Source organism: Bacillus cereus group sp. N14, assembly GCF_016483555.1.
Classification (GTDB): Bacteria; Bacillota; Bacilli; order Bacillales; family Bacillaceae_G; genus Bacillus_A; species Bacillus_A wiedmannii.
Window position 1 is genome coordinate 1 of the sequence record NZ_JAEHBQ010000001.1, and the last position, 57671, is coordinate 57671.

The window sequence follows — 57671 nt, forward strand, 5'->3', positions numbered from 1 at the left end:
GTCTCGTGGGCTCGGAGATGTGTATAAGAGACAGACACAGGCGCTACTGGACCTCAAGGTGCTCAAGGTAACACAGGTGCTACCGGGCCTCAGGGTATTCAAGGACCTCAAGGTAACACGGGCGCTACTGGCGCTACCGGACCTCAAGGTGTTCAAGGTAACACGGGCGCTACTGGTGCCACTGGACCTCAGGGCGTTCAAGGTAACACAGGCGCTACTGGTGCCACTGGACCTCAAGGTGTTCAAGGTAACACGGGCGCTACTGGTGCCACTGGACCTCAGGGTAACACAGGCGCTACCGGTGCTACTGGACCTCAAGGTAACACGGGCGCTACTGGCGCTACCGGACCTCAAGGTGTTCAAGGTAACACGGGCGCTACCGGACCTCAAGGTGCTCAAGGTAACACGGGCGCTACTGGCATAGGAGTTACCGGACCTACCGGACCTTCTGGCGGGCCTACTGGACCTACTGGACCTCAGGGGCCTCAAGGTGTCCAAGGTAACACAGGCGCTACCGGACCTCAAGGTGCTCAAGGTAACACGGGTGCTACTGGTGCCACTGGACCTCAAGGTGCTCAAGGTAACACGGGTGCTACTGGTGCTACCGGTGCCACCGGTGCCACTGGACCTCAAGGTGTTCAAGGTAATACAGGTGCTACCGGTGCCACTGGACCTCAAGGTGCTCAAGGTAACACGGGTGCTACTGGACCTCAAGGTGTTCAAGGTAACACAGGTGCTACCGGTGCCACTGGACCTCAAGGTGCTCAAGGTAACACGGGTGCTACTGGACCTCAGGGCGTTCAAGGTAACACAGGTGCTACCGGTGCCACTGGACCTCAGGGTAACACAGGCGCTACCGGACCTCAGGGCGTTCAAGGTAACACAGGCGCTACTGGTGCCACTGGACCTCAGGGTAACACAGGTGCTACCGGTGCCACTGGACCTCAAGGTGTTCAAGGTAACACGGGCGCTACTGGACCTCAAGGTGTTCAAGGACCAACAGGTGCTACCGGCGCCACTGGTATAGGAGCTACTGGACCTACTGGACCTTCTGGTGGACCTACTGGACCTACCGGGCCTACTGGACCTAGCTTCCCTGTAGCAACAATTGTTGTAACAAACAACATTCAACAAACAGTACTACAATTTAATAACTTTATTTTCAGTACTGCAATTAACGTAAACAATATTATCTTTAATGGCACAGATACAGTTACAGTTATCAACGGTGGTATTTATGTCATTAGCGTATCCATCTCTACAACTGCACCAGGATGCGCTCCTCTTGGAGTAGGCATTTCAATAAATGGAGCAGTCGCAACTGATAACTTCTCTTCAAATTTAATAGGCGACTCACTTTCATTCACTACAATCGAAACGTTAAGAGCTGGCGCAAACATTTCTGTCCAATCTACTCTTAACGAGATTACGATCCCTGCAACAGGAAACACTAACATTCGCCTTACTGTATTTAGAATTGCTTAAATTTCACTATGTATTGTTTATAGCAAATAAAAAAAGAGCGAGAAACTCGCTCTTTTTTTGTTATGTACAATAATTCATTACTACTCTAATTCAATTGAAACATTTTTTTGTGGTACAAATGTAGAAATTGCATGTTTATAAATAAGCTGTTGCTTACCCTCTGTTTCCAGTAGGACTGTAAAATTATCAAATCCTTTAATTAATCCACGAAGCTGGAAACCATTTAATAAGTACAGCGTAACAAACGTATTTTCTTTACGGAGTTGATTTAAAAACTGATCTTGAATATTGATTGATTGCTTCATGTCGAATCCTCCTCTTTTTCTCTACTTACTATTATTCGACTTTAGTTGTAACTTTCCTTCTATGTATCGTAAAATTTCTGACGTTTTTTCACCGCCTGTAACATCAAACCACGTGACATCCATCTTATTACGGAACCACGTTAATTGACGCTTTGCATAACGACGTGAATTCGTCTTTAATTGTGATACCGCTTCTTCTAAAGAGACACGATCCTCAAAATAATCATATATCTCTTTATACCCAATCGCTTGAATAGATTGACAATCTCGTATCCCTCTATTATACAATCCTTCTACTTCTTCTAATAACCCTTGGTCCATCATTATATCAACTCGTAAGTTAATGCGATCGTATAGCATTTCTCGATCCATTGTCAAGCCAATCAAGGAAACATCGTATAATAACTCGTTTTCTTGTTTTTCAAGTTGATCACTCATTTTTTCACCCGTCGTGTGGAAAATTTCTAACGCTCTAATGACACGACGTACATTATTTGCATGAATACGCTCAGCACTTTCTGGGTCTACTTCTTGTAATTTCTTATGTACATATTCCACACCACGTTCTAATGCTAACTTTTCCATTTGTTCTCGGTATATAGTATCGCCAGCATCATCCGTAAACTGATAATCGAATAAAACAGATTGTATATACAGACCAGTTCCACCAACGATAATTGGCAATTTACCACGCTCTGTAATCTCTCGAATATGCTTACGAACACGTTCTTGAAATTCGGCAACAGAAAATGATTCTTCTGGATTTTTTATATCGACCATATAATGCGGAATTCCATCCATTTCTTCTTTTGTCACCTTTGCAGTTCCAATATCCATCGTACGATAAATCTGCATGGAATCTCCACTTATAATTTCACCATTCAACGCTTTGGCAAGATCAATACTTAACTTCGTCTTTCCAACAGCAGTTGGTCCAATGATGACAGCAACTTTTTCACGTTGCACTTCTCCCATATCATTCAACTCTCTTTATGTAATGTACTCCATCTATTGATTATATCCAATCTTACCAATTTTAACGGCATGATTGCAAGTTCTTTCATTCCGGTACATGAAATTACAAATAAAAAAGAACATAGTTTGTCCAATTCCGCATATACATGATTAAAAATACCTTCGAGAGGATGAGTTGACTATGAAACAATCCACCATCAATTTTTCATCTTTAACAAAAGACCTTATTTTAGCTACTGCTACAAAAGAACAAAATTGTTCACAAGAAGAATTATATTTCGCCTTAAATTGTTTGCTACGTTCTTTTCATTCTACTCTCCAAGAAACAACATTACATCCAGAAAATAAAAATACAGAGTATATACAAAATCAATTTTGCAGTGCCTATAAAATTATTACAGGTAAAACTATTTATCCTTTTCAATAACCCATAAAAGGCGGTTGCTTACATACTTTCAAGCAACCGCCTTTTATATTAATACATATACACTATTTGATCACTTTCACTTTTACAGATTTGCGCCCCCAGCTATCGGCACTACCATCTGAACCGACTAATACATCAATACGATTTCCTTTAATCGCACCACCAGTATCTCCAGCAATTGCTTCTCCATATCCTTCTACCCATACTTTTGATCCAAGCGGAATTACTTTAGGATCAACAGCAATTACTTTCATATTCGGATTTGCTGTTAAATCATGCCCCATTGCAGTTAATACACGACCACCATACGTACCATTCTCACTTGGATGCGCTGTATACGCTGTCGCTTCTACTGTTATTTCACGTCCACCAGCAGGTGCACTTGTTTCAGTAGATTTCGTAACTTGTTTCGTAGTTGACTGCTGTTTTGCCACAGGTTTACTTGATTCTACATTTTTAACAGACTCTTTGTTCTTAACTACTTTATTATTTTTAACCGGCGTATTTACTCTTACTGGCGCCTCTTCTTGCGTTACAACTTCTTTCTTTTCAATTACAGGTACCGTCCCTGTTAAAAATGGCATGTGAACATATCCCGTTTTTCCATTATAGTCAAATTGTAACCATTCATTTTGAACTTGATTTGTCGTTTCAATTACATCATCTTTATTCAGTTTACCAAGAATTTCAGAGTCAGTATTCGCTCCAGCACGAACATTTAACACGCCCGCCGTTACATAATATGTACTTTTTGTAAATTCAGCACTTACAAACGCTTCTTTACCATTTAATTTAATTTTTGCCCATCCGTTTTCTGTATTTATAACATCTAATTTATTTCCACTTAACATTTTACCTACAAGCTTTGACTCTACAGTTGGGTTTTCTCTAACATTTAATACGTCTGTTGTTACAATCGTTTCTGCTTTCGCAGAACCTGCAAAAATCCCAAGACCAAAAACTGCCGCCGTTGCTATACCTAATAATTTTTTCATGAATAGCCTCCATTTGCTTTGTTTTCGTATTTTCATTATAGCAACAGATTTTTAGGATTTTTAGAAATCACACAATTACAAACCATTCGTAATACACGATTAATGAGTTGTAACATAAATTTCCATATTAATGAATTCCATTTCTAATAGAATCCCCAATAGTTTTCATATATTTTCCACATACTAGCCCAAAATTTTTTCCAGAAAAAATTACAGTATTACTTTTTCGTTACAAAAAAAACATATTTCATTACATCTTTTACCAAAATTCATCATTCTCCAATTATTAATCTCCTTTTTTGTAATAAAAAAGAGCAGCTAATAAAAGCTACTCCTTTTTCATGTGTTATTTAACTTTCTTTTTCCAAATCCCCATCATAAGAGCTGAAATAACTGTCCCTATGAATATCGAGAAAATATATAACACCGGTTTATTTACTAATGCGATAACAAACAATCCACCATGCGGTGCTGGTAACGTAATTTGGAATAACATAGATAATGCACCCGCAACACTTGAACCAACAACACAACTTACTATTACTCGAATCGGATCTGCAGCTGCAAATGGAATCGCACCTTCTGTAATAAACGATGCTCCCATAATATAATTTGTTAAACCAGATTTACGTTCTGCTTCAGTAAATTTTGATTTAAAGAAAGTAGTTGCGAATGCAATCGCTAATGGTGGTACCATACCACCGGCCATAACAGCAGAGTGCACGCCAAAGTTCTGCGCTTCTATTGCAGCAATACCAAATGTAAATGCAGCTTTATTAATTGGACCACCCATATCAATTGCCATCATACCACCTAATATAAGACCTAGTAATATAGCATTTGTACCGTTCAAACCATTTAACCATCCTGTTAACATTTCATTCAATGCTACTACAGGCGGAATTACTACTTTTTGCATAACAACTCCTGTAATCAACAATCCAAAGACCGGATATAACAATACAGGTTTAATTCCTTCTAACTGTGCTGGTAATCCTGAAAACAATTTTTTCAATCCTAAAACAACATACCCAGCTAAGAAACCAGCAATTAATCCCCCTAAAAATCCAGCATTCGCATGTGCAGCTAAAAATCCACCTACAACACCAGGCATGAAACCAGGGCGATCAGCAATAGAACTTGCAATAAATCCAGCTAAAATTGGTACGAGGAATAAAAACGCACCTGTTTTGCCTCCACCAATAGACATTAACAATTCAGCCAATGGTCCTTCTGCTTTTATGCCACCAATCCAAAATGCTAGTGCAATTAAAATTCCTCCACCAACAACGAATGGAAGCATATTACTTACACCGTTCATTAAGTGCTTATAAATTCCTAACCCTTTTTCTTTCTCTGTACTTTCTGTCTTCCCATCTTCCTTTATTCCTTTAAAGATTGGCGCGTCTTGTTTTACAGCTCGATTAAGAAGCGCTTCCGTTTTTCTAATCCCATCAGCGACTGGCACTTGAATGACATGTTTCCCAGCAAAACGGTTCATTTCTACTTGTTTATCTGCCGCAACAATTATAGCCGTTGCGCGTTCAATGTCCTCTTTCGTTAAACCGTTTTTTACACCTGTTGATCCGTTCGTCTCAACTTTAATTGCTATACCTAGCTCTGCTGCTTTTGCTTTCAAGCTATCCGCTGCCATATAGGTGTGAGCGATTCCAGTTGGGCAAGCCGTAACTGCTAGTACGTATGGTTCATTTCCTTCTGGTTTTGCAACTTCAATGTCTTCTTCTTCTTTTTCATTCTCTTTTTCATCAAATAAACGAAGAAGTTCCTCTTCATCCTTTGCTTCTAACAATTGCTTACGAAATCCTTCATCCATTAATAATGTAGATAGGCGCGATAACGTTTCTAAATGAGTATTATTCGCCCCTTCGCTCGCAGCAATCATAAAGAATAAATGCGCTGGCTGTCCGTCAAGCGATTCATAGTTGATACCGCTTACACTTCTACCAAAACAAATCGCTGGTTGCTTAACAGCTTTTGTTTTCGCATGAGGTATTGCAATCCCTTCTCCTATTCCTGTCGTACTTTGTGATTCCCGCTTTAAAATAGCTTCTTTAAATTCAGCTTTACTATTTAAACGATTTGCTCCGTCTAATTTCTCAACTAATTCATCTATGACAGCTTCTTTATTTGAAGCTGTCAAGTTCATAATAACTGTATCCCTTTTTAATAGTTCTGTAATTTTCATATGTTACTTCCCCCTATCGCTTAGTTACAATTACTTGCGACAATAATTCTTCTACTTTTTCTTTTTCACATAAATCAGCTGAAAATGCTGTTGCACTCCCTGTTGCAACGCCATATTGAAATGCCTTTTCAATATCTTTTGTCTGTTCATATTTACCTACAAATCCTGCAACGAGAGAATCTCCGGCCCCAACCGAATTAATTACAACACCTTTTGGAACAGTTGCTTCATATATACCTTCTGCCGTAAATAATAAAGCCCCATCTCCAGCCATTGATACGATAACATGCTCTACACCTTGTTCAACTAATTTTCTTCCAAACGGTAAAACATCTTCTACTGTTGAAATCTCTACTCCGAATAACTCACCAAGTTCATGATGATTAGGCTTTATTAAAAATGGTTTATTTTTAATTACATGCTGCAGCGCACTTCCACTTGCATCGACTACTACGCGAATACCTTTCTCAGCTCCGAGCGCTGCGATTGATTCATAAAAAGTAGTTGAGATAGACGCCGGTACACTCCCAGCTAGTACAACACAATCTCCCTGCCTCATACTTTCGATTTGTTTCATTAATTGTTCAAATTGTTCATTTGTCACATTAGGACCTTGCCCATTTAATTCTGTCTCTTCTTGCCCTTTTATTTTCACATTAATTCGGGAATCACCGTCTACTTGGACGAAGTTTGTTGTTACACCTTCCGCCTGTAATACATCTTTAATAAATCGACCGGTAAATCCACCAGTAAATCCAAGCGCTACATTTTCAACACCTAAACGATGAAGAACACGAGAAACGTTAATGCCTTTCCCTCCAGGAAATTTCATATCTTTCTCTGCTCGATTTACTGCGCCTAAATCGAAGGAATTAACTTGTACTACATAATCAATAGATGGGTTTAAAGTAACTGTATAGATCATTGTTTATCAGCCTCAATTACATTGGTTTGTCTTTTATATTTTTCTAAATCAATTTCTAAATGGTTTGTAATAATATTCGCTTCTTCAACATTGGCAATTTTCGCAAATGCAACTTCTGAGAACTTACTTTCATCAATTAAGAAATATCCTTCGTTCGCAAATGTTAATGCCATTTGTTTTAAAAGTGCCTCTTCTGGATCTGGAGTTGTAAAACCAAGCTGTTCATGTACACCATTTGCTCCTAAGAAACATTTATCAAAACGATACTTCTGCATACTTTCCTGTGCCATAGCACCAATTAAAGCTTTCGTCCTACTTTTCATCATTCCGCCTAGTAAATACGCACGAATATTATTTTCAACTAAAGCTTCAATATGCATAAGTCCATTCGTAACGACAGTAACATCTTTATTTATTAAAAATGGGATCATTTCAAATGTTGTACTTCCTGCATCTAAATAAATGCAATCACCTTGTTCAACAATGCTAGCCGCATAGTTAGCAATTTGTTGTTTTATTTGAATGTTTTTGGATGATTTTTCAACCATCGTTGGCTCTTGTCCTTTTCCTGTTAAAACAGCAGCACCACCATGAACTCTTTTTAATAACCTTTGCTTTTCCAATTGCGCTAAATCACGACGAATTGTTGATTCAGAGCTTTCTGTTCTTTCCACTAATTGCTGTAATTTAACAACCTTCTGCTCTTTTACAAGTTGCAATATCATTTGATGACGTTCAGGAGTTAACATTTTATTCACCTCTTCTTTGATTACAGTATAATGAAAACGATCACAAAAATCAACCATAAACATTCAAAAATAACCAAAACCAGTCACAAACAGTTATAAACAACAAAAAAGAAACCCATTTGATTGTTATATCAAATGGGTTTCTTTGCTTGATTCACTTATAAAGAAGCTTTATATATGCTTAAAACATCGTCTTTATTTAATTTTTTAAAGTTACCAAATTCGCCATAAGCCATTGCTTTATCCGCCATTAAATAAATTTCATTTTCCCCAATAGCGTAATCAGCTAATGTTACCGGCGCCTCAATTGAAGTCCAAAATTGACGTAACGCCTCAATTCCTTCTAACGCAACTTCTCGATCAGTTTTCCCATCTGTTTCTACATGGAATACACGAATAGCGAACTGTTTAAAACGACTTACATTTTCATCTAGAACATGCTTCATCCAGTTCGGGAATAAAATCGCAAGGCCACCCCCGTGTGGTATATCATGAACCGCAGAAACTGCGTGCTCAATATTGTGAGTTGCCCAGTCTCCTTTTACTCCCATCGCTAAAATGCCGTTTAACGCCATAGTACCGCAATATAAAATGGTTTCTCTATGCTCATAATTTTCTAAATCACTTAAAAGCTTAGGAGCGGTTTCAGTTACTGTTTTTAATACAGATTCACAATAACGATCTTGTAGTTCTGTATTTGTTCCTTGGTGGAAATACTGCTCTAATACGTGCGACATAATATCTACCATACCGTAAATTGTTTGGTCTTTCGGTACAGACGCAGTATGGACTGGATCTAAAATTGAAAACTGCGGGAAAGTAACTGGGCTACCCCAGCCATATTTTTCATTCGTTTCCCAGTTTGTAATGACAGAACCAGCATTCATTTCAGAGCCTGTCGCTGCAAGAGTAAGCACCGTACCAAATGGTAACGCCTCACTAGCAAATGCTTTTTTCGTTACAATATCCCATACATCTCCATCATATTTGCTACCAGCAGCAATTGCCTTCGTACAGTCGATCACACTTCCTCCGCCAACTGCTAAAATAAATTCAACACCATTATCTTTACAAATTTGAATTCCTTTCCTTACAGTTGATACACGAGGATTCGGTTCAACGCCTGTCAATTCAAATACTTCTGCATTTATATCTTTTAAAATAGAAATTACATTATCATAAATACCGTTTCTTTTAATACTGCCTCCCCCGTATACGAGAAGAACTTTTTTACCGAACTGTGGAATTTCAGTTTTCAACTGTTCTAACTGCCCTTTACCGAAAATAAGTTTCGTTGGATTACGAAATACAAAATTTTGCATATTCCTTTACCATCCCTTCTATATGAAAAGCAACTATACTTTTGTATACCATATTTTTTTCATTTCACAAAAATATTTGCCTAACAAAAAAATCCCAGCCTACAGGCTGAGATTTTTTATTGGTAATAAGGTGAGATCATTAAGTAAACAATAACACCAGATAAACTTACATATAACCAAATCGGCATTGTCCAACGTACAATTTTACGATGACGTGTTAATTGATTTGTAAAACCAAATACAAGTGCAAACAATGCAAGTGGTACAATAATTGCTGCAAGGATAATATGTGTAATTAAAATAATGAAGTACACATATTTAATGAATCCTTCTCCACCAAAATGTGTTGCCGGCGCCAAGTAATGATACGATAAATAAGAAACACAAAATAGCAACGTCGTTGTAAATGCTGCCAGGATAAAACCGCGGTGCATTTTCACATTTTTCTTAATAATAGAGTATAAAGCTGCTAATAAGAATACGAACGTAAAGCTATTAAAAATTGCATTTAACATTGGTAAAATTGTTACATCAAAATGTACTTCTCCTTCATAGCCAACAGGTCCAAAGAACAAAAATAAAATAATCGCATTTACAATTACAGAAAGCGTTATCACAATAGGAGCATAGCTTTTCTGATTAGTTGATTGATCCACCAAAATGGTCACTCCTCTTCCTTCAAATATGTATACGTAACCTCACTATTTTAACATATTATTCACAGTGTAAATGTGACAATAGTTTGACACAGTAAGACAGAGCATAGAAAAAAATCCTTCTTAATAAAACTTCTTAAGAAGGATTTTATCGCTTTATTATTTAAATAGCAATGTAATTAGTTTTTGTTAAAAAACGTATTGCTATATGCTTGATAAATTTCAGACACTTGATATCCCATTAAAGAAATTGCTGTTAATGAAAAGAAACCAATCATAAGAAATCGAAACCACATATAAATCTCCTCCTTGTATTTAGCTTAAAAAGCAGTCGCTATATTACAAGTTGAATGGCACTCTTCATCGTCACTTTCCTTTTTCTTTACAATTGCTGTTATAAATTGAATCATAAAGAAAATCACAAAAGGAAATTGTTCGTAATTTACCTTGGCATAGTTTGGCAACGGCTCGCGCTGCACATCGAACGGAGATGAGAAGGAATAGAACATACCTTGCTCTTCCATATATACAATTACAATTTTCATACAAAACATTATTCCTAGAAATGAAACAATATCTTGCCATTCTGTCGTATATAACAAGTTATACAGCTCTAGTACGTACTCTTCCATCGTCATCCCCCCTTCCTTTTTTACCATTTTGCTCGCCTTCATATAAAAAGTCAAGAAAAAAGTTTATATTCACTATGACAATAGTAATTACTTGTTTCTATGATTATATATGATTCTTTTATAGCAATGATTGGGTGTAACTCTCTTCTAAAACAAGAAATTAGAATCGAACAGATTCCTCATTCTTGCTTTTAGGATTCAATAATGTACTATTTTTATTTCTATTAAAAATAAAATAAGAAATTATTATAAGAACAGTAACAAGCATTGTTAAAAGCGCTTGTGAACGTAAAGATTCAATTGCGAGCATGGCAACTAAAACTGCTATAATCGCAGTAATTGTTACATATGTTACATATGGAAAAAGCCACATTTTGACTTTCAAATTTTGTTGTTCCGCTTTCCCCATTTTTTTACGTATCTTGAAATGTGAAACCGCTATAACGAGATAAACGAGTAACGCAATCCCGCCAGATGCATTCACTAAAAATAAAAATACTTTATCTGGAGATATGTAACTAAAAACAACTCCAATGTAAGCAAAGAAAGTTCCAAATAAAACCGCCCGAACTGGAACACCACTACTATTCAATTTCAAAAATGCCTTTGGCGCGTCTCCTCTTTCTGCCATTGAAAAAAGCATTCTTGAGTTCGTATATAAACCCGAATTTAAACAAGAAAGTACAGCTGTTAAAACGATAAAGTTCATAATTTGTGCTGCCGCTGGTATCCCTATATGTTCCAGCACCGCCACAAACGGGCTTTTTAGTATGTTCGCTGAATTCCACGGAAGGAGTGTAACAACTACAGCGATCGATCCAATAAAAAATACGAGAATACGCCAAATTACACTATTTGTTGCTGTTTTTACTGCTTTTACAGGTTCGGCAGACTCTCCAGCGGCTACTGCGACAATCTCTGATCCCATAAATGAAAATATAACGACGGTAATTCCAAGTAGCACCGAACTTATACCATTTGGCATAAATCCTCCTTGCCCTACTAAATTCGAAGTGCCAGGTGCTTCCGTTCCTGGTACAAATCCTAAAATAACAGCGAGTCCAAGACAAAGGAACAAAACAATACTTATTACTTTAATAAATGAAAACCAATATTCAAACTCTCCAAATGATTTCACCGAAAAAACATTCGTCAATGTTAATAAAATCGTTAATATTAAGCTTAATAACCAGAGCGGGATTTCTGGAATCCAATATTGAATAATACCAGCACCTGCTGTAGCTTCTATCGCAATAACAATTACCCAGAAAAACCAATATAGCCACCCAATTGTATAACCGGCCCATGGACCAATTGCTTCTCTTGCATATGTTGCAAATGAACCACTTGTCGGGTTAATAGCTGCCATTTCCCCTAGCATTCTCATAACGAAAATGACTAGAAGTCCTGCTAATGCATATGAAACGATAGAACCTGGTCCGGCTGAATGCACAACCGCACCGCTTCCAACAAACAAACCAGCTCCTATTACGCCACCAATGGAAATCATTGTAATGTGGCGTATTTTGAGGTCTTTCTTAAGATTTTTATCCAACTCTTGTACATCCCCTTCCAAACTTAATTTTGAAATTTACCCCGCATTAACGGGCAGTAAGACCCCCACCTCAAAATTCAGCGGAAGCAAAGAAGTTAGGTGGGAATCTACTGCCCGTAAAAGCCCGATTGGTGAGGGCTGATAATCAGCGGGGATGAACAAAGCCCCACTGATTAAAGTTTCACTTTATGTAAGAGTATTATGCGAAAAATCTTGTCCTATACTTTAAAATATATCAAAATATTCTGAATTTAACAATCGTAATTCGATCTCCTCCAAAAATTATTACATTAGGTTTAATAATTTTCCATACACAATTGTTGAGAAAATTATAGTCACCTTACAAAAGATCGAATTTTCAGATATCATAAAATAAACAAGATTATACATCTAGACAACTTTTTGTATAGGAGTGTTGATATGTTAAACAAGTTCAAATTTATTTGTTGTACGTTAGTAATTTTCTTACTGCTACCGCTAGCTCCCTTCCAAGCACAAGCTGCAAACAATTTAGGATCAAAATTACTCGTTGGATACTGGCATAACTTCGACAACGGTACTGGCATTATTAAATTAAGAGACGTTTCACCAAAATGGGATGTAATCAATGTATCTTTCGGTGAAACTGGTGGTGATCGTTCCACTGTTGAATTTTCTCCTGTGTATGGTACAGATGCAGAGTTTAAATCAGATATTTCTTATTTAAAAAGTAAAGGTAAGAAAATAGTTCTTTCAATAGGTGGACAAAATGGGGTCGTTTTACTTCCTGACAATACGGCTAAGCAACGTTTTATTAATTCCCTACAATCTCTGATCGATAAATATGGTTTTGATGGAATAGATATTGACCTTGAATCAGGTATTTACTTAAACGGAAATGACACTAATTTTAAAAACCCAACTACTCCTCAAATCGTAAATCTTATCTCAGCTATTCGAACAATCTCAGATCATTACGGTCCAGATTTTTTATTAAGCATGGCTCCTGAAACAGCTTATGTTCAAGGTGGTTATAGCGCATACGGAAGCATCTGGGGTGCTTATTTACCGATTATTTTCGGAGTAAAAGACAAACTAACATACATTCACGTTCAACACTACAACGCTGGTAGCGGGATTGGAATGGACGGTAATAACTACAATCAAGGTACTGCAGACTACGAAGTCGCTATGGCAGATATGCTCTTACATGGTTTTCCTGTAGGTGGTAATACAAATAACATTTTCCCAGCTCTTCGTTCGGATCAAGTCATGATTGGACTTCCTGCAGCACCAGCGGCCGCTCCAAGTGGCGGATATATTTCTCCAACTGAAATGAAAAAAGCTTTAGATTATATCATTAAAGGAATTCCTTTCGGAGGAAAGTATAAACTTTCAAATCAGAGTGGCTACCCTGCATTCCGCGGCCTAATGTCTTGGTCTATTAATTGGGATGCAAAAAACAACTTTGAATTCTCTAATAACTATAGAACATATTTTGATGCTATTCCCTTGCAAAAATAATAAAAAACAACAATAGGTTACATAACCTATTGTTGTTTTTTATTTATGTAAATTACTTTTTCACTTCTACATGATGAAAAGATTCTTTTCCATCTCTACATAACTATTTACAATACTTAAAAGTAATTTGCCACGAAACCATTTCGTTATATAAACTTTCCAATTCTTTATGCCATGTTTCTACCATAGAAATTCCCCTTTCCTTTTTAACACTTTAAATAAAAATCACATAACATTCTGTATTTACCCAATAAAAAAAGAGAACTTTCTCTGAAAGTCCTGTTACTACTCTAAAATAGTTTAGTTGCTATTTTGCTTTAACACAAATACTGAAAGTTCAGGTACACTCCAAAATCTAACAGGCATTCGTGTTGTCCCAATACCACGATTTACGTATAAATGTAACGGCTTATTCTTCCCTTCTAATTCATACATACCTTCAACATGACTCTCAGCTAATTTTGTAGTAATTAATGGACCTATAAAAGGAATTTGAACTTGTCCTCCGTGACTATGTCCTGACATTTGAAAATCAACTGGGTAACGAGCTACTTTGTCTACAATATCCGGCTCATGTACTAAGAGCATATTAAAATCTTGTTGCCTTACTTGTTTTAAAGTCGCGTCTATTTTCGGATTCCCTAATAAAAAATCATCCAAACCTGATATTGTAATATATTTGCCATTTTCCGCATTAATTTTATGCACTTCATTTACTAACACAGAGAAACCAGCTTCCTCCATATACTTTTTATAAAATAAACTACCTCCCCCGCCCCTATCATGATTCCCAAACACTGCATATTTCCCTAAGGGCGCATGTATTTTCTGTAAAATACTTTTCGCTTCTTCTCTTTCCGCCTTATACGATCCAAACTTATCTATTAAATCCCCTGTAAAAACTACTACATCTGGATGTAATGCATTCATCTTCTCTACCAAATTTTCTAGTTGTTTCAATGTAAATTCTGGCCCTAAATGCACATCTGAGAATTGTAATATCTTTTTGTTATTAAACTCTTTAGGAATTGTAAAAGCTTCTATTTCATTCCACGTAACTGTTACTAGTTTTCGTTCTATTTCTGTCGCATAGAAATACAAACTTATTGAAATCATTACTATACTTATGAAACTGATTATACATATCTTGACGATTGATTTTTTTTGTTCTTTTTTTACATGATTCGTATTCATGTTCTCACCTCTAGAAGTACTTTAAAGCCTTATTGTTACATTAATGTGACAACATGAACAATGTTAGCTATATCCAATTCTATCCTCATTCACTTTGACAAATTTATACAGAAGTCATAACATATTTTTATAATACATAGATTCTTAAAAATGTTCCTTCTATTCATTCTATCATTTTATTAAGGAGAGATTATTCATGTCTGTATTTACACCAGAAGAAATTACGGAACTTGCTGCGAATTCCGGTAGAAAAAAAGCTCATTTATCATTACTCCCTATGCTAATTCTCGGTTTTTTTGGTGGTGCTTTCATAGCATTAGGGTATTTACTCGATATTCATGTTATTGGAACAATGCCAAAATCTTGGGGATCATTTACTAGTTTTCTAGGTGCCGCTGTATTTCCTATCGGTCTTATACTCGTTATTCTTGCAGGCGGTGAGTTAGTAACTGGCAATATGATGACCGTTTCAATGGCGTGGCTTCACAAAAAAATCGACTTATTTCACTTCATTCGAAATTTAGTTATTGTTACGTTTAGCAACTTCATAGGTGCTGTATTCGTTGCTTATTTTTTCGGTCATATCGTCGGATTAACAGAAGGCGCTTTTTTAGCGAAAACAGTTTCTATTGCGCAAGCTAAACTTCAAGATACACCACTACAAGCCTTCATTTCTGCAATCGGATGTAATTGGCTCGTTTGTTTAGCTGTTTGGCTTAGTATGGGAAGTAAAGAATTTATCGGAAAGATTATCGGCATTTGGTTCCCAGTTATGACTTTTGTTGCGATTGGATTTCAACACGTTGTAGCCAATATGTTTGTTATCCCAGCTGCAATTTTTGCCGGTCATTTAACTTGGATTGAATATTTTCCAAACTTCATTTTTGTTTTCTTTGGAAACTTAGTAGGAGGTATGTTATTTGTAGCATTACCTTATTTCATATCCTATAATAAGAAACTCCCTTCCAATAAAGAGCAAACCGCATTAAAGAAAAAATCTGTATCCGCTTAAATTGAATGTCTATAAAGTGGCTCTCAAAAATATTACAAATTTCATTTTTTTTACGAATATATGTGCGTACACTTGTTCTCGAATGTTTTATACGTTATAATAACAACTTAAATAGCATTATTTACATATGAGGTGAAAAACATGAACAAAACAGAATTAATCAAAAACGTAGCACAAAATGCTGAGATTTCTCAAAAAGAAGCTACTGTAGTTTTACAAACTGTAGTAGAATCAATCACTAACACTTTAGCTGCTGGTGAGAAAGTACAACTTATCGGATTCGGTACATTCGAAGTTCGCGAAAGAGCTGCTCGTACAGGCCGTAACCCACAAACTGGTGAAGAAATGCAAATCGCAGCTTCTAAAGTACCTGCTTTCAAAGCTGGTAAAGAACTAAAAGAAGCTGTAAAATAATGAAAAATAGCCTTCTCGTTTATGAGAAGGCTATTTTTTTCATTACATAATTAATAAAAATCTGACCATTATGCTGTTTCTTTTGTTCCTTTATGCAAATAAAACCGTTACTTTCAAAGAAAGGTTTTGCTGTAATACTCGCCTCTGTATATATCTCCCTATGACCCAAGCTTACTGCTTCTTTTTCTAACTTCTGTAGTATGTAGGAAGCTATCCCTTTTCCTTGATAATCTTTATGCGTAAATAAGCGATCCACGTAATGATCATCATTATAATCCCCAAATCCCACGATCACACCGTTATGATCCGCTACATAACTAATATTCTTTTCTAAAGACTTTAACCAGCTTTCTCTATCTAGTCGATCTGGTGCCCATGCCTGTAGCTGTAACACGTTATAATCTTTTGCATTAATTGTATGAACTGTTTCATAGAACAACTGTAATACTTGTTCTAAATCCTCCTTATGGAATGTTCTAATGATCGTATCTTTTAACATATATGAACCTCCTTACTAAACTATCATTTAACTTGTCTACCATCTAGTATTCAATATTTCTGCTTTATTATATCTTTTTTCTTTCTATATAAACAAAAAACAATACTTATTTCAAAGTATTGTTTTTCGTTTAAAAGCATATGCAATTACTCTCTAGATTTTTATTTTTTTAATTTCACTCTTTGTAATCGTAATGCATTTAATACAACGGATACAGAACTAAATGCCATAGCCGCTCCTGCAACCCAAGGTGCTAAGAAACCGAACGCCGCAATCGGGATTCCTAATCCGTTATAAGCTAGTGCCCAGAATAAATTTTGCTTAATATTTCTTATCGTCATCTTACTCATAAAGATTGCATCAGCAATACTATTTAAATCCCCACGGATTAACGTAATATCTGCCGCTTCCATCGCTACATCCGTTCCTGTTCCAATTGCCATACCGATATCCGCCGTAGCAAGAGCAGGAGCATCATTTATTCCATCTCCAACCATTGCTACTTTCTTACCTTGTGCTTGGAGTTTTTTCACTTCTTCTGCTTTTCCTTCTGGTAATACTTCTGCAATTACGTGATCAATACCAACTTGCTTAGCGATTGCCTGAGCAGTTTGTGTGTTATCTCCTGTGATCATAACAACGTCTAGACCCATTTTCTTAAGTCTTGCGATAGCTGCTTTTGAAGTATCTTTTACAGTATCTGCAACGGCCACTATACCAGCATATTCTTTATTGTTCGCAATAAGCATTGCTGTTTTTCCTTCTCGTTCTAGCTCTTCCATAGATTTAGAAACTTCTTCAATATCAATATCGAATTTCTTCATTAATCGACGTGTACCAATTAATAATTGTTTCCCTTCTACAACTGATTCGATACCGAATCCTGGAATCGCTTCAAACGTTTCTGAACTTGGGATTTCAATTTTCTTTTCTTTAATTCCTTCTACAATCGCTTCTGCAAGTGGATGTTCAGAATTTTTTTCTGCCGCACCTACTAAACGTAGTATTTCTTCTTCGTGGAATCCATCTGCTACAATTACATCTGTTAGCACCGGCTTCCCGTTTGTCACTGTACCTGTTTTATCTAAAATAACTGTATCTAATCGGTGCGTTGCTTCTAAATGCTCCCCGCCTTTAAATAAAATACCATACTCTGCTGATCTTCCTGATCCCGCCATAATAGATGTAGGTGTCGCAAGACCTAATGCACATGGACAAGCGATAACAAGTACAGCTATCATTTTCTCAAGTGCTCCGCCAAAATCACCAGGTGTAACAAATAGCATCCACACTGCAAATGTGATAATAGCAATCACAACTACAACCGGTACGAAAATACCTGAAATTTGATCAGCTACCCTTTGAATAGGAGCTTTTGAACCTTGCGCCTCTTCTACTACTTTAATAATTTGAGCTAATGCAGTATCTCTTCCTACCTTAGTTGCTTTCACTTTTAAAAATCCGTTTTTATTTATTGTAGAACCGATTACTACATCCCCAATTGTTTTATCAACTGGAATACTCTCACCTGTTAACATCGATTCATCTATTGCTGACTTTCCTTCTACAATTTCCCCATCTACCGGGATTTTTTCACCAGGTTTTACATAAACGATATCACCAGCTACCACTTCTTCGATTAAAATTTTTATTTCTGTTCCATCTCGTAAAACAGTAGCGGTTTTCGCCTGTAATCCCATTAATTTTTTAATTGCTTCTGACGAGCGTCCCTTTGCTTTCGCCTCAAATAATTTACCTAAAATAATTAATGTAATAAGTACTGCACTCGTTTCAAAATACAAGTCTGTCATATGTTCAGAAGAACCAATCGACCTAATACTTAAATACACACTATAGAAATACGCTGCAGACGTTCCAAGTGCAACGAGAACATCCATATTGGCACTTTTATTTCGTAACGCTTTATAAGCTCCAACATAAAACTGCCCACCAATGATAAACTGAACCGGAGTTGCAAGAGCTAGCTGCACCCAAGGGTTCATAAGCATATCAGGTAAATAAATAAACGATGTAAATGAGAAATGACTTACCATTGCCCACAGTAACGGGAATGATAAAATAAACGAAATAATAAATTTCTTCTTTTGTCGCTCAATTTCTTGTAAGCGATGATCAGTTGATCCATTTTGCTCATCTGATTTCACTTCCAATTTATAGCCTAATTTCGTAATTGCACTCTTCATTTCATTTACATGAATTTCATCAGGATTAAAATCTACTGTAGCCGATTCCAAAGCGAAATTTACTGTCGCTCCGTTCACACCTTCTAATTTATTTAAGCGCTTTTCTACTCTATTCGCACATGCCGCGCATGTCATCCCTGAAACAGTAAACTCAGCTTTATCACTTACAATTCCATACCCTAGCGATTCAACTTTTTGCTTAAATTGTTGCGGATTTGTTTTTTGGGGATCATACATTATTTTTGTTTTTTCAAGTGCAAAATTTACATTTGCATCATGAACACCTTCTACTTTTTTCAAGCCTTTTTCAATTCTATTCGCACATGCCGCACATGTCATTCCTGATATTTGAAGATTGGCCTCTTTTTGTTCATTCATGTCTCTCACCTCTATATACCCTTATGAGGTATAATTATTAGCAAAATAAATCGTACTTCCTATAAAGTACGATTTATTTCCATATCTAAAAATAATTATTGAACATCGTATCCTTGATCTTCAATTACAGCAACAATATCTTTTAACGTTACAACTGATGAGTCGATCGTAACTTCAACAGTTCCTTCTGCTAATTGAACTTTCACTTGTTCAACACCGTTTAGTTCTTTCACACTGCTTTCAATAGAATTTACACAATGTCCACAAGACATACCTTCAACTTGTAATGTTAACTGTTCCATTTAAAATCCTCCTCTTGTTTCTTCATTGTTTGTTAATCACAATTATATTTTACCATACCCCCCTAAGGTAATCAATGGTTTTGTATCATGATTTTTCAATTATTTTCTAAAAGTTTATTTTACACATCAATACCTCGAAATCCTATATAGAGGTAAACAAAAAACAAGCCAGTTACATACTAGCTTGTTTTTACGCTTTTGAAAAACGTTCAAATACTGTCATTAATTCTTCAATTGCTTCGTCACCATTGCCATCTTTAATAGCACCTGAAACACAATGACTTGTATGGTTTTTTAATACACCCATTCCTACTTTTTTCATTGCTGCATTAATCGCTGAAATTTGCACTAAAATATCCACGCAATAACGATCATTTTCAATCATATTTTGAATACCGCGGACTTGTCCTTCAATTCTCTTTAATCTATTTATAATTTGTTCTTTTTCTTTTTCTGATCTATGTGTTACCGCTTCATGATCTTTATGATCCATATTATCACCTTCTTAAAGTTTCTCTTCATCCAATAAAACAATTGCTTTTACGAGTATACCAATTATAGCATTAAATATCTACGTATGATACCCCATATGAGTATATTTCCGCTCTATGCTTATTCTTAACAACTTATTAGCTTCTCAGACTCAATTATTATGATACCCTTGCCTTTTTTTCAAAAAACAATAATAAGCAGGGATTATCCATCCCCGCTTATTATTCATCCACAAATATAAAAGTCTCAATTTTCACACGTGTAAATTGAGACTTTTTTCTTCCTATATATAATTATTGCTGATCACATACTTTTGTATCATTCACTACTGAAGTTCCTTCAACGGTTACCGTATGAAAACAGTCATTTACACGAACTGTCACGACTTTATCTTGACGATCAATGATATGATATTCATTAAAATTTTTATTCAGAGCACTGCGAATTTGTTCTCCTTCATAAATTGGAATGCCATGTGATAAAACCCAAATAAGCCCAGCGATAGCAAGAATAGTTTTCATACGATCTACCTCCTTGAAAATATAGTGAACTTTTAATCCATGCTTTTTCAGCTCTACTAATCATGAATGGAATGAATCAAGCCTTTTTGGAAATAAGTTCATTTCGTCTATTTTATGTTTATGCTAATTGTGACCGAATTGTGACAACTTTTTGTCTCTTTAGACGAAAAGTTGAAACAAAACTTTCAAAAAGGACAATTCTACTTGCACAAACAAAAGGCTATGGAGAATTTCCCATAGCCTTTTGTTTGCATTTTATTAGATATTCATTTCAATTTATACGTGACTAATAAATCTTAACCCTTTACTTAAAGAGGTCGGCACAACTGATGCATGATTCTCCCCTTCAGCTTCATAAAACGTAAATCGAAACTGATCGTGTTTCACTCGGAGAAGGCGCTCTGATAATTCATTTGCACCTACAACCATATGCTCTCGTTCTAGTGAACCAACTGTAAGAAATACTCCTGTTTCAACTTTTGCATTGTTTAACTCATTTATTAGATTCTCTTCTTTTTCAAGCACGGATTGGTTATTCCACCAAATAGATGGACTACTAATAAAATAACTTTGAAAGGCATTTACGTTTGTAAATAGTATATGTAAAGCAAATAAACCACCTAGTGAATGCCCAAATAATGTTTGCTTCCCTTTATCAATCTCATAATTATTTTCAATTTGAGGTTTTAATTCTTCTTCAATAAAAGTAAAGAAATTATGTGCTCCTCCTGTTTTAGGCCACGGTTTACCGTCTGGTTTTAAAGGGGCATCTTTTGAAATTACACTAGGCGTAAAATCATAGCATCTTTCCTCACCTGAAAATGCCCCTTCAATTGGATAACCAATACCTACTATAATGGCTGGTGAAACACCTGTTTTCTCTGCTCTAACTGATTGTATTTTAACCGCTTCATGGAATGTTTGAAAAAAGGCATTGCCATCTAATACGTATATAACAGGATATCCTGACTCTGGTGCTGGCTGCCTCGGCTTTGAAATATGAATTTGATATTCTTTACCTTCTAATTTTGAATACATTTTCCACTGTTCTGTATTAGATGTAATAATCTGCTTTTTTTCAATAGTAGTATTCATCTTATATTCCCCCCTTCTTAACTCGTTACATATATCTCTACTTTCTCTTCTTGAGATACAACGCTATCGTAACCGAAACAAACAGGAGACCCATTATACGGATCAATCATGACACGCGCATCAATATGAAATACTTCTTTTAACACTTCATTTGTAATGATTTCTTCTGGGCTACCCGTTGTAATGATTTCTCCTTCCTTCATCGCAATAATTTCATCTGAAAACCTTGCTGCATGGTTAATATCATGCAGTACCATAACGACCGTACAATTATGTTCTTTATTTAACTTCTCCACAATTTGTAATACATCTAATTGATGAGACATATCAAGATATGTCGTTGGTTCATCTAGTAGTAAAACTTCTGTCTCTTGTGCTAAAGCCATTGCTAGCCATACCTTTTGCCTTTGACCACCTGATAGATTTGCTATTTGTCTCGTTCGAAATTCAGAAGTTTTCGTTATATCTAATGCCCAGTCAATCATCTCTTTATCTTTTGAAGTTAACTTATTTACGTTATTTCGATGTGGATAGCGTCCATAAGAAATTAATTCTTCTACTTTCAGCTCTCCTGGTGCAATTGGAGTTTGCGGAAGTAAAGCTAACTGCTTCGCAATTTCTTTCGTTGGAATTGTATTTAAATCCTGTCCTTGTAAATATACTTTACCGCTCTTTTGCTTTAAAATTCTTCCCATTGTTTTTAACAATGTCGATTTACCGCACCCGTTTGGTCCTATAATTGTCGTTACTTTTCCTTCTTGTATTTCCACATTTAAATCGCGAAACACTGTAAGCTTTTCATAACTCGTTTCTAAATTTTTTGCACTTAAAATACTCACTTTTATTCCTCCTCTTACGCTTTCGCCTTATAAAGTAAATATAAGAAATACGGTACACCGACAATAGAAATAACGATTCCAACTGGTAACTCTACAGGTGTGAAAACTGTTTTTGCGATAAAGTCTGAAGCAATTACAAGGAACATTCCGATTACTCCGCACGTAGGAATAATATGCTTATGCTGAATACCGACAAGTCTTTTCGCTATATGCGGTGCCATTAATCCAATGAAACCAATACTTCCTGAAACTGCAACACATGCACTGACAAGTCCGATACTACTTAGTAATAAAATAGATTTCTCTCTTTCTACTGAAACACCTAAACTTGTAATACTCGTTTCTTCCAATTGAAATAAATCTAATAAATAAGCTTTCTTTTGTATAAGCGGAATTAATATGATAAGCCATGGTAGCATTGCAATAATATACTTCCAGTTTGCATTATATATACTTCCTGACACCCAAACTGCAGCCATCTCGAAATCAGTTGACTTCATTTTGAGTGATAAATACATAGAAAATGCTCCAAATCCTGATCCAATTGCAATCCCTGTTAATAAAAGACGCTGTGAATCTAACTTACCATTTTTCCAAGAAAACAGATAAATGATGATAGCTGCGCCTAATCCGCCGACTAAACCAAACATTGGCATCATCATAATAGAAACCCAGTCTGTGCTCTTTAATTGTCCTTGAAAGAAAAACATAAAGATGACGATTGCTGTTCCTGCCCCGGCATTTACTCCTAAAATACCTGGATCCGCCAACCCATTTCTCGTAATCCCTTGAATTACAGCACCTGCAACACCGAGACCTAATCCTACTAATCCAGCAATTACAATGCGCGGAAGACGAAACTCAAAAATAACTAAATCATGATCTGGTACTGGATCTATTCTTAAGAGTGTTTTAAATACATCTTTAATCGTAATATCAAACGTACCATTCGTTAAACTAATATAAATAGCACATAGTATTAAAAATATAATAATCCCCATTGTCATTCCAAAGCGCTGACTTGAACTTTTAAGCATGTCTCTCTCCTCCTCTTGTACGGATTAAATAAAGGAAGAAAGGAATTCCAATTAAGGAGGTAACGACTCCAATTGGTGTTTCAAATGGATAGTTTACAAATCTACTTAAAACGTCACATAATGCTAAGAAAACTCCGCCAATAACGCCTGCACATGGCAATATCCACTTATAATCTACCCCAATTATAAAGCGAGTAATGTGCGGAATAATTAAACCTACAAAACCAACTTTCCCGACTAAAGCAACTGCTGTTCCTGTTAAGAAAATAACCGATAAAATTGCCATCGCTTTAATTATTTTTGTACGCTGACCTAGGTTAATAGAAACTTCTTCCCCTAAAGAAAGAATAGTAATAGATTTTGATATTAACAGCGCTAAAACTATTCCAATTATCCCAAATGGTATCGTGATTTTAATGATATTAGGGTCCACTTGATCTAACTTTGCATTAAACCAAAAACTAACATTTTGAGAAATTTGGAAATATGAAGCCATTGCAGCAGATACACTACTTAAAAATGTTCCAATAACTGTTCCGATAATTGCTAGCCTAACTGGTGATAAGCCATTTTGAAGGAGCGAACCAAAACCAAACACGATACCAGCTCCAAGTGCAGAACCAATCATTGAACATAAAACCATACCAATTGATGACATTCCCGGAAGAAAAATCATACAAAGTGTAATAACAAAAGCTGCCCCATCCGTCACACCCATAATAGAAGGGGATGCAAGATAGTTTCTTGTCATCCCCTGCATAAGTGCTCCTGATATGGCTAGAAATGCTCCGACTAAAAGAGCTGCAACTACCCTTGGCAAACGTGAAGTAATAATAATATTATGATTTACATCGCTTGAATCAAAATGAAATAATGCATTCCACACTGTTTCAGCATCAATGTTTTTCGCACCATATAAAACAGAAAGTATAACGGTAATTAAAATCAATATGGGTGCTATACATAAAATCGTTACTGGTACTGCATTCGTTTTCTGCATATCATTCAACGCACCTTACTTATTGTATTATTTAGATAAGTTTTTCACTGCTTCTTTTAAGAACGCTGTTTTACTCCAAGCTGTACCACCTTGTGCCATTGGATCTACAACGTTTACAAATACTTTCTTTTCTTTCGCAGCATTCATACTTTGCCAAATTGGATTTTTTTCAATTTCTTCTAGTACTTTCGGATTTTTATTTTCAGTTGTCTCATATTGTAAGAAAATATAATCTGGGTTCAGTTCAGCAAGTTTTTCAAATGAAATTTTCTCTTGTGCTTTTACAGTTTTAAGTTGTTCTGGAGCAGTTAGCCCAAGGTCTTTATAAATGACAGGGTTGAAGTATACTCCTTCTGGATATAGGAATAATTCGTTTGCTCTTAGTCTAATGACAAGTACTTTTTTGTCTTTTAACTTATCTCCTAGTTTTGCTTTTGCCTTTTCAGCATCCGCATTGTAATCTTTAATAATTTTTTCTGCTTTATCTTTTTTACCAGTTAATTCTCCCATTAACTTTAAGTTATCTTCCCAATTTGTTGAAATGTGTGATACTGGGAGCGTCGGAGCTACTTTCGTAAATTTCTCAGCTGTTTCTGCTGGGAATTTCGTACTTGATGTAATAACATCTGGTTTTAATTGCAATAATGTTTCAAAATTTGGTTCCATCTTCTCACCAACAGATTTCGCACCTTCTAAATCTTTTTCAAGATACTTCGGTAATTTACCACCAACAGTAATGGCACCAACCGGTTTAATTCCAAGTACTGCTGCATCTTCCATTGACTCTAAACTAGCTGTCGCAATTTTATCTACTTTTGCTGGTACTGTATATTCTTTACCTAAATATGTAATTTTTCTTTTTTCGTCTTTTTTCGTTTCCGTAGCTTTTGTCTGTTGCTTTTGCTCCCCTGAAGTCTTATCTGCACTATTGCACGCTGCTAATCCTACACTTAAAACTGTAACCATCCCTAAAGTAAATAACTTCTTGTTCATCTTTATATAACTCCTCTCGAATTCTCAAACTATATTCTCAATAAAGTTTAACTATATGAAACTTGTCTCACATATATATTTCATTATATTAATAATTCTATCCAGAACTCATTCTCGTTCACTTCCCCTAAACTATAATTCTTTTACACCTCATCCATTGATAACCTTTTCATTGATAATGATTATCGTTACTAAGTATATATTTAATATGCAATTATTTCAAGAAAGATTTGAAAAATTTTAACAAACTGAATAAAAAAAGAAGTATCTGCCTAATGTTAGGAAGATACTTCTTTTTTTAGAAATTTATATGTAATGCAACTGGGCAATGGTCTGATCCCATTACTTCACTATTAATTTTCGCCTCTGTTATTTGGTCTTTCATTCTTTCCGAAACAACAAAATAATCTAAACGCCATCCAATATTTTTTGCTCTGGCTCCCATACGATACGACCACCACGAATATGCACCTTCCTGATCAGGATACAGATAACGATACGTATCAATAAATCCTTCTTCTAAAATACGTGTGAATTTCTCCCTTTCCTCATCAGAGAATCCAGGATTTTTACGATTACTTTTTGGATTTTTTAAATCGATTTCTTTATGAGCAACATTTAAATCTCCGCAAAAAACAACGGGCTTTTTTTTATCTAATTGCTTAATATAAGCCCTGAAATCATCTTCCCATTTCATTCTGTAATCTAATCGTTCTAATCCTCGTTTTGAGTTTGGTGTATATAACGTTATCATGTAAAAATCTTCGAATTCTAAAGTGATAACTCGTCCTTCTTGATCATGCTCTTCAATTCCTAAACCGTATGTAACAGAAAGCGGTTCTTTTTTCGAAAAAATAGCCGTTCCTGAATATCCTTTTTTCACAGCATAATTCCAGTATGTATAATATCCCTCTAGATTTAAATCAATTTGCCCATCTTGTAATTTAATCTCTTGTAAACAAAATATATCAGCATTTGATTCCTCGAGATATTCTAAAAATCCACCTTTTGCGATAACTGCTCGCAAACCATTTACATTCCATGAAATTAACTTCACTTATAGCCCTCCTCTTGATGTTTATTTCCAAATTTCATGCTATCACAAAATAGAAAAACAATCATATTTTCCCCTTTGTAATCTTGCTCTTACATTTGTGAATACATACATATGCACTTCATTCAGGTTATACTAATTTCAGAGGTGATGTTCTTTGCACAAAGAAGGGGTTACGTTAACAAATGAGTATTGGCAAGCAATTATTCATAATGACTCTTCCTATGATAGCAAATTCTTTTATGCCGTGAAATCAACCGGAATCTTTTGCAGACCGTCATGTAAATCAAGAATACCGAATAGAAACAATGTACGAATTTTTCATTATGCAGAGCAAGCATTGAGTGAAAACTTTCGCCCGTGCAAACGTTGTAAGCCAAATGGGCTCACTTTACCTAATGAAGAGTGGGTAAAACAAATTAAAAATTATATCGAAAAGCACTTTAACAAATTATTAACTCTCGACATACTTGCGGAAATGTGCCATGGTAGCCCCTTTCATTTACAACGAACTTTCAAAAAAATGACAGGAATAAGTCCAATAGAATATATACAGCAGTTCAGGATTGTTAAAGCGGCAGAACACCTTTTACAAACAAATCAATCCATTAAAGAAATTAGTACTGCTGTCGGGATAGAAAACCCCGAGTATTTCGCAACTTTATTTAAAAAGAAAACCGGATTTACTCCTACTGAATACCGAAAAAAGAACGAAATGAAAGAGGGATACAATAATGAATTCCTACAAAAATAAATTTATATATTGGACGCTACTTACACATGAAAATTGGCATTTTCATGTTGCTGCAACGGAACATGGACTATGTTTCATTGGGTCTCAAGATGAAAGCTTTGAAGAACTAAATATATGGGCTAGAAAAAAATTGCCCCAACATATATTGGCCTGTAATCCAGATTATCTACAATCATATACGAAAGAAGTTATCGAGTATTTAGAAAGTAAACGAGAAACTTTTACATTCCCTATCGATGCTTACGGAACTGATTTTCAATTATCTGTTTGGAATACGGTACGTGAAATTCCTTATGGAAAAACATATTCTTATTCAGAAATTGCCGAAAGAATACAAAAGCCTACTGCTGTACGTGCTGTTGCTACTGCTATTGCTGCCAACCCTCTTCTTATTACGATTCCTTGCCATCGTGTTATTGGAAAGAATGGTAAACTAACCGGTTTTAGAGGTGGATTAGAAATGAAGAAAGAGTTGCTTACATTAGAAAAGTCACAGGTAGAATGCATATGACAGCAGAGTATACTAGCCCATTAACTTTAGCAGTTCCAACAGAATTTAGTTTCCAAGAAAATTTACGCTATCTATCACGTTCTAACAATGAATGTATGTTTCACATTGAAGATAACAAAATTTATAAAGTTATCCCCGTTCATGATGTACATCCTTTAGTTGAAATGAGTATGAATACGGATGGTAATATTCAAATACGTTTTTTAGAAGAATTATATACATCTGAAGAATCGATACACGAAGCTATAGCTAACTATGTGAAAGAGTGGTTTGATTTAACTACTGATTTAGCTCCCTTTTATACATTAGCTAAACATGATGTACTCCTTCAAAGGCCAATTGAACAATATTATGGCCTGCGTACTTTAGGTATTCCAGACTTATTTGAAGCACTTTCCTGGGGAATTATCGGTCAGCAAATTAATCTCACATATGCTTATACGCTAAAAAGACGATTAGTCGAACACTATGGAAATTATGTAGAATGGAACGGTAGAAAACATTGGATATTCCCTTCTCCTGAAACGATTGCCAATTTACACGTAGAGGATCTTAAAAAATTAAAAATGACGACTAGAAAATGCGAATATGTAATCGGTATTGCAAAGCTTATTACAGAAGGAAAACTATCAAAAGAATCTTTACTGCAAATACAAGATGTGAAACAAGCTGAAAAACAATTAACTGCTATACATGGTATAGGACCATGGACTGCCAACTATGTTTTAATGCGTTGTTTACGATTTCCTTCCGCTTTTCCAATTGACGATGTTGGCTTGCACAATGCAATTAAATATATAACAGGTTCTGAAAGTAAACCGACTAAACAGGAAATAAAAGATTTTGCGGCAAATTGGACCAACTGGGAGTCTTACGCAACTTTTTATTTGTGGCGAGTATTATACTAAAGAACCAAGTAGCGCATCCGCACTACTTGGTTCTTTTTTAAGCTTGTTCCTCGAATCGTCTTGCGATTTCCACAATAACTTGAACAGCTTTTTCCATCGTATCCACCGAAACATATTCAAATTTACCGTGATAGTTTTCACCACCTGTGAAAATATTCGGCGTTGGTAATCCCATATACGATAATTGTGATCCATCTGTTCCACCACGAATCGGATGAATGTTTGGTTCGATATTTAAACTTTTCATCGCTTCATATGCAATATCAACAATTTCTCTCACTGGTTCGATTTTTTCAAGCATGTTATAGTATTGATCATTCATTTCTAAAACGACTGCATTTTGTCCATACTTCTCTTGCATTTGCTTCACAATATTTTCAACGTTATGTTTACGCGCCTCAAAATTTTCACGATCAAAATCTCGAATAATATAATACGCTTTACTTTGCTCAACATCACCATTTAATGAAAGTAAATGATAGAATCCTTCATAGCCTTCTGTATATTCTGGTGCCTCTTCTACTGGTAAGTGCCCATTAAACTCCATAGCAAGTTTAGTTGCGTTACGCATTTTATTTTTCGCTGTTCCAGGATGTGTATTCGTTCCGTTAAACGTTAACTTAGCACCTGCAGCATTAAAGCTTTCATACTCTAAACCACCTAATGGACCTCCATCCATCGTATAAGCACATGATGCACCAAACGCTTCTACATCAAAATGCGCTGGCCCACGACCAATTTCTTCATCCGGCGTAAATGCTACTCTTATTTTCCCATGTTTAATTTGCGGATTATGTATTAAATAGTTCATTGCAACCATAATTTCAGTCAGACCAGCTTTATCATCTGCTCCAAGAAGTGTCGTACCATCTGTTGTAATAATCGTATGTCCTTTATAAGATGGTAACTCTGGGAACTGTTCTGGCGTTAACACAACATTTAGCTCTTCATTTAACGTAATTGCATTGCCGTCAAAATTTTCATGAATTTGTGGTTTTACGTTTTCCCCTGTAAAATCTGTTGCCGTATCTAAATGTGCTAAAAAGCCGATTACAGGAACATCCTTATCCGTATTAGCAGGAAGTGTTGCCATTACATACCCATTATCATCCATTGTTACTTCTGTTAAGCCAATCTCTTTTAACTCTTCCACTAATAACTTACCAAACTCAATTTGTCCAGGTGTTGTTGGTACTGTATGACTTTCTTCATTTGATTGTGTATCAATCTTTACATATCTCGTAAATCTTTCAATAAGTTCTTGTTTCAAACTCATTCACTCCCTTTTATGTTTCTCGTTCTATTATAATCCTTAAAACGAAATATTTTAACTTTTTTGACTGCGAATATATATTTCATTTGTATTTTAGCAATTTTAAATAGCAGCTAAAAAGTCGTAATATTTGTACATTAAAACTCTTACATGTAATATACATAATTATAAAATATGGGAGGTTTTAAAGATGAGGCTAACTCTCTTTCGCTATTTTCTTTTTTTCTTAGGATTAATTTTTTTCGGCCTTGGAAACGCCCTTGCAGTCAAAGTTAAATTTCTCGGTTTACACCCTTGGGAAGTTTTAAACATGGCTCTCTACCAAAGGTTTGGGTGGACCATTGGTACGTGGAGTGTCATATGTGGATTATGTCTCGTTCTCATTTCTTTACTAGTAGATCGAAAATATATAAATGTGGGCACATTTTTAAATGCACTACTTATCGGTCCCATTATGGACTTTTTCTTACAATCAAATATCCTTCCAAACGCTAGTGATTATTTATGGATGAACTTACTCATTTTATTTGCTGGTATTGCAATTACAGGTATTGGGGGAGGGATGTATGTTGCGGCTGGGATTGGTGCTGGCCCTCGCGATGGATTCATGCTTACTATTTCCGACAAAACAGGACTGTCTATTAGCCGTGCTAGAATTATAGTAGAATGTGTTGTACTAGTTATTGGATTTATGCTAGGAGGTCCTGTTTTCATCGTAACTTTTCTTTACACCTTTATTCAAAGTCCAATCTTTCAGCAATCATTTAAGATGTTTCAAACACTCTTACATACTTTACATAGCAAAGAGAAAGTTAGTGAACATATTTAAAGTACAGCTTAATACAAATAAATTCACCCTATTTACGATTCTCACCACAAATAGGGTGTTTCTTTTTTCATCTCACAATTTCAGAATATATACTACTCATTCACAATAAAAGTATATACATCGTCATAAATACAGCCATTTACTTTAATTACATACTTCCCTGGTTTACTAAAACGAATTGTGTATTTATTTAACTGAATTGCTTCTTTATCTCCAGAAAGAATATCAATACTTCTACCACTCAATACATAAAATTCACTTTGATTCATCGTTACATCAATCGCATTGAAATTTCCTTCTTTCACCTGCTTTGTTTCCGCAGCGCTTACACTTGGTTCTAAAAACAGTAGTCCACTTAATCCAATCGTCCCCGCTAAAGCAACTCCCGCAAACTTTTTAATCTTTTTCATCACAATGTCCTCCTTATAAATTTTGTGTAAAGATGATGTTCCCCTTTACACCACAAAGCCTATATGTAATGAAATGAAAAGTAAACGGGGACCGTAAGACAAAATTCTACATCTTTTTCTCTGTTTGAATATAAATCCAACGTTTGGAGTTTCGTCAAATTTAAAATTGTTTCCTTAAACCAACTTCCATTTATATTATTCAGAAATTGAATAATTACTTATTGATTTAAGATTCTAAAAATAGTTGATAAAAATGCTTTCTATAAAAAAGTATATTTTATAAGTACGAATTAAAACATACTCCATATATTCAGTTTCATTCTCCTATCCATAATTTTTCTACATTCAATAATTGTTCATCATTAAATTCCAGCTTATATATGTCCGGCTTTGATGTATGTATTAGAAATCCAAACCCGTATTGCTTATCAAAATAATTCATCATGAGTGTCATTACAAGCCCATGTGTGCCAATTACAATTTTTTGTCCTTGAAAATCCATTAATATTTCCTTTAACACTTTCACTACCCGTCTCTGACAATCCTTATATGACTCTCCTTCCATGAGTGCAAAGTCAGGATTAGAGAACATCTTCTTTACAAGTGGATACACCTCTTTATCTGATATAACTTGATCCCCACTGGAAAACATACACTCTTTAAGGTTTTCATATACTAATATTTCTTTTTCATAGAAATTGGCTGTTTTTTCTATCGTTAACACAGCCCTCTTATATGGACTTGAAATGAAAGTATCAATTCCCTCTGTTTTTAATATGTCTGTTACTCTATGAGCGTCTAAACTTCCCTTTTCAGTTAAACCACGTGTTCTTTCACTCCCTTCTAATTTTGATGATTCACCGTGCCTAACCATATAGATATATGTATTCATACTTCCTCCTTGAAAATATTCATTTGTTTTTTATAAATTTTGTTGTTTTGTTCGTGTAATCCATTCTCCTACTAAACTCTCGAATAGTTCAGGCTGTTCAATTTGCAAGTTATGTCCCGCCATATCAAGCACCGCTAATGTTGCTCTTGGATAATCTTCAATAATTTCTATAACATCTCGATAACCTACCGATATATCTTGTCTTCCTGCTAATAAAAGAACGGGTTTCTCATATTTCTTTCGGTGAAACTCCATAGTAAGAGAATAATTTTTTTGCAACCTTTCAATAAATTCATAATTAGCAACATCTAACCCCGGCTTAATTTCTTCTTTAAATCGCTTATATGTATATTCATTTGCTACCACTGCTAACTCCCTAAATTCATTTCTTTCGGTAGAAGTTAACGTATTTAAAAACTCCTTATCTTGTACAATTATCTGTTTATCCGGCAAACGCCTTTCTTTTTGCAGCGCAACAACCACAGGACATATTAATAATAATCCATTGACTCTCTCAAACATTTTTGAAAGTATCCCTCTAGCTAAATATCCGCCGAAAGACTCTCCTACTAGTAAAAAATCTTTCTTTGGAATGATTTCTTCAATAAATATATTTAACACTTCTAATATATGATCTGAACTATTTATCCAATCTGGAGCATTCGATTTCCCCATTCCAGGTAAATCAATATATATTCGTTGATAACCTTCATATTTTTGAAATACTGATTCCATACATTTCATCATTAACCTATGATCCGGCGCACAGCCATGTATATTAATGACTGGTTTACCCTCACCCACAATTTCATAGTATACTTCTGCACCTTTCATTCGAAATAACATAAAAAGTCCTCCCTATTTAGTGAAAATACTATCCACTCTGTAAGAATACACGTTCTTATTTTATATCCTTTTGTAACATTTTTACAAATGTTAATTTTCAGATTAAAAATGAAAACCTTACTTAAAATAGCCTATAACAATCAAAAGATCAGCACAAAAGAGGATTCTCATCATTTTATATGCAATTGTGCATCTCCACTTACAAATTACTAAAAAACCTTTACAATTCAAAGGATGACTAAATATACAATTTCCATTTAAAATCTTGATGAAGTACATATTATCAAACTCAATATTTTTCAATTTTAAGAAGTATTAAACTCTTCAATACTTTCCTTATAAACAAGATTTTTACAAGGAAATCTGATACAATTCTTAAATAATATTATTATGTATAGATATTACGAATATAGTGCATAATTAAAGAAGGTGATTTTATTGAAATTAAATAAAAATTTACAACTATGTATATTAATCGGAACATTAATATGCTATTCAATCTATTTTATATTTTTTTATCTGTTCCCTACTCATTTTTCAAATTCGGATGTACGCTTCGCTTCACTTATCGTTGAAGCCATTACATTTGTATCACTAATTTATTCTATATATTCTAAAAAAGTCAGTTCAAATCCATTTTGGATATGTATCACAATAGCAATTGGGAGTTTTTTATTAGGAAAAATAGTATATACATATCAAGATAGCTTCTTCGAAATTCCAATACATCGTTTTACTATTTCTGATGTATTTTACATGTTTTTTCTACTCTTTTGTCTTATCGCTTTCAGTTATAAAATTTTAAAAGAATGCGATAAATGGGAAAAAGCGTTCTTTATTTGTGATATATGTATAGTACTTACTTCCATATTCACATTAGAGTGGTATTTATTTAATCAACCAAATTTAAATATATTCTCTCTTTCACTAGGAGATGTTTTCCTTTCATTTCTATATCCAATTGCAGATTTATTATTTCTTCTACTAGGCGTTAGTCTCTTTTTCCGTCCGACAATTTTTAATTCTAAACGGAAGATTTATATCTTTATTTTTGTATTAATAAGTTCTGCAACTTTTAACTATATTTATTTCTACTTAAATAACCATTTATCAACTGAAACGATAACATTATTACGTCTTTTATATAGAATACCTATATTGTTTATTGCAATAGCTGGATCTATTTCAGCAGATCGTAATAGCCATAAAAATTATTTCATTGTTAACCCTATAATAGGAAAAAAGGCTTTAGTTGTATTTCCCTATCTTGCTGTTGCAATACTAATCGGGTTTACATTAAAAGAACAAACAGCATCTTCAACTCTCATTACAGGAAATTGTATTACTTTCATTTTCGTACTCATTCGTCATTCTATTGTACGTATGCAAAACAATTCCCTAACAAAACATTTACAGGCATTTAATGCGCAACTAGAAGAAAAAGTGACTTTACGGACTTCTGATTTAGTTCATAAATCAGAGGCTCTATCTCAAAAACAACAAAAGTTTAAATCGTTATATGAATATCACCCTGATCCTATTTTTACAATTGATTTACACGGCGTATTCTTAAATGTAAATCAAGCCGGGAGTATACTACTTGGGGCACCAACAGATGAGTTACTCGGTGAAACATGTTTTTCAATTATTTTAGACGAAGACAAACATAAACTAACATCTGCATTAGAAAAGGTGAAACAACAAGAATCGGCATACTTACAACTAAGTTCTAAATATAAAGATGGTTTTACTTATTTTTTATACGTTACCATCGTCCCTATTATAATAGACGGACAAATTTCAGGAAGCTATATTATGGTAAAAGATATTACCGCACTAAAAAAGCAACAAGAAGAAATAAAGTATTTAGCATTCTATGATACGGTAACGAAAATTGGGAACCGTGCCTTTTTCCATAAGAAATTAAAAAAAATTATAAAACATGCTAAAACGACAGAAAGCGAGTTTGCATTATTATATTTAGATTTAGATCGCTTTAAAGCAATTAACGATACACTTGGACATTCGGCAGGAGATCACATATTAGAAGAAGTAGCGAAGCGATTCCAATCATGTCTTCCATCACATACTCATCTGTCAAGAATCGGTGGCGATGAATTTACAATCTTAATTGAAAACTATACTGACGAAGATTCCTTATTCGATTTATGCAACCAGTTATTTGAATGCATGGAAAAACCGTTTGTCATACATGAGCATACATTAACTTTATCACTTAGTATCGGCATTGCTATTTATCCACATTCCGGAATCGATACCGCTACACTTTTGAAAAACGCTAATGTTGCCATGTATGATGCGAAAGCAAAAGAACTTAACTCTGTCTCTATTTATGACGATGTAATCGCTAAAAAAATTGAAAGACGATTACGATTAGAAAAAGATTTACCAAACGCAATACAAAATGAAGAATTGTTCCTTTTGTATCAACCTCAAGTTGATAGTGCATCTAATAAAATTATCGGTGCAGAAGCTCTAATCAGGTGGAATCATCCTGAATTAGGCGTTATTTCTCCATACGAGTTTATTCCGATTGCAGAAGAAACACTACAAATTATTCCAATAGGAAAATGGACGTTACACCAAGCTTGTGAGCAAATGAAACGTTGGCACACACTCGGATATTCTCATTTAAAAATTGGTGTAAACTTATCTGCTAAAGAATTTGAACAAGAAGATTTTGTAAAGTCTATTTCTTCTACATTAGTAGCTACAGGCTTATCGGCAAGTTCTCTCGACCTTGAATTAACAGAGCGCATTGCAATGATGGATGAGCGAGAAACATTGATAAAGCTCCGCACACTAAAGGGTTTAGGAGTTCACATTTCAATCGACGACTTTGGTACAGGTTATTCTTCACTAGCGTATTTACCTTTATATCCAATAGATACGTTAAAAATCCCAAGAGAATTTATAACAATGTCTGAAACGTGTGAAGATGGAATGGAAATTATTAAAACGATTATCACATTAGCAAATACATTAGGAATGTCTGTTATTGCTGAAGGTGTAGAAACGAAAGAACATGTGAATTTCCTTCAAAAAAATAAATGTCAGTTTATTCAAGGTTACTATTATAGTAAACCTATCCATACTCATGCATTTACTGAGCTATTAGAAATCGGTATTCACCCATAGTATATAGCTAATTTGGATAAGTAATAATGAATTTGAACAACTATAGTAAAAAGGAAAGAAGATACCTTCTTTCCTTTTTACTATTTAAATTTCTATTACTTCACCACTTCATTTATTATATCTATTAATTGATGAATCCCCTCATCATTTGTTTTCTTATATCCATTCATGTTTTGAATATATCTCTCCTTATTTGTATGCAACTTATTTACTGCATGTATGAATACATTCGTACTTATTCTGTCTTGGAGTAAAACTTCCGCATATCCTTGCCGAGAAAAATATTCAGCATTTAAAACTTGATCTCCCCTACTGGAACTGTTAGTTAACGGGATAAGCAACATCGGTTTCTTCAAAAATAGCAATTCAGAAATAGCAGTAGAACCCGCTCTAGAAACTACAACACTCGCCATATTTAGTATATGCGGCAACTCGTCCCCTATATACTCAAATTGCATATAACCTTCCATACCAATAGATGAATCCACCTTCCCTTTACCGCACATATGAACAATATTAAAATTTAATAGTAATGTTTCCAAACTTTCCCTTACCATATCATTTATCCATTGAGCACCTTGACTCCCACCCATAATTAACAATACTGGTTTATCTTGCTGAAATTTACAATAGCTTCTTCCCCGCAATACGTTGCCCCTCTCAATTTCTTCCCTTACAATTGGTCCTACATAAACCTTCTTCTCATTACTTACATTTTCTCCTGTCTGAGGAAATGTTGTGCATAGTTTTGTAGTAAAAGGTAATGCTATTTTATTTGCTAATCCTAACGTACTATCTGGTTCACGTATTATTACAGGTACTTTATTCATCCACGCTCCTATTACTACAGGAACGGACACAAATCCTCCTGCCGAAAAAACAACATCTGGTTTTATTCGTTTCATCAATTTATAACTTTGTATGCAACCTTTTATTATTTTAAAAGGATCTTTAAAGTTCTCCCAATCCCAATACCTCCTAAGCTTCCCTGTTGAAATACTATTATACTTAACATTTTGAACTAATAGTTTTTCAATTCCATTTTGAGATCCAATATACTCAACTCCCCATCCTTTTTCCATAAATTTAGGGATCAATACCATATTAATCATTACGTGTCCGGCTGTACCGCCCCCAGTAAAGAGAATCTTTTTATTCATAATTTATATCCACCTTTATCATTAAAAATCTTGTTTTATACTAATCTATTAAATGTAAGTAAACTTACTATTATTTATATAAACATGTAACTCAAATCCTACATCTTGCAAAAAATCTTTAATAAGATCATAAAAATCATTTCCATACTCACTACATTCATACTGAGCAAAGACTTGGATTACAGGCCTAGTTCCTGTACCTATTACTGGATTTTTCCGATCACCCTTTCTTCCTTCCACATAGGCCCGACATTTCTTTATCGCCTCATAGATACACAAAACATGCTCTTCTTCATCTTTCCAGTCCAGCGTATCAACAATTAAAAGACATAGCGTATTTTGATTATCTATTGTTTTATAGCCATTCATATATTTCTTACATCCTTTTCATTTTTCATTGAATGCAGATTTCACTACACTTCGCATACTCGAGTACATCTTTTAATGATTGATGGAATTGAATTTCTGGGACCCAACCTAACCTTTTTATATCCTCTATTACTAAACTCTCATTTGATTCGCTCCCACTATGCTCTGCTTCTTTTATGGAAAAATTCAGCTGTGTTAATTCTTTGTATTGTTCTAGTACATCTAATAAAGACCGTTTTACCCCTGATCCAATATTATATTGTTTTCCATTTATTCCATCGCGCAATAACACATGATACGCTTTAACCGCATCACGTACATCTAGAAAATCCCTACTATCTTTCAAACTGTTTACTTCAATAATTGCTTCACTTTTATTCGACTCTATAGTTATCATTTTTTTTGCAAGAATAGAACAAATACCATTCGATACTCCTGGACCAATTAAATTCGAGGGCTTTGCAATGATAATATTTGAATTCATTAATTCACTCCACGCCTCTGCAATAATGACTTGCATCGTTTTACTTAAACTATATGGATTTGAAATTTTTATGTTGTTCATACTATCTGCTTGCAAAGCAGATCCTATAACCAATGTTCTACAGTGAGGTACTTCTTGCTTAATTGCTTCTAATAAATATAATGTCCCTATTACATTAACCTCTACATATTCAAGAGCAGCTGTCCAAGACTCTATGACCGAATTCCTTCCTGCTAAATGCAATACATAATCTGGCTTTATTTGTTTCATTACCTTCATTACTTCGCTCTTATTAGTTAAATTACAAGTAATACCATTCCCAATTATTTCTCTATGTGCACGATTTTGAAACATAGGAATTACATGAAAGCCCTGCTCTAAAAAATATTGGCAAGCATGGCGCCCTGTGAAGCCATTTGCGCCAGTTATTAAGAGGCTCGCATTTTTTTTCATCGTAAAAACCCTCCTTTTTCTAGCATTTGTTTCACCTCATGTTTTGTAAGTAAGTCTTGTTGAGAACTAAAACTCTTCACATCCACAAGCGGATAACTAGCATAATATTCTTGAAGTCCTTCTATAGGAATAGTCGGTAGCACAACAAAATAATTTTGATCAAAACTTATACTTGTTTTACTCTCTACCTCAGATAAAAGCATTTCACTTAATTTTTCACCAGGTCTTATCCCTACCTCTTTTATCTTCACATTTTCTTTTTTCGAATCTTCAATCAATACTTTTGCTAAATCCGTTATTTTACATGCTGTCATTTTCATAACAAAGATCTCCCCTCCTCTTCCTTCAGATGCTGCTTTAAATAACAATCGAACAGCATCTTCAATCGTTAAGAAAAATCTAGTCATATTTGCATCGGTAATCCCTACTTGTGAAGATTTTTTAATTTGGTTTTTAAAAAGTGGTACCACACTTCCGCTCGTCCCTAAAACATTTCCACCACGAACACAAATAAATTTTGTTTTCTTCGTTTGCATATTCGCATGAACCATTAACTTCTCACCAATTGCTTTTGTCATCCCATACGTATTTGATGGGTCAGCTGCTTTATCCGTTGAAACATATATAACTTTCTCAACTTGCATCTGTATAGATGCTTCAATTACATTTTGTGTACCATGTATATTAGTTTTTATAGCTTCATAAGGATAATACTCACATACTGGAACATGTTTTAAAGCTGCAAGATGGAATACATAATGTACACCTTGGCATGCATAGGCTATTTGATCTTTATCACGAATATCTCCAATAATAAATTTTAACCTATCATCATTTATAAACTGTTGCTGCATTTCAAACTGAACCGTTTCATTTCTTGAAAAAACCCTAATTTCTTTCGGTGATTTTTCTAATAGTTGTTTTATAAGTTCATGTCCCCACGAACCTGTACCACCAGTAATTAAAATTATTTTATTCAGCATCTCTTTTCCTCCTACCAAACATTTCAATTAATATAGTATTTATAAAATTTATTGAATTATTTTCAATTGATTTAAATCATAATCGTCGTTTGTTACATTTAATTGACAAAATAAAAAAACAGAAACTATTAAAAATAGTTTCTGTTTTTCATTTCACCTCACAACAGTAAGATTTTTTATACTGTTTGCATAATAAATACCTTGTAAAAAACACCGCTCATTTATTTCTTATACTCGTAATAAAATAAATAGAATGATTCATAGCCAATAATCATGTTTAAATTTATGAAAAAGGGAGGTAATGGAATGTACCGAAGCAATTCAAATCATACAGATAACGGACTTTCCAAAGCATTGCCTCTATCCCTATTTGATGTAAAAAATGAATTGAAACAAAAAAACAAGCTCATTCATTCTGACACGATGTATAAATTAACGAAAGAAGAGCAACTGATCATCAACAACATAAAAATACAAACAGAACAGCTAAATAAAAATAATGTTACAAGAACACGCGCATACTACCAATTTTACATTCAATATCCAGAAATACATTGGGCACTACTTGGGCATATGGTATCACGTAACGGCGGTTGGAATATGACTGATTTAAAGGGCGATTTATATACGAAAATTTTATCAGAGAAAGATCAAGTCACATTTTTTTCTTTTTTAGAAAGAGGGAATTGGCTTATTTTCCAAGATGTATATCCTCAATTTCTGCTTTACGAACAAAGTGTAAAAAGAGCACAAAAGCTATTTCACCTTCTCCCTCACCTAAATGTTTCTACATTTATGGAAACGATGTGGAACGATTTTTGGAAAACAGGTAACAAAAAAACATTAGCCATTGCAACTATTATTAATGAACAAAACTACTTAGAAAAAAGAGTGATTCAAAATATACAATTTAAAAAGACTGTACTTAATAGTATTGGATTTAAACTCTTTGATTTCTTTCAGTTTAATCATATCCTTTTCCCATTCTACGAAAATGATAAGAAACACAAAGTATTACTATTTGGTGATACAATGAAGCATTTCACTTCCTTACACGAACGAATCTTAATTGGAAAAAGGTTGTATTCCTTATTATTTCGAGACACACATGTTTTATCTCAAATAATAAGCTGGGCCCAGCACCATCCACATACAGGATCAAGGAAAGATTACTGGCCTCATTTATTCTCAAGTGTAAATGAATCTTTTTCCCGTGAATTTTATAAGCGTCGAATAAAAAAATGCCAGTTGCGTAGTGGCGCTTATCGTATATACAGTCCTGAACTCATCTATGCATGGCGAGATATGAAGCATGAAGAAGTTGACAGTGAAGATTGGTTTACGGACTGGCAAGTTGTAAATTACTTAGTAGATAAGGAGGAAAATATAAATGGACAAATTACAGAAGACTACTGTAAAACGCTCGAAAAAATTGAACTCGCCATTCTTGCAAAGAAAAACGTCCTCCTTCGAGAAGAAGAATGATTTTTTAGCATTAGCAGTTACAATCTTACTCTCTTGTATTATCGGAACTTGCTTAGATGCTTTCTTTGTCGCGAAACAAATGTATGCCTTTCCGGTTAGACCATTCTCATCCATATTTTCAGTTAACATTGGTTTTACTTTGTTTGCACTACCGATTTTAACAACGATTTTCATACAAATTTCAAAAACATTAACTGCAGTTTCTAGAATGCTATTTATTGTTTCAATAGGTATTTGTGCTAGCATTTTTGAACAGGTTGCTGAAAGATTCGGTTTCTTTATCCATAGCGTAGATTGGAATCATACATACTCTTTATTTGGCTATATGATTTTCTTTTCTTTTATTTGGAAAATATATCATTTCATACAAAAATAAAGAGACCATTATAGATCTCTTCTTAAGCATAATCTTCAGTTATTGCTAATGATGCAGGATTTTGAAGAATTTTTGAACGTAAACGGTAGGCAACGATTTTCTTCTTATATTGCTTGATTACATCCACATGTTCCTCATGGCTATATAGAGAAAACCTAATCTCTTTATTCCCTTTCTTCGTGTTAATAACGATCGGTGTTCCTTCCCCGTGCGGTGGGAAATAATGTTTATCTAAAAATAAAGCCTCATTAAATTCATGAATAACTTGTAGTTTCATTTCCCCCTCTATATTTTTTCCATTTATCGATATAGAGGTATTCTCTTCTTCAAGTTTTTGATGCAATTCAAATCTACTAATAATTGATTCTACAACAGAAGTTGGCATACTAGAAACTAGTACTTTAAGAGCTCCAAAAATAAATAATGTAACTATAAACCATGTTGTCATTTTCACCATCTCCATTACATTTTAAAATATAAATTTCGTTCCATAAGGTATAAATATACTAATGAGTATTCCGGTTACAATCATCGTCACCGAACCGATCGTCGCCTCTTTCTCGCCCTCCTTCACGAGACGGCTCACACCGATAATATGTGATGCGCATCCCATCCCCACTCCTTTTCCAATCGTACTTGTTATTCGGAAAAGCTTAAGTACTGTTGGTCCGATAATAGCACCTGTTATTCCTGCAACAACTACAAAACTAGAAGTCATAGATGGAATACCACCAATTTGATCCGCTAATGAAACGGCGATAGGCATCGTCGCTAATTGCGGCAGTGTTGTTAATATGAGCTCCTTATCTATATTTAACATCTCACCAATCACTACATTCATACTCGTTAAAGCCACTATACCTACCGCTACGCCGATAAGTATCGACAAAACGTTTTTCATAAGTATTTTTCGCTCTTTAAATAAAGGTATCGCTAACGCTACAATTGCAGGACTCAATAAACCGGAAAGAATATCTCCCCCATTTTCTCTATACTCATGATGAGAAATACCAAAAATCAGAAATAAGCAAATCATACTCGCTGTAACTGTTAACACCGGTAATGTAAATGGAAACGTAAATTTTTTATATAACTTTGTCGCGAATACATACATTACTACAGTAATAATAATTAAGACCATTTGCATCATGCACCTTGTCGATTTTATTTTTTTGATGTTACTAATAATTGACTTATATACCCTGAAACAATCAAAGTTACTACCGTGCTTGCAACTACTAAAAGGAATATAACACTCCCCTTACTGAAAAGAAAAGACCCATATTCCATCAGCCCTGTTGTCGAAGGAATTAGAAATAACGGTAAAAATATGATTAACTTTTCCGCACCTTCCTCAAACCACTTTAATGGTAAAATACGAGTAGAAAGGAGTAAAAACAGCATTAACACCCCTATTAAACTTCCCGGCATTGATAGATGGAATACTCCCTGAATCCACGTACCAACTATGCTAAATACATATAGCACGCCTACTTGAAGTAAAAGCGTCACGTACTTCATTTCTTTCCCTCATTTCAATATGCATCACTATTATGAAATCTCATTTAACGTTTCCGCAAACCTCGTAATTCCCAGCTGAATTTGTTCGACATCTACTCTCCCAAAAGTAAATCGAATATATTCACTTTTAGTACCTAAAACACTTCCCGGAACAAACGCTACACCATTTCGTATAGATTCACCTAATAAATGATATTCATCAAATGTTCCTTGCACTTTGCACCATAAATGTATTCCACCCTCTGGAACAAAAAATTCAACCTGGTCCCCCAATATTTCTTCAAGCTTTCTAATTAATGCATCTCTTCTTTCCTTCAATTGTCCACGAAGCATTGTAATATGTGCATGAAAATCTTCTGATTCTAAAAATTGATTTGCCACCCACTGCGTAAATACGCTATGGCCAAAATCAACTTGCTGCTTCGCATCTGCTAAACGTTCTATTACACGCGTAGGGCCAATTACCCAGCCAATACGTAATCCTGATGCAACAATTTTTGATAATGAACTTATATAAAGAACATTTCCGTTTTGATCCATTGATTTTAATGTTGGATTCACTTCTCCATTAAATGAAGTTAAACTATACGGATCATCTTCTACAATCGGTATCCCAAATTCAGAAGACAGTTCTAAAATCTTTTTACGTCTTGCTAATGAAAGCACAGTTCCCGTTGGATTTTGATAATCTGGATTCAAAAATACCATGCGAATACGATGCTTTTTATGCAAATCAATTAAATCATCTGGATTCATTCCATGCTGATCAACAGGTAAATGGAATATTTTTAAGCCAGCGGATTTAAACATCGGCAATGAGAAACAATACGAAGGGTCCTCAATTGCAATCGCATCGCCAGGTTTTAATAAGCATTGAACGATAAGATTAAGTGCCTGTTGTGCGCCAGATGTAATAAGGATAGAATTCGAATCTGCTTCAATTTGTTTATATTGCTGAACATGTGCTGCAATTGTTTTTCTCAACATTTCATTTCCAAGTGGATGGTCATAACCGAGGTTTTCCATAAATGTTTTCTCCGACAAAATCGTTCGGAATCTATCACTCGGAATCAATTCTGGTGACAATTCACCACTCGCTAAATTAATTAAGTCGTCTTTTTGTGTTTCCGTTCGAATTTGTTGAACGAGTGGTACATTAGGTAAGAACGATCCATCCTCAACGTACCTACCCCAGTTCGGTATTCGTTTATGTGAAACACCCCATATGTCTGTATTTACCCGTGTCCCACTTCCTTTTTGCCGTTCTACTACTCCAAGTGATTTTAATTCTTCATATGCAGCTACTATCGTACTTCGGTTCACTTGTAATTCTTTCGCTAACGTACGCTCAGAAGGTAACTTGCTGTCAGAAGGAAACTCACCTGAAGAAATACCCCTTTCCATATAATCCGCTATTTGTTTATATACAGGCGTCTTATCTGCACGATTTGGTTTCCATTCCACCTTATTGCCCCTCTCAAAACGAAATATACTTGATTTCCTAATAACAGTATTGACTGTAATAATAGTATTAATTAAGTGCATGATTTAAAAATCTTTCTACCGTCATATTAAAGCTAGTCGGCTGTTCTAAATAAGGTAAGTGTCCACTATTTTTAAACTCAATAAAAGTTGTATTTTTCAAACGTCTTTCAAACTCTCTTACATATTTCTCGGGAACGAAATCATCATTTTCCCCTCTTATAATTAAAGTAGGACATGAAATATTTGAAAGAAACGGTCTTTGATCATAATCTACTAATTCAGCAAATAATCTTTGAATATGCACCGAATTAATAGACTGTAAAGATTGATAAAATCCCCTAACAATTACTTCATTATTTGCTACTCCCATCGCCTTCAATAATGTATCCGCCCATGTTTTTCCATTATCGTGTAAGCTAAGTAAATCATATACTTCAATTCGTTCTTTTCGATCTTCAGGATCCAAATAGGGACATGCATTTACAACAATTAAACTGGAAACAAAGCCTGGATATTGAATAGCAAAATCGATACCGACTCTAGCTCCTTTTGAAAGACCACACATAACTACTTTTTGTAGCTTTAAATAACTGCATAACTCATACAAAACATTTGCATATTCTTTAAAAGGAATTTCCAGCCCTTCAGATTTCCCATGCCCCGGTAAATCAAGAGAGATCACCGTCCAATTCTCTTTGAAATATTGCCTTTGATATAGCCAATTGTTTGCGTTCCCACCAAGACCGTGTAATAACAATATAACAGGGCCCGATCCTTCTATATTGTAAGAAATTTTCCGATTCTTATATTCAAAATACATATTCATCACCTTCAGCTATAACGTCACTTACTCTTATCTTTGAATGAATATATCCAAAATGGTTCCTTTTCTAACCACTCTACTGTTTCCGGTACACCTTCTTTATACTCTCTTTTTAGTTCCGTTACTTTCGTCGCAAATTGTGATGCATGTGCTTGCAATGCCTCTAACTTTTTGGGAACATATTCTTTCACTTCATTTTTAAAATGTGGAGGACCTATTTCCGCTTCATGATTCTTCGAAAAAGCTACCGCATAAAATGTTGGCCTTTTATATTCCGGAATATTAGATAACGCCTCTGCTACCGCTTCTCCTGTTGCATCATGATCTGGATGAACCGCATATCCCGGAGAAAAAGAAATGACTAACGAAGGATTCACTTCTTCTACACATTTTTGTATTACACGTCTTAACTCTCCGGGAGTTTCAAATTCAAGAGTTTTATCACGATATCCCATCATACGTAAATCTTTAATCCCTAAAATATTTGTAGCCCTCTTTAGTTCCTTCTCTCTTATAACATTTAATGATTCACGTGTTGCAAAAGGAGGATTCCCCATCGTTCTCCCCATTTCACCTAACGTTAAGCAAACATAAGTAAGAGGAACATTTCGCTGCGCATAAGCTAAAATTGTACCTGCCACGCAATATGACTCATCATCTGGATGCGGAAAAACAATTAATACGTGGCGTTCATTTTTTATCAAAATCATACTCCTCCATCATATACAATATTAACCTTTTTCTTTCAAAACTATTAAATCACTACCGCATACCACGTTACCCCAACAAGTAGTACAAAAAGAAGGAGAATATAAATAGTTGATAAGTTTTTCACATTTCTCTTTGTAGACTTGCCGTAATTCTCCTCCACATTTCGTGCAACTAGCACGGTCCCAAACAGCGATACAATTACAATAATAACCACTAGTGAAATTGCAAAACTCATTGTATCTTCACCTCTCTAAAGACAATCTATTTTAATAAAGAACTTCCTCTTTAAAACGTTAATAACATACTACCTTTCTTCTCTTATCATAATGTATGTTTGCCAAAAACGGACCAACCACTTTTGTGTTTTTTTGCTCATCCACTTTGAAAAATAAAAAGCAACTGATCACTTTGGACTCAGTTGCTTTTCACAAGATAAATTATTTTCTTTTTTTATTTGAAATTAATTCGATTTAAAAGTTTAGTCTTTTCATAATGAAACATCGATTGAGATAACTCGAAAATTGTCCCGTTTACAAGACATACTGTATTTTCAATAAGAAGCGCCGGATCACCTTCATTTAATTCTAACAGCTGCGCGTTTTCTTTATTTACTTTTTCACAACTAATAACTTTATCGGCAAAGCCAATATTTAATCGTAAATCTTCAATGAAATAACTGTATACAGAGCTTAATGCTATTTCTTTATTCAAATATGGAATAATATCTTTTTTGAAATAACTTACTTCAATAGAGAACGGTTTACCATCTACAATTCTTAAACGCTTCAAAAAATATATCCTAGTTTCAGCTTCGCATTGCATCCGCTTTGCTATATCTTCGTCCGCATCTATTACTTCAAGCTCTAACACTTTCGTTTCAATATTTTGCGAAACGAGATTTTTCGTTAATCCACGTAAACTTCCTAAATTAATGTAATCTGTTACAGAAGTTTCGCGTAAAAACATACCACTACCTTGCACTTGAAAAATATAACCTCTATTTACAAGCTGACTAATTACTTTACGTATCGTATTACGGCTTACTTCAAACCGATTCATCAAAGCTTCTTCTGTAGGTAGTTTTTTCGTTTCATTAAAAAGCCCATCTCGAATGTTTTGCTCTAACACATCTGCAATTTGTTTATACTTTGCACTCATACACTTTCTCCTAAAATACTCTTTTATCTGTTATAACTCTTCTCCTCTCGTTTCGATCACATGTTTATACCAATGAAACGAAAGTTTTTTCTTACGTTTTAAGTTATCATTATGATCGACAAAAATAAAGCCATATTGCTTTTTATACCCATTTAACCAACTTAATAAATCAATCACTGACCATGCATAATAACCTTTTAAATTGATTCCCTCTTCAATTGCACGCTTTATTACTTTTAAATGCTCTTCAATAAATTTAATTCTCGGAACATCTACAACTTCTCCTTCAATGATTGGATCTTCATCACCAAGTCCATTTTCCGTTACATACATCTTTATGTCACCGTAACGCTCTTTCAACATATGCAATCCATCTAAGAAACCTTCGGGAGATATTTCCCATCCCCATTTTGTATATGTTTTATCATCCATTTTTACTGTGCGATAAAAACCATCAAAAGAAGGATTACCTGGAGCAAGTGTTGAGTTTTCTCGAGAATGCTCATCGCTCTTTATATCCATATCGTATCTTTCTACTCGTATTGGTTGATAATAATTCAAGCCAATAAAATCATTCTTTTCGGCATTTTGTTTAATGATTTCTAATTCTTCAACCGTCCAATTAGGAGTCCACCCTTTTTCCTTTAATTGTTGAACAACATAAGGTGGATACTCACCTTTTAAAACTGGATCATAATACCAATACGTTTCATATTCATTCGCATGATTTGCTGCTAGTATATTTTCTTTTTCATCATCCACACTATAAGCAGGTAAGAAAACATGTGTAATCCCAATCTCCCCATATTGTTTCAGCTGCTTGTACACCGCAACTGTTTTCGCATGCGCATAAAATACATAATGAGTCGCTTGAAAATACTTTGGAACATCATTTTGTATTCCTGGTGGATGTGCACCTTTTAAATAGCCTAATCCACAAAACATTACTGTTTCATTAAAAGTAATCCAATGTTTCACTCTATCACCAAATGCCTTAAAGCAAATTTCGGCATACTTTACAAAAGCATCTGCTGTTCGTTTATTCGTCCACCCACCATCCTTTTCTAACGGTAATGGTAGATCCCAATGATATAAAGTGACAAACGGTACAATCCCGTACTTTAAACATTCATCAATTAAATTGTTATAAAATTTAATGCCTTTTTCATTTACCTCTCCATCTCCAGTCGGCAATATTCTCGCCCAAGAAATCGAAAAACGATACGATTCCAATCCCATCTCAGCCATTAAACGAACATCTTCCTTATATCGATGATAATGATCAACCGCTACATCACCATTTGTTCCATTGTATGTTTTGCCAGGAATTTTTGAAAACTCATCCCAATTCGTAACACCTTTTCCATCCTCATTCCATGCACCTTCTACTTGATAAGAAGCTGAAGCAGCCCCGAATAAAAAATCATGTGGAAACTTCATAGTATATACCTCCATTTCATTAGAATAAATCAAATTCATTATTACATATTAAATTTATAGGTACAAATTTAAATGATTATTAAGTTTCTGTTTTTCACTATAATAGAACATAGCATTCACACCATTTACAAAAAAAGAACCTATAAAGGTCCTTTTTCAAATTGTGCAACGCAGACTATATTGATTATCTTAAAGTTTATACTAATGATAAATGTTAACAAACTTATTCTTCAATAATGAATTGTGAAATTAGCATTTCTAAATTTTCGACTTTCTTTTTCATTTCATTAGATTTCGTCGTTATTTCTTGAATCAATGTGGCTTGTGCTTGAATTGATTGTACCGTTCGATTCGTTTCTTGTGCGACTTGTGTTGCAGTTTCAGAAACTATTGATAAAGAGGCATTCACTTCTTCTGTCCCAGCAGACATTTCTTCTGTGGCAGCAGACACTTCTTGAATTTGGGACGTTATTCTATTAATATCTTGCATAATAGATGAAAATGCGAGTTCTGCCTTATATGCTGCTTCTTTACCACCACTAACCTGTTGATGACCTTTTTTCATTACATGAACTGTATCCTGTGTATCTTGATGTATAAAACGTAATAAATTATTTATATCATTTACAGACGTTTTAGATTTCTCAGCCAGACCTCTTACTTCAGCTGCAACTACTGCAAATCCTTTTCCATTTTCTCCGGCGCGTGCTGCCTCAATTGCAGCATTTAAGGCCAGTAAATTCGTTTGTTCTGCAATATTAGTAATAATATCTAGCGCTTCTTCAATTTGTTGTGTACGTGTAACAAGTCTATCAATGACCTTAGAAGTTTCTTCGACAACTTCATTCACACTATTCATTTGACGAATAGATTGTTTTATAACTTCACTACCAGCATTTGCTTGGTCTATTGTTGCAACAGCAACTTCAGCAACCATCGCTGAAGATTCAGCTACTGTTTGAACTCCAGTTGCAATTTCTTCCATCGCAGTTGAACTTTCTTGAATACTAGTCACTTGTCCCTCTATTTCTTTATTTATTTCAGAAGTAGTTCGAACAACCTCGTTTGATATATTTGCTGCCGTTTTTGTCTCTTGTAACATATTTTCAGTTGAAATAATCACTTCTTTTGCTGTAACCTTCACCTGACCGACTAATTGTTGCAAGTTATCTAACATACTATTAAAGGATTGTACAATATGGCCTAATTCGTTCTCGGATTTATAAGAAGTTCGAATTGTTAAATCTCCAGCAGATACTCGTTCCATATCTTTTTGTAATAATACAATTGGTTTTTTTATAACATTTTTTATTATAAAACCAATAAAAATAATTATTATGATTCCAACAAATGAAATAATTACAAATGTTATTATTGTATTTTTCACACTATTTATATTCTCTTTTTGTAGTTGTTCAGCCGCGGTATTATTATATAAAATAAGTTCACGGATAGACTGAATTGTTTTTCCCATATTAGGCTCAATTTCTTTTAAATAATAGCTATAGGCTTCTTCATTATTAGTCAGTCCCAAGTCCTGTGCTTTCTTCATTTGTATTCTTAAATCTTTGAATTGACTTTGAAATGCATTATACAAGCCCTTTTCTTTATGAGAACTAATTCTAGTTTCAAATTGTTTTAATAACTCATCATTTTCTTTCCTAGTCTTATCCATTTCTGTTATTAGTTCTTTCATTCTTTTTTCATCTTTCGATATCATAATCTCCATAAAATTCATATTAACATGGTAAAAATTTGATTCTACAGTTCCTATCCATTCAATTGGTAATAGCCTTTCGTCATACATACTAGAAGATGTATTTTCACCTTTTTGAAGCCCTAAAAACCCCAGAGAAGATAACATGATACAAGCCAAACTCGATATAATGACTAACACATTTAATTTCGTTCCAATTTTACTATTTTTAATAAAAGACAATAAATCCACCTCATCTGTATATTATACTTATATGTTTTATATTACAATAATAATCGACATTTATCGACAATTTTCTCATGTCGATTTTATAACTGCATTAAATTATTATATAAACCTATTCAAAGAACTTTGATTCTCATAATATCAAATACTAAAAAGTCTTATGGGAATTCCACAAGACTTTTAATAGCGTTACATTGTTTCTATGAAATTATGGTGAAACTTAAAGTGACTTATTAGTTCTTATAACTTCTTGATAGAGAATCGGTGACCACTTATCACTAACATAATCTTGGATCACCCAACCAACTCTTTTTGGATTCTCTTGTTTAATATATGCCGCAATTTCGGGATTTATATAAGAGGCATAATAATATGGGCTATTCCATGCTGTACCACCAGAAGACAAGCTTGTAAAATTAACATATAGATGATTTAAATCCTCACTATTGTTCATCGTTTCATTGATCGTATCTTTAATAGATTTTACTTTCACATCATAACTCACTTTATATTTATCTTGTACTGTTACATTTACATTTTGATTTACAGTTGTCGTAAACGTCTCATTATCTGGCCAATAAAAATTATTATATCCTCCAGATTCATTACTACCACTATATCTTTTTAGTAGTACAATTTTCCCTCGAGCATCTCCAAGTTTTATATTTCCTTCTGTTTTTAAAAAGATAGGATCAACAAAATATTTTTTTTCAAACGTATTACTAAAGGAACCTTCTGCCCCTTTCATATCCTCATACTCTTTTTTTAAAGACATAATAATTGTTTCACTTGGGTTATCTTTTAAAAATTGTTTCGCTTCGTTTATGAATTCATGCAGTGTTACATAAAGGTATAATGGCCCATGATGAAGAACTATCGTATTATCATCTGTTAAACGGCCTCTTATATCAAAAATGCGAGCTCCATGATCCATTTGATAACGAAAATCATACTCTTGCGTCATTCCCCATACTTGCTTTATTGGATTTTGTAATTTGAACGTACCACTATCATGTGTTCCTGGAATTGAAATTCGTGCTAACGGGATGTTATCAGGTATAGGTTGCATCCATTTTGACCAATTTTCAAGTTCAATAACAGAGCTAGCTGCAACGACTTGCTTATCATGTAAAGCAAATACAGATGTGATAAATATCATACTACATATGAATAATTTCAAAATAAACTTCTTATTGCTCATTATTCTTCCTCCTTTTTCCCTTTTATATCAAACTTATTGAATATAATATAATCTGGTGAGTAAAAAATAAATAACATTTCATCAATATGAAATATTGCATAGAAGTAAAGTTAAAAAATCATTCACATATACTGAATTAGAAAAATTTAAAGGAACTTCATCTGAAGTTCCTTTCGTTTATTTTATATTCAATATATATGAACCATCTTTATTCTCATACTTATAAACATATAAATAATATTTACCTGGCTTTGCATTATAAGTTCCTTTAACTACATTCCCTTCATTTTCACCATATGCTACATAGTTGTTTAAATCTGATTCATGATGAAGTACCCATGTCATTCCAATGTTTTGTTCATTTAGTAGAGAAATATTAATATTTTCTGGTGAGTCAATTTGGAAAGTAAATACATCTACATTATCCCTATTATGTAGCGTTCCTTTCACCGGTGTATGAATGTTAACTTTATTTGCCTGTCTAGGCTCATTATTTGGTTCATTTTCTGTTACTTGTAACTCATTCCCACCGTTTGGTTTTCTTTGTCCATACCCTAAGTTTACTAGTATAGACTTCAAATCTGGTAAAACACCAATTTTATCTAAATATGGATCTTTAGATTTTGTTCCTGTGTTGTGGTTGCTTAATATTGCTCTTAGTTCACTTGGTCTATATGGTTGTCCTAAATTTTCTTTAGCAATGCTTTGTACTAAAGTCGCTGCTCCGGCAATAATAGGCGAAGCACTCGATGTGCCACTAAAGCTAGATGTATAAAGATTTACAGCACTTCGACTTTGCTCAGCTGTAGTTGTATCTACGTTTTCTCCCCAGCCATACACATCAATACGGCTTCCATAATTCGAAAACCACATGCGCTCGTGAGGGAAAGATGAAGAGCCCGCTCCTACCATAATTGCACCTGAATCTTTAAAATCTTTACTATTGCGATTTAAAATTTGTTTACCATTTCTATCTTTAAATTGATCTAAATCATTCCAACCATTTGCTCCAGCCTCTATAATGACAACACCTTTATCTGTACCAGCACGAATTGCATCAAAGATATCTGGTTGTACTTCAACAGGTAAATATTTATCACCATATCCATCAAAGGAAGCTTGTGCCTCTAATAATAAAACATCCCCAGCTTCTAAATGATTTACAGCACTTAATATTGCATCAGCTGTATTATACTGTCCGTTATCTCTTATTTGAGAAATCACCTTTGCTTTCGCTTTTGGCGCAATCCCAATATTCCCAACTTCATTGTCCTCAGAGGATACAATTCCTAGTACAGACGTCCCATGGCCGACATGTTGATCTATATTTATTCCAGACATTAATTCAATATTTTGATGTACTAAATCCTCATGATTTAATAACCAACCATATTCCATATCAACAAAAGTTATACCATTTCCATTTCCACCTTGAACTCCCCAGGCAAAAGACGCATTAATACCGTATGGGGCTGCTTCAAGATATCCTTGTTTTTTAAATCTAGGATTATTATTAGGATTAAGAGATACATTTGATGGTTGTACTTCTGGTGGCGTTATTTTTTCTTGTTTCTTCATATACACATCTTCTATTAAAGAAGATGCCTTTAGCTTATCTACTAGTTCTTCTTCATGCCCACTATTTTGATTTCGAAGAATATAGTAGTTTAATAAACTTGTAGATACATTATTAGGTGCTTTCACTTCAAGGTCTTGTATTTCTTCTGGACTTACAGATGTAAATAAACGAGTAAATGTTGCATCTGGATATTCTACCAAAAGATCTTCTAGTACTTTGTCACTTGCTTGATCTTGTATCTGTTTTTCAATACCATCTTCATATGGCAATTTCAAATCTGCTCTAAATTTTACAATGATTTGCTTACCTGCTTCTTGCTCTATTCCTAATTTACCCTGCTGTTCTATAGAATCAGCATTTACAATATTGACAATACCTCCTATTCCTAAACATATTGAAATGATTACAACTGAAACAGATATTCTTTTAAATATATTCATTACATCACTCCTCCAATTGACAAACTATTAAATCATTATATTAATCTATAATGATTTAATTTCTATAACATATAAAGTTATCCTTCTACTAAATAGATTATAGTAATCAGCAATATGAACTTCAATGTATTTTCATATGCAATATTTCATATTCGGACTCTAAACTAACTAAATAAGAAACTTATAATGATTATTTATTTTATACGTGCTAATATACTTATATTAAAATATTATACATATAAATTCTGAACTACATTACTTAACTGTTTCACCTTATTTTTCCTAGGAGGATTTACAATGAAATTATTAAAAATAAAACATATAATCCCTTTATCTGCAGCTGCAATTACATTCGTATGTCATCAAAGTACAGCTGAAGCTTCTACCATTCACACAGTAAAAAAGAATGATACACTTTGGGGCATTAGTAAACAATACGGCGTTTCAATACAATCCATTAAACAGGCTAATAATAAAGGAAACGATCAAACTTTCATTGGCGAACAGTTAAATATTCCAGGGTCCACGAACTCAAATGAAATTACCGTTCGTCAAAACGTCAAACCTGCAAACATTTCTGGACAAATTATTTATCAAGTACAACAGGGAGATTCATTAGAAACGATAGCAAAGCGTTACAATGTTACCGTTCAATCTATAAAACAAATCAACAATACAGTCGGAAACAAACTTTATACGGGACAACATTTGAAAATTAACTCAAGCATTTCAGAAAAAGAAAAAGACTTAATGGCACGCTTAGTTACCGCTGAAGCAGGTGGCGAATCCTATAAAGGTAAAGTGGCTGTAGCAAAAGTTATACTAAATCGTGTAAACGCAAAAGGTTTTCCAAATACAATAACAGGCGTTATTTATGAACCTATTAAACACGGATATGCATTTACTCCTGTTACAGATGGAAGAATTAATCATCCTGCGAGCCCAGAAGCAAAAATGGCAGTAGAAGAGGCTATCTCCACAAATGGAATACATTCTGATTGGCTTTATTTCTATAACCCAAAAACATCAACAGACAAATGGATTACGACACGTCAAACAGTAGCAGTAATCGGTAACCATGTCTTCGCTAAATAAGATTTGAAATCATTAACAGACCTCTTCACTTTAAAGGTCTGTTTTTTATATCTAAGATTTTATTAATCATATGACATAGTGATCCTTTAAAACCATTTCTTCTTTCAAATAAAAACATTTGTATTTACTTCACCCATCGGAGAAATTAAAAAAGCATCAAGTTCAAAAACTCTCTCTTTATTAATAAAAGCTATTTCTTAACTTCATAAAATTGTTATACACTAGAAAAATAAAAAACAAACTATTCGTTAGCAGGTGAAAGAAAATGTATGATGTTACAATTATCGGTGCTGGAGTAAGTAGCATTTTTATGGCTTATTCACTGGCTAAAAGTAACAAAAAGGTTTTAATTCTTGATAAAGGTAAAGCGCTAGAAGATCGCCATTGTCCTTTAGACGAAGGAAAAGTGTGTACTTGTACTACATGTGATAAATATTTTGGGTTTGGTGGTTTAGGAAAATCTGAAGGGAAATTTAATTATACAAACGGATTTGGCGGAGAACTTGAGCAAAAAGTCGGTAAAGAAGGCTTTATACAACTTATGGCTGAAGTAGATGAAATTCTATGTCAGTTCGGAGGAAGTTCTGTTTCAAAATACTCTACAGAAAATCCAAATCTCAATAAGAGAGCTGAAACGTGTGGTTTACAAATGCTAACAACAGAAGTAAGACATCTTGGTACTACCCTTTCAAGTGACATTTTTCAGCAGCTCTATGAATTTTTACTTACGAAAATAAATATACAATTTCATATAGATGTACAACACATTATGAAACAGAAAGATCATTTTACAATAGAGACAAATGAAGGAACAGTTCAATCTAAGCAACTAGTATTTGCAACTGGGCGTTCTGGAGCGGATTGGTTAAAAAAAATGTGCACTTCTCTCAATATTTCTCAGGAGCAAACTCGTGTAGATTTAGGGATTAGAGTAGAGATGAACGAACACCAATTACGTTCTATATTAAAAGATACATTTGAGACAAAACTTTCTTATGAGCATGAACACTTCACCGCAACTACATACTGTATGAATCCAAAAGGACGCATCATTAGAAAGTACGAAGAAGGTTTAGTTATGCCTGACGGTCAAAATTTTCGAGAGGAAGGAACTGGCACACCTAACTTAAATTTCACTTTATTTATCCCGCGCTATTTTTCAACTCTCAAAGAAGCAAATGTATACGCAAGTTCAATTATTAAAAGCATTAACCAAGGACAAGATCGAATTGTTATACAGCGCTTAGAGGACTTACTAAATAAACAACCTACAACAGAGAACGGCATGAAACATAACCGTATACAGCCTACACTACAAGGAGATTATGGAGATTTGAATACAGAAATTCCTCGATTATATATTGAAGGGCTTAAAGAATTTTTATTACGTTTAGAACAATTTATCCAGGAACCGATCGATAAAGATACTTTATTATATGGAATTGACGGAAAGTTCTATGCTCCTACGATAAAAACCAATAACCATTTTGAAACAAGTGTGCATGGGCTATTTTTAGTTGGAGATTGTTCAGGCGTCACTCATTCATTATCTCAAGCTGCTGCAAGTGGGTTGTATGTTGGAAAATATTTATCTCATATTTAATTTCTTTCATTAAGATAGCAATCAAATATTTTAACTTCCATAACGCTTTATTTATGTACCTTGTCTTTCCAACGCTAATGATTATCCCGCCAAGAATCGGGATTTCACGAGATACATATGTAACATAACTATGTATGGTAAAACTATCGACATTCAATTCTAACAAATTGAATGTCAACAGTTTTAAAAGCCTCTATTCATTTCCACTTTCATTTGTTCGATATTTTGTAACATCATCATAGTGTTTAATATGTTAGGATGTCTATAAGTATTTTTTACTACAACTATGACTTTTTCTGTTCTGTTTCACAAAATAGATTTGTGCTTTAAAATTCCCCATTGTACGTATATGAATACTTCATATTATTACCTTTAGAAACCATTAAATGGTTCATTACACTCTAATAGTTATGAAAATATAATATATAACACAAGTTAAATAAATTGTATAAAGAAGGTGTAAAAATGAAAAATAAAATCAATTTACAAATGCAAAATATAAGCTTTGTTTTAATAATTGCTTTAGCAGTATGGTTAAAAACATATCTTATTACAAGATTCAGTTTCGATTTAAAAATTGAGTCTTCTACACAAGAGCTTATTTTGTTTATTAGCCCTCTCGCTGCATCATTAGCTTTTGTCGGATTAGCATTATTTGCAACCGGTGAAAAGCGAAATTATATAGCGCTATGTATTAATCTCTTATTAACAATCGTACTTGTTGGGAATGTAATGTTCTATGATTTTTATAGTGATTTCGTTACGTTACCAGTACTTGGACAAACATCAAACTTTGGCCAATTAGGCGGCAGTATTATAGAAATATTGAACTATAAAATTATACTCGCTTTCGTAGACATTATTTTCTTCTTTATTTTATTAAAGAAGAAAGCACTCGTCTTCCAAACAGGACGTGTAACTCATCCGGCACGCTTCGTATATTTTCTTTTAACGATTGGTATATTTTTTGCGAATCTACATCTTGCAGAAAAAGAGCGCCCTGAACTATTAA

The 57671-nt window shown here is 34.3% G+C and carries 56 protein-coding genes and 2 pseudogenes (1 of these 58 running past the window's edge); 15 read left to right on the top strand and 43 right to left on the bottom strand.

The genetic code is table 11. The annotated features are described in order from the left end of the window. Positions 1 to 57 precede the first annotated feature (57 nt). Positions 58 to 1485, top strand: a pseudogene (locus JDS82_RS30010) (Gly-Xaa-Xaa repeat protein); the annotation flags it as partial. An 80-nt stretch (positions 1486 to 1565) separates the two neighbouring features. Here the strand turns inward: JDS82_RS30010 and hfq are convergent. Together hfq and miaA are read right to left on the bottom strand one after the other, a co-directional pair. Further along, positions 1566 to 1790 carry an RNA chaperone Hfq gene (hfq, locus tag JDS82_RS00010; protein WP_000813896.1) on the bottom strand — a complete coding sequence of 75 codons (225 nt, stop codon included), beginning with the start codon at positions 1788 to 1790 and terminating at the stop codon, positions 1566 to 1568. A 21-nt stretch (positions 1791 to 1811) separates the two neighbouring features. Continuing rightward, entirely contained in the window at positions 1812 to 2765 is a 954-nt protein-coding gene (gene miaA, locus JDS82_RS00015; protein ID WP_000504945.1) for a tRNA (adenosine(37)-N6)-dimethylallyltransferase MiaA, read from the bottom strand. Positions 2766 to 2946: 181 nt separating this feature from the next. On the opposite strand from miaA, the gene JDS82_RS00020 reads away from it, so the two are divergent. After that, positions 2947 to 3192 carry a hypothetical protein gene (locus JDS82_RS00020; protein WP_000814419.1) on the top strand — a complete coding sequence of 82 codons (246 nt, stop codon included), beginning with the start codon at positions 2947 to 2949 and terminating at the stop codon, positions 3190 to 3192. 62 nt (positions 3193 to 3254) lie between these two features. On the opposite strand, the gene entD is transcribed toward JDS82_RS00020, so the two are convergent. The 8 genes from entD to gabP form a co-directional block, all read right to left on the bottom strand. Then, positions 3255 to 4187: a cell wall-binding protein EntD gene (gene entD, locus JDS82_RS00025; protein ID WP_000734618.1), complete on the bottom strand. Its 933-nt coding sequence runs from the start codon at positions 4185 to 4187 to the stop codon at positions 3255 to 3257. A gap of 346 nt (positions 4188 to 4533) precedes the next feature. Next, positions 4534 to 6393 (bottom strand): PTS fructose transporter subunit IIABC, encoded by a 1860-nt coding sequence (locus JDS82_RS00030; RefSeq protein WP_199712479.1) that lies wholly within the window; start codon positions 6391 to 6393, stop codon positions 4534 to 4536. A 13-nt stretch (positions 6394 to 6406) separates the two neighbouring features. Next, positions 6407 to 7318, bottom strand: coding sequence for a 1-phosphofructokinase (pfkB, locus tag JDS82_RS00035; RefSeq protein ID WP_002087960.1), 912 nt, complete (start codon positions 7316 to 7318; stop codon positions 6407 to 6409). Then, positions 7315 to 8067, bottom strand: coding sequence for a DeoR/GlpR family DNA-binding transcription regulator (locus tag JDS82_RS00040; protein WP_000957284.1), 753 nt, complete (start codon positions 8065 to 8067; stop codon positions 7315 to 7317). Before JDS82_RS00040 ends, pfkB begins: the two co-directional genes overlap by 4 nt. 158 nt (positions 8068 to 8225) lie before the next feature. After that, a complete protein-coding gene (locus JDS82_RS00045) occupies positions 8226 to 9389 on the bottom strand; it encodes an iron-containing alcohol dehydrogenase (protein WP_199712480.1) in 1164 nt (387 codons plus the stop codon). Positions 9390 to 9505: 116 nt separating this feature from the next. Beyond that, positions 9506 to 10048, bottom strand: coding sequence for a DUF420 domain-containing protein (locus JDS82_RS00050; RefSeq protein ID WP_000228316.1), 543 nt, complete (start codon positions 10046 to 10048; stop codon positions 9506 to 9508). Positions 10049 to 10365: 317 nt separating this feature from the next. Beyond that, positions 10366 to 10704 (bottom strand): hypothetical protein, encoded by a 339-nt coding sequence (locus JDS82_RS00055; protein WP_074651352.1) that lies wholly within the window; start codon positions 10702 to 10704, stop codon positions 10366 to 10368. A 133-nt stretch (positions 10705 to 10837) separates the two neighbouring features. Then, positions 10838 to 12232, bottom strand: a complete 1395-nt coding sequence (gene gabP / locus JDS82_RS00060; RefSeq protein ID WP_000360103.1) for a GABA permease — start codon at positions 12230 to 12232, stop codon at positions 10838 to 10840. A 420-nt stretch (positions 12233 to 12652) separates the two neighbouring features. Here gabP and JDS82_RS00065 point away from each other — a divergent pair, with 420 nt between their 5' ends. Beyond that, positions 12653 to 13735 carry a chitinase gene (locus JDS82_RS00065; RefSeq protein WP_199712481.1) on the top strand — a complete coding sequence of 361 codons (1083 nt, stop codon included), beginning with the start codon at positions 12653 to 12655 and terminating at the stop codon, positions 13733 to 13735. A 52-nt stretch (positions 13736 to 13787) separates the two neighbouring features. On the opposite strand, the pseudogene JDS82_RS30330 reads toward JDS82_RS00065, so the two are convergent. Both JDS82_RS30330 and JDS82_RS00070 read right to left on the bottom strand, forming a co-directional pair. Then, positions 13788 to 13867, bottom strand: a pseudogene (locus JDS82_RS30330) (N-acyl-L-amino acid amidohydrolase); the annotation flags it as partial. A 168-nt stretch (positions 13868 to 14035) separates the two neighbouring features. Next, a complete protein-coding gene (locus JDS82_RS00070) occupies positions 14036 to 14929 on the bottom strand; it encodes a metallophosphoesterase (RefSeq protein ID WP_199712482.1) in 894 nt (297 codons plus the stop codon). 196 nt (positions 14930 to 15125) lie between these two features. Between JDS82_RS00070 and JDS82_RS00075 the strand changes: the two genes are divergently transcribed. Beyond that, on the top strand, positions 15126 to 15941 hold the full coding sequence (locus tag JDS82_RS00075) for a formate/nitrite transporter family protein (RefSeq protein WP_000110532.1): 816 nt from the start codon (positions 15126 to 15128) through the stop codon (positions 15939 to 15941). A gap of 141 nt (positions 15942 to 16082) precedes the next feature. Beyond that, positions 16083 to 16355 (top strand): HU family DNA-binding protein, encoded by a 273-nt coding sequence (locus JDS82_RS00080; RefSeq protein ID WP_001043902.1) that lies wholly within the window; start codon positions 16083 to 16085, stop codon positions 16353 to 16355. Between the two features lie 19 nt (positions 16356 to 16374). Here the strand turns inward: JDS82_RS00080 and JDS82_RS00085 are convergent, their stop codons facing one another. The 11 genes from JDS82_RS00085 to JDS82_RS00135 form a co-directional block, all read right to left on the bottom strand. Beyond that, positions 16375 to 16854: a GNAT family N-acetyltransferase gene (locus JDS82_RS00085; protein WP_000910418.1), complete on the bottom strand. Its 480-nt coding sequence runs from the start codon at positions 16852 to 16854 to the stop codon at positions 16375 to 16377. Between the two features lie 161 nt (positions 16855 to 17015). Further along, positions 17016 to 19436 carry a heavy metal translocating P-type ATPase gene (locus JDS82_RS00090; RefSeq protein WP_199712483.1) on the bottom strand — a complete coding sequence of 807 codons (2421 nt, stop codon included), beginning with the start codon at positions 19434 to 19436 and terminating at the stop codon, positions 17016 to 17018. Between the two features lie 95 nt (positions 19437 to 19531). Beyond that, complete coding sequence (copZ, locus tag JDS82_RS00095; RefSeq protein WP_000436980.1) at positions 19532 to 19738, bottom strand: copper chaperone CopZ; 207 nt, start codon at positions 19736 to 19738, stop codon at positions 19532 to 19534. A 190-nt stretch (positions 19739 to 19928) separates the two neighbouring features. Next, positions 19929 to 20231: a metal-sensing transcriptional repressor gene (locus tag JDS82_RS00100; RefSeq protein ID WP_000349635.1), complete on the bottom strand. Its 303-nt coding sequence runs from the start codon at positions 20229 to 20231 to the stop codon at positions 19929 to 19931. Between the two features lie 292 nt (positions 20232 to 20523). Beyond that, entirely contained in the window at positions 20524 to 20751 is a 228-nt protein-coding gene (locus tag JDS82_RS00105) for a hypothetical protein (RefSeq protein WP_000849098.1), read from the bottom strand. Positions 20752 to 21027: 276 nt separating this feature from the next. Then, positions 21028 to 21846: an alpha/beta hydrolase gene (locus JDS82_RS00110; protein ID WP_001098311.1), complete on the bottom strand. Its 819-nt coding sequence runs from the start codon at positions 21844 to 21846 to the stop codon at positions 21028 to 21030. Between the two features lie 17 nt (positions 21847 to 21863). Then, entirely contained in the window at positions 21864 to 22685 is an 822-nt protein-coding gene (locus tag JDS82_RS00115) for an ABC transporter ATP-binding protein (RefSeq protein WP_064472397.1), read from the bottom strand. Between the two features lie 14 nt (positions 22686 to 22699). Then, complete coding sequence (locus JDS82_RS00120; protein WP_064472398.1) at positions 22700 to 23722, bottom strand: FecCD family ABC transporter permease; 1023 nt, start codon at positions 23720 to 23722, stop codon at positions 22700 to 22702. Further along, entirely contained in the window at positions 23715 to 24722 is a 1008-nt protein-coding gene (locus JDS82_RS00125; protein ID WP_064459853.1) for a FecCD family ABC transporter permease, read from the bottom strand. Before JDS82_RS00125 ends, JDS82_RS00120 begins: the two co-directional genes overlap by 8 nt. A 27-nt stretch (positions 24723 to 24749) precedes the next feature. Then, positions 24750 to 25715 (bottom strand): iron-hydroxamate ABC transporter substrate-binding protein, encoded by a 966-nt coding sequence (locus JDS82_RS00130; protein ID WP_064472399.1) that lies wholly within the window; start codon positions 25713 to 25715, stop codon positions 24750 to 24752. Between the two features lie 298 nt (positions 25716 to 26013). Then, the gene (locus JDS82_RS00135) at positions 26014 to 26772 is read right to left on the bottom strand and encodes an exodeoxyribonuclease III (RefSeq protein WP_199712484.1); all 759 of its coding nucleotides are present in this window, start codon (positions 26770 to 26772) and stop codon (positions 26014 to 26016) included. A gap of 154 nt (positions 26773 to 26926) precedes the next feature. On the opposite strand from JDS82_RS00135, the gene JDS82_RS00140 reads away from it, so the two are divergent. Genes JDS82_RS00140 through JDS82_RS00150 form a run of 3 tightly spaced genes read left to right on the top strand, consistent with a single transcriptional unit; the run spans position 26927 to position 28942 of the window. Then, on the top strand, positions 26927 to 27523 hold the full coding sequence (locus JDS82_RS00140) for a bifunctional transcriptional activator/DNA repair enzyme AdaA (protein WP_199712485.1): 597 nt from the start codon (positions 26927 to 26929) through the stop codon (positions 27521 to 27523). Beyond that, complete coding sequence (locus JDS82_RS00145) at positions 27504 to 28034, top strand: methylated-DNA--[protein]-cysteine S-methyltransferase (RefSeq protein WP_199712486.1); 531 nt, start codon at positions 27504 to 27506, stop codon at positions 28032 to 28034. The genes JDS82_RS00140 and JDS82_RS00145 overlap by 20 nt, the downstream gene beginning before the upstream one ends. Then, on the top strand, positions 28031 to 28942 hold the full coding sequence (locus tag JDS82_RS00150; protein ID WP_199712487.1) for a DNA-3-methyladenine glycosylase family protein: 912 nt from the start codon (positions 28031 to 28033) through the stop codon (positions 28940 to 28942). Before JDS82_RS00145 ends, JDS82_RS00150 begins: the two co-directional genes overlap by 4 nt. A gap of 37 nt (positions 28943 to 28979) precedes the next feature. Here JDS82_RS00150 and pepT read toward each other — a convergent pair whose 3' ends face one another. Continuing rightward, positions 28980 to 30212 carry a peptidase T gene (pepT, locus tag JDS82_RS00155; RefSeq protein WP_000807005.1) on the bottom strand — a complete coding sequence of 411 codons (1233 nt, stop codon included), beginning with the start codon at positions 30210 to 30212 and terminating at the stop codon, positions 28980 to 28982. Positions 30213 to 30405: 193 nt separating this feature from the next. Here pepT and JDS82_RS00160 point away from each other — a divergent pair, with 193 nt between their 5' ends. Continuing rightward, on the top strand, positions 30406 to 31044 hold the full coding sequence (locus JDS82_RS00160; RefSeq protein WP_001241265.1) for a YczE/YyaS/YitT family protein: 639 nt from the start codon (positions 30406 to 30408) through the stop codon (positions 31042 to 31044). Positions 31045 to 31136: 92 nt separating this feature from the next. Here JDS82_RS00160 and JDS82_RS00165 read toward each other — a convergent pair whose 3' ends face one another. The 3 genes from JDS82_RS00165 to JDS82_RS00175 form a co-directional block, all read right to left on the bottom strand. Then, on the bottom strand, positions 31137 to 31454 hold the full coding sequence (locus tag JDS82_RS00165; protein ID WP_000721341.1) for a hypothetical protein: 318 nt from the start codon (positions 31452 to 31454) through the stop codon (positions 31137 to 31139). A 316-nt stretch (positions 31455 to 31770) separates the two neighbouring features. Next, positions 31771 to 32346: a histidine phosphatase family protein gene (locus JDS82_RS00170; protein WP_001099571.1), complete on the bottom strand. Its 576-nt coding sequence runs from the start codon at positions 32344 to 32346 to the stop codon at positions 31771 to 31773. Between the two features lie 30 nt (positions 32347 to 32376). Further along, positions 32377 to 33192 carry an alpha/beta fold hydrolase gene (locus JDS82_RS00175; protein WP_000898923.1) on the bottom strand — a complete coding sequence of 272 codons (816 nt, stop codon included), beginning with the start codon at positions 33190 to 33192 and terminating at the stop codon, positions 32377 to 32379. Between the two features lie 438 nt (positions 33193 to 33630). Here JDS82_RS00175 and JDS82_RS00180 point away from each other — a divergent pair, with 438 nt between their 5' ends. After that, positions 33631 to 36351: an EAL domain-containing protein gene (locus JDS82_RS00180; protein WP_199712488.1), complete on the top strand. Its 2721-nt coding sequence runs from the start codon at positions 33631 to 33633 to the stop codon at positions 36349 to 36351. Positions 36352 to 36446: 95 nt separating this feature from the next. Here JDS82_RS00180 and JDS82_RS00185 read toward each other — a convergent pair whose 3' ends face one another. Genes JDS82_RS00185 through JDS82_RS00200 form a run of 4 tightly spaced genes read right to left on the bottom strand, consistent with a single transcriptional unit; the run spans position 36447 to position 39800 of the window. Beyond that, positions 36447 to 37511 (bottom strand): undecaprenyldiphospho-muramoylpentapeptide beta-N-acetylglucosaminyltransferase, encoded by a 1065-nt coding sequence (locus JDS82_RS00185; protein ID WP_199712489.1) that lies wholly within the window; start codon positions 37509 to 37511, stop codon positions 36447 to 36449. Positions 37512 to 37559: 48 nt separating this feature from the next. Further along, positions 37560 to 37880, bottom strand: a complete 321-nt coding sequence (locus JDS82_RS00190; RefSeq protein ID WP_199712490.1) for a DUF6572 domain-containing protein — start codon at positions 37878 to 37880, stop codon at positions 37560 to 37562. A gap of 25 nt (positions 37881 to 37905) precedes the next feature. Then, positions 37906 to 38817, bottom strand: a complete 912-nt coding sequence (locus JDS82_RS00195; protein ID WP_199712491.1) for an SDR family oxidoreductase — start codon at positions 38815 to 38817, stop codon at positions 37906 to 37908. Continuing rightward, a complete protein-coding gene (locus tag JDS82_RS00200) occupies positions 38814 to 39800 on the bottom strand; it encodes a UDP-N-acetylglucosamine 4,6-dehydratase family protein (RefSeq protein ID WP_199712492.1) in 987 nt (328 codons plus the stop codon). The genes JDS82_RS00195 and JDS82_RS00200 overlap by 4 nt, the downstream gene beginning before the upstream one ends. A gap of 306 nt (positions 39801 to 40106) precedes the next feature. Here JDS82_RS00200 and JDS82_RS00205 point away from each other — a divergent pair, with 306 nt between their 5' ends. Together JDS82_RS00205 and JDS82_RS00210 are read left to right on the top strand one after the other, a co-directional pair. Then, positions 40107 to 41285: a DUF2515 domain-containing protein gene (locus tag JDS82_RS00205; RefSeq protein ID WP_000286276.1), complete on the top strand. Its 1179-nt coding sequence runs from the start codon at positions 40107 to 40109 to the stop codon at positions 41283 to 41285. Beyond that, positions 41191 to 41661, top strand: coding sequence for a CBO0543 family protein (locus JDS82_RS00210; RefSeq protein ID WP_000359642.1), 471 nt, complete (start codon positions 41191 to 41193; stop codon positions 41659 to 41661). Before JDS82_RS00205 ends, JDS82_RS00210 begins: the two co-directional genes overlap by 95 nt. Before the next feature lie 22 nt (positions 41662 to 41683). On the opposite strand, the gene JDS82_RS00215 is transcribed toward JDS82_RS00210, so the two are convergent. The 12 genes from JDS82_RS00215 to JDS82_RS00270 all read right to left on the bottom strand — a co-directional run bounded on the left by JDS82_RS00215 (position 41684) and on the right by JDS82_RS00270 (position 53961). Then, positions 41684 to 42109 carry a YfmQ family protein gene (locus JDS82_RS00215; protein ID WP_000214627.1) on the bottom strand — a complete coding sequence of 142 codons (426 nt, stop codon included), beginning with the start codon at positions 42107 to 42109 and terminating at the stop codon, positions 41684 to 41686. A gap of 21 nt (positions 42110 to 42130) precedes the next feature. After that, a complete protein-coding gene (locus tag JDS82_RS00220; protein WP_000242956.1) occupies positions 42131 to 42802 on the bottom strand; it encodes an LrgB family protein in 672 nt (223 codons plus the stop codon). 23 nt (positions 42803 to 42825) lie between these two features. Next, entirely contained in the window at positions 42826 to 43182 is a 357-nt protein-coding gene (locus JDS82_RS00225) for a CidA/LrgA family holin-like protein (RefSeq protein WP_199712493.1), read from the bottom strand. A 30-nt stretch (positions 43183 to 43212) separates the two neighbouring features. Next, on the bottom strand, positions 43213 to 44646 hold the full coding sequence (pdxR, locus tag JDS82_RS00230; protein ID WP_071742789.1) for a MocR-like pyridoxine biosynthesis transcription factor PdxR: 1434 nt from the start codon (positions 44644 to 44646) through the stop codon (positions 43213 to 43215). A gap of 67 nt (positions 44647 to 44713) precedes the next feature. Beyond that, positions 44714 to 45487 carry an alpha/beta fold hydrolase gene (locus JDS82_RS00235; RefSeq protein WP_199712494.1) on the bottom strand — a complete coding sequence of 258 codons (774 nt, stop codon included), beginning with the start codon at positions 45485 to 45487 and terminating at the stop codon, positions 44714 to 44716. A gap of 23 nt (positions 45488 to 45510) precedes the next feature. Further along, a complete protein-coding gene (gene bshB2 / locus JDS82_RS00240) occupies positions 45511 to 46191 on the bottom strand; it encodes a bacillithiol biosynthesis deacetylase BshB2 (protein WP_199712645.1) in 681 nt (226 codons plus the stop codon). 53 nt (positions 46192 to 46244) lie between these two features. Beyond that, positions 46245 to 46436 (bottom strand): hypothetical protein, encoded by a 192-nt coding sequence (locus JDS82_RS00245; RefSeq protein ID WP_000006469.1) that lies wholly within the window; start codon positions 46434 to 46436, stop codon positions 46245 to 46247. A 215-nt stretch (positions 46437 to 46651) separates the two neighbouring features. After that, on the bottom strand, positions 46652 to 47359 hold the full coding sequence (locus JDS82_RS00250; protein WP_001274905.1) for a GntR family transcriptional regulator: 708 nt from the start codon (positions 47357 to 47359) through the stop codon (positions 46652 to 46654). Between the two features lie 30 nt (positions 47360 to 47389). Further along, entirely contained in the window at positions 47390 to 48799 is a 1410-nt protein-coding gene (locus JDS82_RS00255; RefSeq protein WP_000671623.1) for a glycoside hydrolase family 1 protein, read from the bottom strand. 223 nt (positions 48800 to 49022) lie between these two features. Further along, a complete protein-coding gene (locus JDS82_RS00260; RefSeq protein ID WP_199712495.1) occupies positions 49023 to 50738 on the bottom strand; it encodes a methyl-accepting chemotaxis protein in 1716 nt (571 codons plus the stop codon). A gap of 223 nt (positions 50739 to 50961) precedes the next feature. After that, positions 50962 to 51942, bottom strand: coding sequence for a phosphatidylinositol-specific phospholipase C (locus JDS82_RS00265; protein ID WP_064469400.1), 981 nt, complete (start codon positions 51940 to 51942; stop codon positions 50962 to 50964). A gap of 177 nt (positions 51943 to 52119) precedes the next feature. Continuing rightward, the gene (locus JDS82_RS00270; protein ID WP_001020066.1) at positions 52120 to 53961 is read right to left on the bottom strand and encodes a S8 family peptidase; all 1842 of its coding nucleotides are present in this window, start codon (positions 53959 to 53961) and stop codon (positions 52120 to 52122) included. Between the two features lie 297 nt (positions 53962 to 54258). Between JDS82_RS00270 and JDS82_RS00275 the strand changes: the two genes are divergently transcribed. The 3 genes from JDS82_RS00275 to JDS82_RS00285 all read left to right on the top strand — a co-directional run. Continuing rightward, the gene (locus JDS82_RS00275; protein WP_064470351.1) at positions 54259 to 55056 is read left to right on the top strand and encodes a cell wall hydrolase; all 798 of its coding nucleotides are present in this window, start codon (positions 54259 to 54261) and stop codon (positions 55054 to 55056) included. Between the two features lie 265 nt (positions 55057 to 55321). Next, entirely contained in the window at positions 55322 to 56659 is a 1338-nt protein-coding gene (locus tag JDS82_RS00280) for an NAD(P)/FAD-dependent oxidoreductase (protein ID WP_199712496.1), read from the top strand. Between the two features lie 465 nt (positions 56660 to 57124). Then, positions 57125 to 57671, top strand: partial view of an LTA synthase family protein gene (locus tag JDS82_RS00285; protein ID WP_199712497.1) — the 5' portion only. It continues 1373 nt past the right edge of the window; the window shows 547 of its 1920 coding nt (coding positions 1–547); its start codon is at positions 57125 to 57127; its stop codon lies off the right edge, out of view.

What these genes read in the sequence shown, in the direction of transcription:
- JDS82_RS00280 (WP_199712496.1), top strand. Translation starts at nt 55,322, where the DNA reads ATGTATGATGTTACAATTATCGGTGCTGGAGTAAGTAGCATTTTTATG.
- JDS82_RS00225 (WP_199712493.1), bottom strand. Translation starts at nt 43,182, where the DNA reads ATGAAGTACGTGACGCTTTTACTTCAAGTAGGCGTGCTATATGTATTT.
- JDS82_RS00205 (WP_000286276.1), top strand. Translation starts at nt 40,107, where the DNA reads ATGTACCGAAGCAATTCAAATCATACAGATAACGGACTTTCCAAAGCA.
- JDS82_RS00235 (WP_199712494.1), bottom strand. Translation starts at nt 45,487, where the DNA reads ATGTATTTTGAATATAAGAATCGGAAAATTTCTTACAATATAGAAGGA.
- JDS82_RS00020 (WP_000814419.1), top strand. Translation starts at nt 2,947, where the DNA reads ATGAAACAATCCACCATCAATTTTTCATCTTTAACAAAAGACCTTATT.
- JDS82_RS00170 (WP_001099571.1), bottom strand. Translation starts at nt 32,346, where the DNA reads ATGAATACATATATCTATATGGTTAGGCACGGTGAATCATCAAAATTA.
- JDS82_RS00030 (WP_199712479.1), bottom strand. Translation starts at nt 6,393, where the DNA reads ATGAAAATTACAGAACTATTAAAAAGGGATACAGTTATTATGAACTTG.
- pfkB (WP_002087960.1), bottom strand. Translation starts at nt 7,318, where the DNA reads ATGATCTATACAGTTACTTTAAACCCATCTATTGATTATGTAGTACAA.
- JDS82_RS00185 (WP_199712489.1), bottom strand. Translation starts at nt 37,511, where the DNA reads ATGAATAAAAAGATTCTCTTTACTGGGGGCGGTACAGCCGGACACGTA.
- JDS82_RS00220 (WP_000242956.1), bottom strand. Translation starts at nt 42,802, where the DNA reads ATGGTCTTAATTATTATTACTGTAGTAATGTATGTATTCGCGACAAAG.
- JDS82_RS00120 (WP_064472398.1), bottom strand. Translation starts at nt 23,722, where the DNA reads ATGCTTAAAAGTTCAAGTCAGCGCTTTGGAATGACAATGGGGATTATT.
- JDS82_RS00075 (WP_000110532.1), top strand. Translation starts at nt 15,126, where the DNA reads ATGTCTGTATTTACACCAGAAGAAATTACGGAACTTGCTGCGAATTCC.
- JDS82_RS00085 (WP_000910418.1), bottom strand. Translation starts at nt 16,854, where the DNA reads ATGTTAAAAGATACGATCATTAGAACATTCCATAAGGAGGATTTAGAA.
- JDS82_RS00255 (WP_000671623.1), bottom strand. Translation starts at nt 48,799, where the DNA reads ATGAAGTTTCCACATGATTTTTTATTCGGGGCTGCTTCAGCTTCTTAT.
- JDS82_RS00045 (WP_199712480.1), bottom strand. Translation starts at nt 9,389, where the DNA reads ATGCAAAATTTTGTATTTCGTAATCCAACGAAACTTATTTTCGGTAAA.
- JDS82_RS00265 (WP_064469400.1), bottom strand. Translation starts at nt 51,942, where the DNA reads ATGAGCAATAAGAAGTTTATTTTGAAATTATTCATATGTAGTATGATA.
- JDS82_RS00270 (WP_001020066.1), bottom strand. Translation starts at nt 53,961, where the DNA reads ATGAATATATTTAAAAGAATATCTGTTTCAGTTGTAATCATTTCAATA.
- entD (WP_000734618.1), bottom strand. Translation starts at nt 4,187, where the DNA reads ATGAAAAAATTATTAGGTATAGCAACGGCGGCAGTTTTTGGTCTTGGG.
- JDS82_RS00200 (WP_199712492.1), bottom strand. Translation starts at nt 39,800, where the DNA reads ATGCTGAATAAAATAATTTTAATTACTGGTGGTACAGGTTCGTGGGGA.
- JDS82_RS00110 (WP_001098311.1), bottom strand. Translation starts at nt 21,846, where the DNA reads ATGAATACTACTATTGAAAAAAAGCAGATTATTACATCTAATACAGAA.
- JDS82_RS00055 (WP_074651352.1), bottom strand. Translation starts at nt 10,704, where the DNA reads ATGGTAAAAAAGGAAGGGGGGATGACGATGGAAGAGTACGTACTAGAG.
- JDS82_RS00090 (WP_199712483.1), bottom strand. Translation starts at nt 19,436, where the DNA reads ATGAATGAACAAAAAGAGGCCAATCTTCAAATATCAGGAATGACATGT.
- JDS82_RS00040 (WP_000957284.1), bottom strand. Translation starts at nt 8,067, where the DNA reads ATGTTAACTCCTGAACGTCATCAAATGATATTGCAACTTGTAAAAGAG.
- JDS82_RS00250 (WP_001274905.1), bottom strand. Translation starts at nt 47,359, where the DNA reads ATGAGTGCAAAGTATAAACAAATTGCAGATGTGTTAGAGCAAAACATT.
- JDS82_RS00195 (WP_199712491.1), bottom strand. Translation starts at nt 38,817, where the DNA reads ATGAAAAAAAATGCGAGCCTCTTAATAACTGGCGCAAATGGCTTCACA.
- hfq (WP_000813896.1), bottom strand. Translation starts at nt 1,790, where the DNA reads ATGAAGCAATCAATCAATATTCAAGATCAGTTTTTAAATCAACTCCGT.
- JDS82_RS00275 (WP_064470351.1), top strand. Translation starts at nt 54,259, where the DNA reads ATGAAATTATTAAAAATAAAACATATAATCCCTTTATCTGCAGCTGCA.
- JDS82_RS00145 (WP_199712486.1), top strand. Translation starts at nt 27,504, where the DNA reads ATGAATTCCTACAAAAATAAATTTATATATTGGACGCTACTTACACAT.
- JDS82_RS00070 (WP_199712482.1), bottom strand. Translation starts at nt 14,929, where the DNA reads ATGAATACGAATCATGTAAAAAAAGAACAAAAAAAATCAATCGTCAAG.
- JDS82_RS00210 (WP_000359642.1), top strand. Translation starts at nt 41,191, where the DNA reads ATGGACAAATTACAGAAGACTACTGTAAAACGCTCGAAAAAATTGAAC.
- JDS82_RS00100 (WP_000349635.1), bottom strand. Translation starts at nt 20,231, where the DNA reads ATGGATCATAAAGATCATGAAGCGGTAACACATAGATCAGAAAAAGAA.
- JDS82_RS00125 (WP_064459853.1), bottom strand. Translation starts at nt 24,722, where the DNA reads ATGCAGAAAACGAATGCAGTACCAGTAACGATTTTATGTATAGCACCC.
- JDS82_RS00065 (WP_199712481.1), top strand. Translation starts at nt 12,653, where the DNA reads ATGTTAAACAAGTTCAAATTTATTTGTTGTACGTTAGTAATTTTCTTA.
- JDS82_RS00080 (WP_001043902.1), top strand. Translation starts at nt 16,083, where the DNA reads ATGAACAAAACAGAATTAATCAAAAACGTAGCACAAAATGCTGAGATT.
- JDS82_RS00150 (WP_199712487.1), top strand. Translation starts at nt 28,031, where the DNA reads ATGACAGCAGAGTATACTAGCCCATTAACTTTAGCAGTTCCAACAGAA.
- JDS82_RS00245 (WP_000006469.1), bottom strand. Translation starts at nt 46,436, where the DNA reads ATGAGTTTTGCAATTTCACTAGTGGTTATTATTGTAATTGTATCGCTG.
- JDS82_RS00160 (WP_001241265.1), top strand. Translation starts at nt 30,406, where the DNA reads ATGAGGCTAACTCTCTTTCGCTATTTTCTTTTTTTCTTAGGATTAATT.
- JDS82_RS00175 (WP_000898923.1), bottom strand. Translation starts at nt 33,192, where the DNA reads ATGTTATTTCGAATGAAAGGTGCAGAAGTATACTATGAAATTGTGGGT.
- JDS82_RS00130 (WP_064472399.1), bottom strand. Translation starts at nt 25,715, where the DNA reads ATGAACAAGAAGTTATTTACTTTAGGGATGGTTACAGTTTTAAGTGTA.
- JDS82_RS00190 (WP_199712490.1), bottom strand. Translation starts at nt 37,880, where the DNA reads ATGAATGGCTATAAAACAATAGATAATCAAAATACGCTATGTCTTTTA.
- copZ (WP_000436980.1), bottom strand. Translation starts at nt 19,738, where the DNA reads ATGGAACAGTTAACATTACAAGTTGAAGGTATGTCTTGTGGACATTGT.
- JDS82_RS00215 (WP_000214627.1), bottom strand. Translation starts at nt 42,109, where the DNA reads ATGACAACATGGTTTATAGTTACATTATTTATTTTTGGAGCTCTTAAA.
- miaA (WP_000504945.1), bottom strand. Translation starts at nt 2,765, where the DNA reads ATGGGAGAAGTGCAACGTGAAAAAGTTGCTGTCATCATTGGACCAACT.
- JDS82_RS00165 (WP_000721341.1), bottom strand. Translation starts at nt 31,454, where the DNA reads ATGAAAAAGATTAAAAAGTTTGCGGGAGTTGCTTTAGCGGGGACGATT.
- JDS82_RS00105 (WP_000849098.1), bottom strand. Translation starts at nt 20,751, where the DNA reads ATGAAAACTATTCTTGCTATCGCTGGGCTTATTTGGGTTTTATCACAT.